45 protein-coding genes are annotated in these 45,820 nt (G+C 70.0%); 25 read left to right on the top strand and 20 right to left on the bottom strand.

What is annotated here, in order from left to right:
* Nucleotides 1-113: 113 nt before the first annotated feature.
* Nucleotides 114-2,540, bottom strand: coding sequence for an FtsX-like permease family protein (locus AB0N89_RS33465; RefSeq protein ID WP_364213106.1), 2,427 nt, complete (start codon nucleotides 2,538-2,540; stop codon nucleotides 114-116).
* On the bottom strand, nucleotides 2,540-3,268 hold the full coding sequence (locus AB0N89_RS33460; RefSeq protein WP_364213114.1) for an ABC transporter ATP-binding protein: 729 nt from the start codon (nucleotides 3,266-3,268) through the stop codon (nucleotides 2,540-2,542). Before AB0N89_RS33460 ends, AB0N89_RS33465 begins: the two co-directional genes overlap by 1 nt.
* A 101-nt stretch (nucleotides 3,269-3,369) precedes the next feature.
* Here AB0N89_RS33460 and AB0N89_RS33455 point away from each other — a divergent pair, with 101 nt between their 5' ends.
* The 7 genes from AB0N89_RS33455 to AB0N89_RS33425 all read left to right on the top strand — a co-directional run bounded on the left by AB0N89_RS33455 (nucleotide 3,370) and on the right by AB0N89_RS33425 (nucleotide 10,193).
* Entirely contained in the window at nucleotides 3,370-4,041 is a 672-nt protein-coding gene (locus tag AB0N89_RS33455; RefSeq protein WP_039916328.1) for a response regulator transcription factor, read from the top strand.
* Complete coding sequence (locus tag AB0N89_RS33450) at nucleotides 4,038-5,414, top strand: ATP-binding protein (protein ID WP_364213103.1); 1,377 nt, start codon at nucleotides 4,038-4,040, stop codon at nucleotides 5,412-5,414. Before AB0N89_RS33455 ends, AB0N89_RS33450 begins: the two co-directional genes overlap by 4 nt.
* A gap of 68 nt (nucleotides 5,415-5,482) precedes the next feature.
* On the top strand, nucleotides 5,483-5,689 hold the full coding sequence (locus AB0N89_RS33445; protein WP_364213100.1) for a heavy-metal-associated domain-containing protein: 207 nt from the start codon (nucleotides 5,483-5,485) through the stop codon (nucleotides 5,687-5,689).
* Nucleotides 5,690-5,734: 45 nt separating this feature from the next.
* Nucleotides 5,735-6,646, top strand: a complete 912-nt coding sequence (locus AB0N89_RS33440; RefSeq protein WP_364213097.1) for a hypothetical protein — start codon at nucleotides 5,735-5,737, stop codon at nucleotides 6,644-6,646.
* A complete protein-coding gene (locus tag AB0N89_RS33435; RefSeq protein ID WP_364213094.1) occupies nucleotides 6,643-8,889 on the top strand; it encodes a heavy metal translocating P-type ATPase in 2,247 nt (748 codons plus the stop codon). The genes AB0N89_RS33440 and AB0N89_RS33435 overlap by 4 nt, the downstream gene beginning before the upstream one ends.
* Before the next feature lie 130 nt (nucleotides 8,890-9,019).
* A complete protein-coding gene (locus AB0N89_RS33430) occupies nucleotides 9,020-9,478 on the top strand; it encodes an ATP-binding protein (RefSeq protein WP_364213091.1) in 459 nt (152 codons plus the stop codon).
* Between the two features lie 103 nt (nucleotides 9,479-9,581).
* Nucleotides 9,582-10,193: a hypothetical protein gene (locus tag AB0N89_RS33425; RefSeq protein ID WP_364213088.1), complete on the top strand. Its 612-nt coding sequence runs from the start codon at nucleotides 9,582-9,584 to the stop codon at nucleotides 10,191-10,193.
* Nucleotides 10,194-10,200: 7 nt separating this feature from the next.
* Here the strand turns inward: AB0N89_RS33425 and AB0N89_RS33420 are convergent, their stop codons facing one another.
* Nucleotides 10,201-10,803 carry a TetR/AcrR family transcriptional regulator gene (locus tag AB0N89_RS33420; RefSeq protein ID WP_364213085.1) on the bottom strand — a complete coding sequence of 201 codons (603 nt, stop codon included), beginning with the start codon at nucleotides 10,801-10,803 and terminating at the stop codon, nucleotides 10,201-10,203.
* 89 nt (nucleotides 10,804-10,892) lie between these two features.
* Between AB0N89_RS33420 and AB0N89_RS33415 the strand changes: the two genes are divergently transcribed.
* Nucleotides 10,893-11,942, top strand: coding sequence for an NAD(P)-dependent alcohol dehydrogenase (locus AB0N89_RS33415; protein WP_364213082.1), 1,050 nt, complete (start codon nucleotides 10,893-10,895; stop codon nucleotides 11,940-11,942).
* A 138-nt stretch (nucleotides 11,943-12,080) separates the two neighbouring features.
* Here AB0N89_RS33415 and AB0N89_RS33410 read toward each other — a convergent pair whose 3' ends face one another.
* Both AB0N89_RS33410 and AB0N89_RS33405 read right to left on the bottom strand, forming a co-directional pair.
* Nucleotides 12,081-12,968, bottom strand: coding sequence for a type II CAAX endopeptidase family protein (locus AB0N89_RS33410; RefSeq protein ID WP_364213112.1), 888 nt, complete (start codon nucleotides 12,966-12,968; stop codon nucleotides 12,081-12,083).
* Between the two features lie 390 nt (nucleotides 12,969-13,358).
* Complete coding sequence (locus AB0N89_RS33405) at nucleotides 13,359-13,928, bottom strand: TetR/AcrR family transcriptional regulator (RefSeq protein ID WP_364213079.1); 570 nt, start codon at nucleotides 13,926-13,928, stop codon at nucleotides 13,359-13,361.
* A gap of 75 nt (nucleotides 13,929-14,003) precedes the next feature.
* Between AB0N89_RS33405 and AB0N89_RS33400 the strand changes: the two genes are divergently transcribed.
* The gene (locus AB0N89_RS33400) at nucleotides 14,004-15,743 is read left to right on the top strand and encodes an ABC transporter ATP-binding protein (RefSeq protein ID WP_364213076.1); all 1,740 of its coding nucleotides are present in this window, start codon (nucleotides 14,004-14,006) and stop codon (nucleotides 15,741-15,743) included.
* A gap of 6 nt (nucleotides 15,744-15,749) precedes the next feature.
* Here the strand turns inward: AB0N89_RS33400 and AB0N89_RS33395 are convergent, their stop codons facing one another.
* The 7 genes from AB0N89_RS33395 to AB0N89_RS33365 all read right to left on the bottom strand — a co-directional run bounded on the left by AB0N89_RS33395 (nucleotide 15,750) and on the right by AB0N89_RS33365 (nucleotide 20,899).
* Nucleotides 15,750-16,508 (bottom strand): sigma-70 family RNA polymerase sigma factor, encoded by a 759-nt coding sequence (locus tag AB0N89_RS33395; RefSeq protein ID WP_364213073.1) that lies wholly within the window; start codon nucleotides 16,506-16,508, stop codon nucleotides 15,750-15,752.
* Nucleotides 16,508-17,692 (bottom strand): PP2C family protein-serine/threonine phosphatase, encoded by a 1,185-nt coding sequence (locus AB0N89_RS33390; RefSeq protein WP_364213071.1) that lies wholly within the window; start codon nucleotides 17,690-17,692, stop codon nucleotides 16,508-16,510. The genes AB0N89_RS33395 and AB0N89_RS33390 overlap by 1 nt, the downstream gene beginning before the upstream one ends.
* Nucleotides 17,689-18,687: an ATP-binding protein gene (locus AB0N89_RS33385; RefSeq protein WP_364213068.1), complete on the bottom strand. Its 999-nt coding sequence runs from the start codon at nucleotides 18,685-18,687 to the stop codon at nucleotides 17,689-17,691. The genes AB0N89_RS33390 and AB0N89_RS33385 overlap by 4 nt, the downstream gene beginning before the upstream one ends.
* Complete coding sequence (locus tag AB0N89_RS33380; protein WP_364213065.1) at nucleotides 18,684-19,109, bottom strand: ATP-binding protein; 426 nt, start codon at nucleotides 19,107-19,109, stop codon at nucleotides 18,684-18,686. The genes AB0N89_RS33385 and AB0N89_RS33380 overlap by 4 nt, the downstream gene beginning before the upstream one ends.
* Complete coding sequence (locus AB0N89_RS33375) at nucleotides 19,099-19,497, bottom strand: STAS domain-containing protein (RefSeq protein ID WP_364213062.1); 399 nt, start codon at nucleotides 19,495-19,497, stop codon at nucleotides 19,099-19,101. Before AB0N89_RS33375 ends, AB0N89_RS33380 begins: the two co-directional genes overlap by 11 nt.
* Entirely contained in the window at nucleotides 19,494-20,363 is an 870-nt protein-coding gene (locus AB0N89_RS33370; protein ID WP_364213059.1) for an STAS domain-containing protein, read from the bottom strand. The genes AB0N89_RS33375 and AB0N89_RS33370 overlap by 4 nt, the downstream gene beginning before the upstream one ends.
* Nucleotides 20,364-20,440: 77 nt before the next feature.
* Nucleotides 20,441-20,899 carry a MarR family transcriptional regulator gene (locus tag AB0N89_RS33365; protein WP_364213056.1) on the bottom strand — a complete coding sequence of 153 codons (459 nt, stop codon included), beginning with the start codon at nucleotides 20,897-20,899 and terminating at the stop codon, nucleotides 20,441-20,443.
* A gap of 86 nt (nucleotides 20,900-20,985) precedes the next feature.
* Here AB0N89_RS33365 and AB0N89_RS33360 point away from each other — a divergent pair, with 86 nt between their 5' ends.
* Complete coding sequence (locus AB0N89_RS33360) at nucleotides 20,986-22,176, top strand: PP2C family protein-serine/threonine phosphatase (RefSeq protein WP_364213053.1); 1,191 nt, start codon at nucleotides 20,986-20,988, stop codon at nucleotides 22,174-22,176.
* A gap of 3 nt (nucleotides 22,177-22,179) precedes the next feature.
* On the opposite strand, the gene AB0N89_RS33355 is transcribed toward AB0N89_RS33360, so the two are convergent.
* Both AB0N89_RS33355 and AB0N89_RS33350 read right to left on the bottom strand, forming a co-directional pair.
* On the bottom strand, nucleotides 22,180-23,484 hold the full coding sequence (locus tag AB0N89_RS33355) for an LLM class flavin-dependent oxidoreductase (RefSeq protein WP_364213050.1): 1,305 nt from the start codon (nucleotides 23,482-23,484) through the stop codon (nucleotides 22,180-22,182).
* Complete coding sequence (locus AB0N89_RS33350; protein WP_364213047.1) at nucleotides 23,481-24,569, bottom strand: LLM class flavin-dependent oxidoreductase; 1,089 nt, start codon at nucleotides 24,567-24,569, stop codon at nucleotides 23,481-23,483. Before AB0N89_RS33350 ends, AB0N89_RS33355 begins: the two co-directional genes overlap by 4 nt.
* A gap of 116 nt (nucleotides 24,570-24,685) precedes the next feature.
* On the opposite strand from AB0N89_RS33350, the gene AB0N89_RS33345 reads away from it, so the two are divergent.
* The 6 genes from AB0N89_RS33345 to AB0N89_RS33320 all read left to right on the top strand — a co-directional run bounded on the left by AB0N89_RS33345 (nucleotide 24,686) and on the right by AB0N89_RS33320 (nucleotide 30,613).
* Complete coding sequence (locus AB0N89_RS33345) at nucleotides 24,686-25,435, top strand: GNAT family N-acetyltransferase (RefSeq protein WP_364213044.1); 750 nt, start codon at nucleotides 24,686-24,688, stop codon at nucleotides 25,433-25,435.
* The gene (locus tag AB0N89_RS33340) at nucleotides 25,386-26,378 is read left to right on the top strand and encodes a 2-oxoglutarate and iron-dependent oxygenase domain-containing protein (protein WP_364213041.1); all 993 of its coding nucleotides are present in this window, start codon (nucleotides 25,386-25,388) and stop codon (nucleotides 26,376-26,378) included. The genes AB0N89_RS33345 and AB0N89_RS33340 overlap by 50 nt, the downstream gene beginning before the upstream one ends.
* Nucleotides 26,379-26,448: 70 nt before the next feature.
* Nucleotides 26,449-27,480 carry an L-threonine 3-dehydrogenase gene (gene tdh / locus AB0N89_RS33335; protein ID WP_364213038.1) on the top strand — a complete coding sequence of 344 codons (1,032 nt, stop codon included), beginning with the start codon at nucleotides 26,449-26,451 and terminating at the stop codon, nucleotides 27,478-27,480.
* Nucleotides 27,480-28,661, top strand: a complete 1,182-nt coding sequence (locus AB0N89_RS33330; RefSeq protein ID WP_364213109.1) for a glycine C-acetyltransferase — start codon at nucleotides 27,480-27,482, stop codon at nucleotides 28,659-28,661. The genes tdh and AB0N89_RS33330 overlap by 1 nt, the downstream gene beginning before the upstream one ends.
* Nucleotides 28,658-29,572, top strand: a complete 915-nt coding sequence (locus AB0N89_RS33325; protein ID WP_364213035.1) for a LysR family transcriptional regulator — start codon at nucleotides 28,658-28,660, stop codon at nucleotides 29,570-29,572. Before AB0N89_RS33330 ends, AB0N89_RS33325 begins: the two co-directional genes overlap by 4 nt.
* Nucleotides 29,573-29,611: 39 nt before the next feature.
* The gene (locus tag AB0N89_RS33320; protein ID WP_364213031.1) at nucleotides 29,612-30,613 is read left to right on the top strand and encodes a TerC/Alx family metal homeostasis membrane protein; all 1,002 of its coding nucleotides are present in this window, start codon (nucleotides 29,612-29,614) and stop codon (nucleotides 30,611-30,613) included.
* On the opposite strand, the gene AB0N89_RS33315 is transcribed toward AB0N89_RS33320, so the two are convergent.
* Nucleotides 30,610-31,173: a TetR/AcrR family transcriptional regulator gene (locus tag AB0N89_RS33315; RefSeq protein ID WP_364213029.1), complete on the bottom strand. Its 564-nt coding sequence runs from the start codon at nucleotides 31,171-31,173 to the stop codon at nucleotides 30,610-30,612. The two genes, AB0N89_RS33320 and AB0N89_RS33315, sit on opposite strands and share 4 nt — an antisense overlap.
* An 81-nt stretch (nucleotides 31,174-31,254) precedes the next feature.
* Between AB0N89_RS33315 and AB0N89_RS33310 the strand changes: the two genes are divergently transcribed.
* Nucleotides 31,255-32,313, top strand: coding sequence for an NAD(P)/FAD-dependent oxidoreductase (locus tag AB0N89_RS33310; protein WP_364213027.1), 1,059 nt, complete (start codon nucleotides 31,255-31,257; stop codon nucleotides 32,311-32,313).
* A gap of 498 nt (nucleotides 32,314-32,811) precedes the next feature.
* Here the strand turns inward: AB0N89_RS33310 and AB0N89_RS33305 are convergent, their stop codons facing one another.
* From AB0N89_RS33305 to AB0N89_RS33290, 4 genes are all read right to left on the bottom strand, one after another.
* Nucleotides 32,812-33,375 (bottom strand): dihydrofolate reductase family protein, encoded by a 564-nt coding sequence (locus AB0N89_RS33305; protein ID WP_364213024.1) that lies wholly within the window; start codon nucleotides 33,373-33,375, stop codon nucleotides 32,812-32,814.
* Nucleotides 33,376-33,407: 32 nt separating this feature from the next.
* A complete protein-coding gene (locus AB0N89_RS33300) occupies nucleotides 33,408-34,721 on the bottom strand; it encodes an MFS transporter (protein ID WP_364213021.1) in 1,314 nt (437 codons plus the stop codon).
* A 108-nt stretch (nucleotides 34,722-34,829) separates the two neighbouring features.
* Nucleotides 34,830-35,612 (bottom strand): alpha/beta fold hydrolase, encoded by a 783-nt coding sequence (locus AB0N89_RS33295; protein ID WP_364213018.1) that lies wholly within the window; start codon nucleotides 35,610-35,612, stop codon nucleotides 34,830-34,832.
* Entirely contained in the window at nucleotides 35,609-36,556 is a 948-nt protein-coding gene (locus AB0N89_RS33290; protein WP_364213015.1) for a LysR family transcriptional regulator, read from the bottom strand. The genes AB0N89_RS33295 and AB0N89_RS33290 overlap by 4 nt, the downstream gene beginning before the upstream one ends.
* An 86-nt stretch (nucleotides 36,557-36,642) precedes the next feature.
* Between AB0N89_RS33290 and AB0N89_RS33285 the strand changes: the two genes are divergently transcribed.
* From AB0N89_RS33285 to AB0N89_RS33265, 5 genes are all read left to right on the top strand, one after another.
* On the top strand, nucleotides 36,643-37,791 hold the full coding sequence (locus AB0N89_RS33285) for an acyl-CoA dehydrogenase family protein (RefSeq protein ID WP_364213012.1): 1,149 nt from the start codon (nucleotides 36,643-36,645) through the stop codon (nucleotides 37,789-37,791).
* A 17-nt stretch (nucleotides 37,792-37,808) separates the two neighbouring features.
* Nucleotides 37,809-38,963 carry a CaiB/BaiF CoA-transferase family protein gene (locus AB0N89_RS33280; protein ID WP_364213009.1) on the top strand — a complete coding sequence of 385 codons (1,155 nt, stop codon included), beginning with the start codon at nucleotides 37,809-37,811 and terminating at the stop codon, nucleotides 38,961-38,963.
* Nucleotides 38,960-39,760, top strand: coding sequence for a mesaconyl-C4 CoA hydratase (locus AB0N89_RS33275; RefSeq protein ID WP_364213006.1), 801 nt, complete (start codon nucleotides 38,960-38,962; stop codon nucleotides 39,758-39,760). Before AB0N89_RS33280 ends, AB0N89_RS33275 begins: the two co-directional genes overlap by 4 nt.
* Nucleotides 39,757-40,578 (top strand): CoA ester lyase, encoded by an 822-nt coding sequence (locus AB0N89_RS33270; protein ID WP_364213003.1) that lies wholly within the window; start codon nucleotides 39,757-39,759, stop codon nucleotides 40,576-40,578. The genes AB0N89_RS33275 and AB0N89_RS33270 overlap by 4 nt, the downstream gene beginning before the upstream one ends.
* Before the next feature lie 92 nt (nucleotides 40,579-40,670).
* Nucleotides 40,671-41,618 carry a helix-turn-helix transcriptional regulator gene (locus AB0N89_RS33265; protein ID WP_364213000.1) on the top strand — a complete coding sequence of 316 codons (948 nt, stop codon included), beginning with the start codon at nucleotides 40,671-40,673 and terminating at the stop codon, nucleotides 41,616-41,618.
* A gap of 140 nt (nucleotides 41,619-41,758) precedes the next feature.
* Here the strand turns inward: AB0N89_RS33265 and AB0N89_RS33260 are convergent, their stop codons facing one another.
* A complete protein-coding gene (locus AB0N89_RS33260; protein ID WP_364212997.1) occupies nucleotides 41,759-42,391 on the bottom strand; it encodes a helix-turn-helix domain-containing protein in 633 nt (210 codons plus the stop codon).
* Between the two features lie 48 nt (nucleotides 42,392-42,439).
* On the opposite strand from AB0N89_RS33260, the gene AB0N89_RS33255 reads away from it, so the two are divergent.
* From AB0N89_RS33255 to AB0N89_RS33245, 3 genes are read left to right on the top strand one after another with little or no spacing between them, the layout of a single operon-like run.
* Complete coding sequence (locus AB0N89_RS33255) at nucleotides 42,440-43,387, top strand: patatin-like phospholipase family protein (RefSeq protein ID WP_364212994.1); 948 nt, start codon at nucleotides 42,440-42,442, stop codon at nucleotides 43,385-43,387.
* On the top strand, nucleotides 43,384-44,232 hold the full coding sequence (locus AB0N89_RS33250; RefSeq protein WP_364212991.1) for an SDR family oxidoreductase: 849 nt from the start codon (nucleotides 43,384-43,386) through the stop codon (nucleotides 44,230-44,232). Before AB0N89_RS33255 ends, AB0N89_RS33250 begins: the two co-directional genes overlap by 4 nt.
* Nucleotides 44,229-45,710: an NAD(P)/FAD-dependent oxidoreductase gene (locus tag AB0N89_RS33245; RefSeq protein ID WP_364212988.1), complete on the top strand. Its 1,482-nt coding sequence runs from the start codon at nucleotides 44,229-44,231 to the stop codon at nucleotides 45,708-45,710. Before AB0N89_RS33250 ends, AB0N89_RS33245 begins: the two co-directional genes overlap by 4 nt.
* Nucleotides 45,711-45,820 lie beyond the last annotated feature (110 nt).

The raw sequence follows: 45,820 nt of genomic DNA, 5'->3' as shown, positions 1-45,820 counted from the left end.
GGGGGGGGGGGTGTGGGGGGTGGTGTTTGTGGGGGGCGGGGGGCGGTGGTGTGGGGGGGGTTTGTGCTTAACACACCCCACCCCCCCCCCCCCGACCACCTGGACCGGCGCGCTCAGTCGGCTGAAAGACCGGTGGTGATGGGAACGCGTCCAGATCGCCGGGCGGGGACCAAAGCGGCCAGTGGAGCCGCGAGCAGGGCAGCCGCCACCAGGACTCCCAACCGCCCCCAAGGCGGCACGAACAAGATCGGCTCACCGCCGCCCGACGCCACCTCCGTGATCAGCCACGCGGACGCGATCCCCACGAACAGCCCGCAGGCCGCGCCGAGAACCGCGACGAACACCGACTCCGTGGTCAGCGCGGCACCGAGCCCGCCACGCGTGAGACCGAGAGCGCGCAGCAGCGCGGACTCCCGCGTCCGCTCCAGGACCGACAGCGAAAGCGTGTTCGCGATCCCGGCGAAGGCGATCAGCACCGCCAGCGCGGTCAGCGCCCACATGAGGTTCAGCGTTTCCCGCAGCGGTGCGGCCGCCTCTTCCTTGAGTTCCCGGACACTGCTCAGTTTCGCGATCGGCGTGCCGGACAGCGCCTGCTCCAGCGACGGCCGCGCCTGCTCGGGGTCGGTGACCTTGACGAGCACGCTCCCGTCGTAGTCTTCCCCGTACATGGCGAGCTTCCCCTGCTCCGCGAGAGCGACCGCCGCGAATCCCAGATCGACGCCCGGAGCGTCCACGCTGTCGTAGATCGCCACCACGCGCAGGGAACGCACGGTGCCGCCGACGGCGAGCCCGGTCTGTTCGGCGAGGTCCTTGCTGATGGCGATCTGGCCGGGGCCGAGCCTGCCGAGACTTCCGGCGAGCACGGTCGGGCGCAGGAGGTCTCCGCTGACGGCGGTCAGCTGATACGTGCCGTACTCGCCGAGATCACCCGAGAACGCGTGGCGGGTCCCGGTGGCGGTCACGCCGGGCACCGCGGCGAGGGTGTCCGCGAGCGTGGCGGGCAGCGGCCTGCTCGACATCGCCGAGGTGACGGTGAAGTCGGCCGCCAGTTGCTCGTCCAGGCCTTGGCTCCGGCCCGCTTCGACACCTGACGCCACGGTGGTCGCGAGCGCGACGACCGCGAGACCGATGGTCAGCGCGGCGGCGCTGGCGGCGGTGCGTTTGGGGTTGCGGTCGGCGTTGAGCGCGGCCAGGTCGGCGGGCTGCCCCGGCACGAGCGAGCCGAGCGCCCGGACCGCCGGTCCCGCCACCAGCGGTCCGGCGGCCAGCGTCGCGCCGAGCAGCGCGACCATCGCCACCATGGCGAGGGCGGCACCCTCCTCCACTGTGGACCGAAGGGCCAGCACGCCGGAGCCGACGCCCGCCGCGAGCAGGACAATCGCGACGACGGCGCGGAGCCGTCCGGTGCGTTTGGCTTCGGTGGGCGTCCGGAGCGCTTCGATCGGCGCGACCCTGGTCGCGGACCACGCCGGGATCGACGCCGCGAGCGCGGTCACCAGGACCCCGATCGCGACGGCGGCGACGATGGTGCGTGTCGTCAACGGGAGATACACGGTCTCCTGGCCCGCGACGGCCTGCAGCGCGGCGGCGACACCCAGCCCGCCGAACAACCCGGCCACGGACGCGATCGCGCCCACGACCGCCGCCTCGACGAGCACGCTGCCGAAGATCTGCCGTTTCCCGGCGCCGACACAGCGCAGCAACGCCAGTTCACGCGATCGCTGGGCCACGAGGATGGTGAAGGAGTTGGTGATCACCATCGCGGCCACCGCCATGGCGAGGACGGCGAAGGCGGTGAAGAACTTCGCCGGCCCGGCCGTGTTCGGCGCGGTCTCGCTGAGCAATCGGGCGGCAGCTTCCCTGCCCGTGGACACCGAGACGCCCGGCGTCTTCTTCAGATCCGCGACGAGCTGTGCCTTGCCCGCGTCGGACGAGGCACGCACGACGATCTCGCCGAACGCCGCCTTGGGAGACAGCTGCCGCAGTGTTTCCTGCGGTACCACCAGTGTCGCCCTACCCAGCCCCGCGTCGCCGGGGCGGCTGAACGTGCCGACCAGGGTCAGCGTGCGGCGGCCACCGGTCTCGTCCAGCACGGTCACGGGGGAGCCCGGCGCGAAACCCTCGGCACTGTTCTTCTCCATGGCGATTTCCCCTGCGGAGGCGGGGAAACGGCCGTCGACGAGGTCGTACGGCCGAAGTTTCTCGTCGGTGCTCGACGCGGTCGCGGCGGCGTCCCGCGGACGGCCGTCCGGGCCGAGCACCGGCGCGCTGATGACGGCCCTGCCCTCCGCGGCGGCCACTCCCGGCACCTGCCGGACCGCCGCCAGCGTCGTGTCGTCGAGGTCGGCACCCCGCTTGGCCCTGATCGAGGCGTCCACGCCGCGCGTCTGATAGGCGACCGCTTCCCGCAACCCCGCGCCGACGGCGTCCGTGAGCACGAACGAACCGGCCACGAAGGTCACGCCGAGGGTGACGGCGACGGCCGACAACAGCAGCCGCAGCGGCCTGGCCTTGAGCCCGGCGAGCACGGTTCGCAGCATCACGCCCCCAGACCGGTGAGCGCGCCGAGCACGGCGTCGGCGGTCGGCCGGGGGATCCGCGCGGCGATCCGGCCGTCGGCGAGCAGCACCCCGTGGTCGGTGTACGAGGCCGCGACCGGGTCGTGGGTCACCATCACCACCGTCTGGCCGAGTTCGCGGACCGAGGCGCGCAGGAAGTCGAGCACCTCGGCGCCGGACCGCGAATCGAGACTTCCGGTGGGCTCGTCGGCGAACACGACGTCGGGCCTGCCGACGAGCGCGCGGGCGCACGCCACCCGCTGCTGCTGGCCGCCGGAGAGCTCACCCGGTTTGTGCTTCAGGCGCTGCCGAAGCCCCAGAGTGCCGACGACGGTCTCGAACCACGCCGGATCCGGCCGGCGGCCGGCAAGCCGGAGCCCGAGCAGGATGTTCTCCTCGGCGTTCATGGTCGGCAGGAGGTTGAACGACTGGAAGACGAAGCCGACCCGGTCGCGGCGGATCCTGGTCAGCTCGGCGTCGGACAGGCCGGTGAGCTCGGTCCGTCCGATGTGGACTCGTCCACTGTCGACGGTGTCGAGTCCGGCGAGGCAGTGCATGAGGGTCGACTTGCCCGAACCCGACGGGCCCATGATCGCGGTGAACCGGCCACGCGGGAAGTCCAGCGAGACGCGGTCGAGTGCCCGGACCGCCGTGTCACCCTTGCCGTAGACCTTCGAGACATCGGTCGCGCCGGCGGCGGGACCGTCCATTGTGTGCATTCCCCGAGCATGGCGGGAACCACCTGAACGGTTCCTGAAACAACCTGAAGAACGCTTCAGGAAGGCTCGCGGTGATCTGGGAGGATCAGGGTATGCGCGTGCTCGTGGTGGAAGACGAAATGCGGTTGGCCGAGACCCTCCAATGGGGACTCGAGGCCGACGGCTACGCGGTCGACCTCGCCCACGACGGTCTCGAAGGCCTCGAACTCGCGCAGCTGTACCCGTATCAGGTGATCGTGCTGGACATCATGCTCCCGAAACTGAACGGCTACCGCGTCTGCGCGGCGCTGCGGGAGCGCGGGGTGACCACGCCGATCCTCATGCTCACGGCGAAGAACGGCGAGTACGACGAAGCCGAAGCGCTCGACACCGGCGCCGACGACTACCTGAGCAAGCCGTTCTCGTACGTCGTGCTCACCGCCCGGCTGCGGGCGCTGACCCGCCGGGGCGCGGCGGGGTCGGCGGGTGTGCTGGAGTTCGGCGACCTCGTGCTCGACCCGGCGAAGCGGACGTGCCGTCGCGCGGGAACGCCGGTGTCGTTGACCACCAAGGAGTTCGCGGTCCTCGAATGCCTGCTGCGGCACGGCGGTCAACTGGTGACCAAGCGGGACATCCTCGACCAGGTCTGGGATCTGGCCTATCGGGGTGACCCGAACATCGTCGAGGTCTACGTGAGCGCGCTGCGGCGCAAACTGGACGCGCCGTTCGGGCGGCACACCATCGCGACCGTGCGCGGCGCCGGCTACCGGCTGGTGACCGAATGACCGGCTGGTGGCCTTCGTCGGTGCGGCGGAGCACCGCGCTCTCGGCGGCGCTGCTCTGCGCGGTCGTGTTCACCCTCGGCTGGCTGGGCACTCGCGAGCTGTTGAGCAGGCAGTTGTCGGGCACCGCGGTGAACACGACGCGGATCCAGCTGGACCGGCTGGCCGACGGCTACCTGACCGGGCGACCGGCGCCGCCCACCGGTGACGCCCTGTTCGAGGTGGTCGACGACTCCGGACGGCCGGTCGCGAGCAGTGAGAACCTTCGCCGCTGGGATCCCGCGTGGACGCCGTTGCCGCCCGCGCCCGCCGGAGCACCCGCGGACTGGACGGTCACCACCAAGGCCACGCTGAAGCCCGGCGACCATCCGCAATGGCGCGAATATCGCGAGTACACCGTGGTGGGCAAGGTGATCGACAGCGGCGGGCAGCGGCTCACCGTCTACCTGTTCGTCCTGCCGTGGGACACGCTCAGGACGCTGGGCACCTTCGACGACACGTTGCGCTTCTTCGTCCCGCTCGCGGTGCTGATCACCGCGCTGGCCGCGTGGCTAGCCGCCGGCCGGGCGCTGCGGCCGGTGGAGGCGATCCGCCGTGAACTGGCCGAGGTCAGCGGGAGCAGGCTCGACCGCCGGGTCCCGGTGCCGCCGTCCCGTGACGAGGTCGCCCGGCTGGCCACCACCACGAACGCGACCCTCGACAGGCTTCAGCAGGCCTATGACCAGCAGGAACGGTTCGTCGCCGACGCCAGTCACGAACTGCGCAGCCCGCTCGCGAACCTCCGCACCGGGCTGGAGGTCGCGCTCACCCACGCCGATCGCGCCGATTGGCCCGCCGTCGCCCGGCGGTCGCTGCTCGACATCCAGCGGCTGCAACGCATCACGACGGACCTCCTCCAGCTGGCCGTCGACCCGGCCGAGATCCCCGCGCCCGAAGGCGTCGTCGACCTCGCCGACGTGGTGGGGGAGCAGGTCGCCGAACGCGCGCTTGAACCCGGGCCCGCCGTCGTGTCCGATGTGGATGGTCCGGCGCCGGTGTCCGGCGAACCCGTGCAGCTGGAACGTCTCCTGCGGAACCTGCTCGACAACGCTGTGCGGCACGCGCGCTCGTCGGTCACCGTGCGGCTCCGGCTCGAGGTGGGAGAGGCGGTCCTCGAAGTGATCGACGACGGTCCCGGTATCCCCGCCGCCGACCGCGAGCGTGTTTTCGACCGCTTCGCCCGGCTCGACGACGCCCGCGCGCGGGACGCGGGCGGTACCGGCCTCGGCCTCACGCTCGCCCGCGACATCGCCGTCCGGCACGGCGGATCGCTCCGGGTGGCGGACGGCGAACAGGGTGCGCGACTGATCGCACGGCTACCCCTCAGGGGTATGTGACCCACGATACCCCGGCGGGGTAACTTCAGGCCCTTGCAGTACCCCCCTGGGGTATGTACGTTGAGTCCATGAGCGAAACGACTTACACCGTCACCGGGATGACCTGCGGCCACTGCGCGACTTCGGTCACCGAAGAGATCTCCAAGATCGACGGCGTCACCGACGTCCGGGTCGATCTGCCCACCGGCGCGGTGACCGTCACCGGTTCCCGGGAACCCGCGGCCGCGGACATCCGCGCCGCCGTCGAAGAAGCCGGATACCAGCTGACCGCCTGAGCGGCTCCACGACCGCGGGTGGCACCCGCACTAAGGACTTGCACGATGAACACAGCAGCGAAGCTCTCCGCCTACGGTGTGGTCCTCGCCCTGGTCGCCGGTGGCGGCTGGGCGACCGGCACCGCTGTCGGTCCGCATCCCGGCGCCGCCGGCGTGCCCGGTGGCGAGGACGCCGGGCACTCGGACACCCACGGCGGCACCGTCGCGGAAGCGGCGCACGGCAAGCAGGACCACGAACCCGCCGGGCTCGCGTCGACCAGGGGCGGCTACACCCTCACGCCCACCACCACGGCGCTCACTCCCGGCACGACGGCCCCGTTCACCTTCCGGATCCTCGGCGCCGACGGCGCGCCGGTGACCGCCTACGACGTCGAACACGAAAAGCGGATGCACCTCATCGTCGTCCGCCGCGACACCGCGGGCTTCCAGCACATCCACCCCGAACTCGGCGCGGACGGCACCTGGACCGTTCCGCTGACCGTCGGCGACGCGGGTGTCTACCGCGTCTTCGCCGACTTCAAGCCCAGCGGCGGCGAGGCGACGACCCTGGGGGCCGACCTCTTCGCCGCCGGCGACTTCCGGCCCGCCGAATACCGGCCCTCGCACGTCGCGGAGGTCGACGGCTACCGGGTCGAACTCGACGGAGAACTCGCGCCGGGCGCGTCGTCGGAGGTGACGCTCACCGTCACCAAGAACGGCCGCGAGGTCACCGACCTCCAGCCGTACCTGGGGGCCTACGGACACCTGGTCGCGCTGCGCGGAGGCGACCTCGCTTACCTGCACGTCCACCCGGACGGCGAACCCGGTGACGGCCGGACCGCGGCCGGTCCCGCGGTCACGTTCTTCGCCGAGGTCCCGACGGCGGGCACTTACCGGCTGTTCCTGGACTTCCGGCACGAGGGCAAGGTCCGCACCGCCGAATTCACCGTCGCGACAGGGGAAGGGAGCCACCGATGAGCACGGAAACCGCGCGGGTGGCCGACGCCGAGGTCGAACTCGCGATCACCGGGATGACCTGCGCGTCGTGCGCCATGCGCATCGAGCGGAAGCTGAACAAGCTCGACGGTGTCACCGCGACGGTCAACTACGCCACGGAGAAGGCGAAGGTCAGCTACCCGGCCGACGTCGAGCCGCGTCAGCTGATCGAACAGGTCGAGGCGGCCGGCTACTCGGCCGCCTTGCCCGCGGTGGAAAAAGAAGAAGCCGCGCCGGAAGAGCCGGATCCGACCGCTCCGTTGCGGCAGCGGCTGATCGGTTCCGCCGTGCTGTCGGTGCCGGTGATCCTGCTCGCGATGGTGCCCGCGCTCCAGTTCACCTACTGGCAGTGGATCTCGCTGACGCTCGCCGCGCCGGTGCTGGTGTGGGCGGCGTGGCCGTTCCACAAGGCGGCGTGGGCGAATCTGCGGCACGGCGCGGCCACCATGGACACGCTGATCTCGATGGGCACGCTCGCCGCGTTCCTGTGGTCGTTGTACGCCTTGCTGTTCGGCACCGCCGGGACGCCGGGGATGACGCACCCCTTCGAACTCACCGTCCAGCGGATGGCGGGCGACGGCAACATCTACCTCGAAGTCGCCGCCGGGGTCACGACGTTCATCCTCGCCGGACGCTACTTCGAGGCGCGGTCCAAGCGTCGGGCGGGCGCGGCACTGCGCGCCCTGCTCGAACTCGGCGCTAAGGACGTCGCGGTGCTCCGCGACGGCAAGGAAGTGCGCGTGCCGATCGGCGAACTCTCGGCAGGCGAGGAATTCGTGGTGCGGCCGGGGGAGAAGATCGCGACCGACGGCGTGATCACCGAAGGCGCGTCGGCGGTCGACGCGAGCATGCTGACCGGTGAGAGCGTCCCGGTGGAGGTCGTCCCCGGCGACACGGTGGCGGGCGCGACGGTCAACGCGGGCGGCAGGCTCGTCGTCCGCGCGACCAGGGTCGGCGCCGACACGCAGCTGGCGCAGATGGCGAAACTCGTCGAGGCGGCGCAGACCGGAAAAGCCCAGGTGCAACGGCTTGCGGACCGGGTGTCGGCGGTTTTCGTGCCGATCGTGATCGCGCTCGCGGCCGGCACGCTGATGTTCTGGCTCGGCACCGGCGGTTCGGTCGCGGCCGCGTTCACCGCGGCGGTCGCCGTGCTGATCATCGCCTGCCCGTGCGCCCTGGGGCTGGCCACCCCGACCGCGCTGCTCGTGGGCACCGGCCGCGGCGCGCAGCTCGGGATCCTGATCAAGGGCCCGGAAGTGCTGGAATCGACCCGCGCCGTCGACACGGTCGTCCTCGACAAGACCGGAACCGTGACCACGGGGCAGATGTCGCTGGTGGCGGTCCACGTCGCCGACGGTGTCGACGAGGAGACGACGCTGCTGCTGGCGGGCGCGCTGGAGAACGCGTCGGAGCACCCGATCGCGCAGGCCATCGCCCGCGCGGCACGGGAACGCACCGGGGAGCTCCCGGCCGTCGAGGAGTTCACCAGTCTCGAAGGCCTTGGCGTGCAAGGGATTGTCGACGGCTCGGCGGTGCTGGTCGGCCGGAACGCCTTGCTGGAACAGTGGAGTCACCGTCTGACGCCCGAGTTGGCGGAGGCCAAGGCAGCCGAGGAGGAACTCGGCCGCACCGCGGTCGTGGTCGGCTGGGATGGCGAGGCGAGGGCGGTCCTGGTCGTCTCGGACACCGTGAAACCGTCGTCCGCGGAGGCGATCTCCCGGTTGCGCGGGCTGGGGCTCACCCCGGTGCTGCTCACCGGCGACAACGAGGCCGTCGCCCGCGCGGTGGCCGCCGAGGTCGGGATCGACACCGTGATCGCCGAGGTGCTGCCGAAGGACAAGGTCGACGTCGTCCAGCGGCTCCAGGGCGAGGGCAAGGTCGTCGCGATGGTCGGGGACGGCGTCAACGACGCGGCCGCGCTGGCCCAGGCCGACCTCGGCCTGGCGATGGGCACCGGCACCGACGTCGCCATCGAGGCAGGGGACCTGACCCTGGTCCGCGGCGACCTGCGGGCGGCGGTGGACGCGATCCGGCTCTCCCGGCGGACCCTGCGCACCATCAAGGGCAACCTGTTCTGGGCGTTCGCCTACAACGTCGGCGCGCTCCCGCTGGCGGCGGCGGGCCTGCTCAATCCGATGATCGCCGGTGCCGCGATGGCCTTCAGTTCGGTCTTCGTGGTGTTCAACAGCCTGCGCCTGCGCGGGTTCCGGAGCAGCACCGTTTGACGAGGTAGGAGTGCTCGGAAGGCCTGCCGGTCCCCGTGTCGGATTCGACACGGGTTGACCGGCGGGCCTTCTGGGTAACCCGAATGTGCGACTTCAGCAGGGAGGTCGTGTAAACGGGAAGGGTGGCTCCATGATCAGTATCGCGGAGCATCCGGTGCCGGGAACCTGGGTGCTTGACCTGCGAGCCACGACGCCACGGGCGTTGCCGGACATGCGCGCCTGGGTGGTCAGATGCCTGCCGGATCTCGGCGAGGGCCATCGTGACGACGTCCTGCTGGCGGCCACGGAACTGGTCGCCAACGCTTATGTGCACGGTGGTGGCGCGCGCCACATCCAGCTGTGGCGCGGCGTGGCGCCCTGCGCGGTCCGCATCGAGGTCGCGGACGTCAGTATCGAGCAACCCCGGGCGCGGTGTTCGCAGATCGAGGACCCGCGCGGACGCGGGTTGCTCGTCGTCGACGGCGTCGCGGTGCAGTGGGGCGTCCGGCGCGAGCGGGTGCGCGGCGGGAAGATCGTCTGGGCGCACATCCGCTGTGACGGCCATTGCCCGGTTGCGGCGCGCGCCCCGAACGACCGCCGAAGGAACTGAACCCCGTCCGAGGATCTCTGTGTCAGATGACGCAGAGATCCTCGCTTCGTGCTGTCAAAGTGGTCCGTGATCAGACAGTGAAGCGAACGGGGAGTGACCGAAAATGTGGGGGAAGAAGAGCACGGTCGTCATGGCGGTGGCGGCGCTGGGGCTGGCCGTCGCACCGGCGGCTTCGGCGGAGACCGAACCGTCGTTGCGTGTCTACCCGCTCGAGGTGCGGCCCAACGAGACCTTCGGCACGGGTATCGGCGGAGGCTGTGACAGCTATTCCGCCGTGACCTCGCCCGGGTTCACCGGGCCCGTCGATCTGGTCGCGGTCGGCGGCGACCGGGAGAACCTGTGGGGCAACGGACAGGCCTCCGGGGTGCCGGGCACCTACACGGCGACGGCCACGTGCGATGGCGAAACCTTGACCACCCAGTTCACCGTTCTCGACTACGCGCCGCCGTCGTGGGGACTCGGCCCGCGCGAAGTGGCGCCCGGCGGGGAGATCTCCGGCGGCTCCGATCTCATCTCCGGCTGCCCCGGAGGCCCTGAGGGACCCGCGACCTCGCCGGGGTTCGCCGCACCCCTGCAGTGGACCCGGGGTGGGAACTTCGGCCGGTTCAGCGGTACGACCACCGTCGTCACCACACCCGGGACCTATACGGCCACCTTGAGGTGCAAGGGGACGCCGATTCCCGGCGAGATCGACTTCACCGTCGTCGCGCCGTGAGGCCACCTCACCTTTTCGTACGGCCCTCGATGGCGGCGCGGGCTGCCTCGACCGACTTCCGGACGACCGCTTCGGTGGAATAACCTTGTTTCGTGAAGACCCCGTCGAGGTAGAACGTGCCGTAACCGTGCGCCTGCGTGAACAACTGCTCCATCAGTTCGAGCCCGTCCTGCGGCCGGTCGGCGACGGTGAGGCAGAGCATCACGAACTGGTCGGTCAGCCGGCGGGTCTGTTCGTGCAGCGCGGCGTGCTCCGGGCCCTGCAGTCCGTCGGAGTAGATGATGTTCATCCCCGCCCGGCGCTCGATCAGGTACTCCGTGTACGCGCCGGCGGCGGCCGCGAGTGCCGCGACAGGCTCGCTCTCGGCCTCGATCGCGTCGCGCACCTTGTCGGCCAGCTGGCAGGCGACGGTGGCCGCGATCGCGGCCAGCAGGCTCTCCTTGTCCGGGAAGTGCCGGTAGGGCGCGCCGGGGCTGACCTTCGCGCGCCTGGCGACCTCGGCGACGGAGAACGCGCCCAGCCCCTGTTCGGCGATCAGGTCGAGGGAGACCCGCACGAGTTCCGCGCGAAGGTCGCCGTGGTGGTACTTGCCGCCCATGTCGTGGATCACACCGTCCCGGTCGCGGAATATGTAAGAGGCCTCTTACGCTAGGTGTAAGTGACCTCTTACATGGTCTCACTGTTTTCACGGAGGGTTTCATGACGACGACCACGCACGCCATCGCCGCGCCGTCCCCGGGCGCCGCACTGTCGCCGACGACCATCGAGCGTCGCGACCTGCGTCCGGACGACGTGCTGATCGACATCGCGTACGCGGGGATCTGCCACAGCGACATCCACCAGGTGAAGGAGGACTGGGGCAGCGCGATCTTCCCGATGGTGCCCGGTCACGAGATCGCCGGCGTCGTCGCCGCGGTCGGCTCCGACGTGACGAAGTACCAGGTCGGGGACCGGGTCGGGGTCGGCTGCATGGTCGATTCCTGTGGTGAGTGCGAGTACTGCCTCGCGGGCACCGAGCAGTTCTGCGTGAAGGGCAACATCCAGACGTACAACGGAGTCGGTTTCGACGGCGAGAACACCTATGGCGGCTACAGCCGTCAGATCGTCGTGAAGGACGGTTTCGTCTGCCGGATCCCGGAGGGGATCGGCCTCGACATCGCCGCGCCGCTGCTGTGCGCGGGCATCACCACCTACTCCCCGCTGAACCGCTGGGGCGCCGGGCCGGGCAAGAAGGTCGCCGTCGTCGGCCTCGGCGGGCTCGGCCACATGGCCGTCAAGATCGCGGTCGCCATGGGCGCCGAGGTCACCGTGCTCAGCCAGAGCCTGAAGAAGCAGGAAGACGGCCTGAAGCTGGGCGCGAAGGACTACTACGCGACCGGTGACGCTTCGACGTTCCAGACGTTGCGCGGCCGCTTCGACCTGATCCTCAACACCGTTTCGGCGACGCTGCCTGTCGACTCCTACCTCGGCATGCTGCGCGTCGGCGGCGCGATGGTGAACGTCGGCGCGCCCGGCGAACCGCTGTCCTACAACGCTTTCTCGCTGCTCGGCGGGAACAAGGTGCTCGCCGGTTCGATGATCGGCGGCATCGCCGAGACCCAGGAGATGCTCGACTTCTGCGCCGAGCACGGGATCGGCGCGGAGATCGAGACGATCTCGGCCGACCAGGTGAACGTGGCCTACGACCGGGTCGAGAACAGCGACGTCCGCTACCGGTTCGTCATCGACGCGGCGACCATCGGCGCCTGATCCCGTCGGCTGGGCGCGGCGGGGCGATGTGCGCCCGGCCGCTCACCCGTGTGCCGAGGCGACGTCGCGAAAGCCACTTTCGGGACACCAGACGTCTCGAAAGTGGCTTTCGCAACGCCGTTCCCGCGGGCGACAGCCTCACATCAGCAGCAAAGGCAAGGTGTTCATCGCGGTATGCGCGGCGATCGGCGCCCACAGGTTGCGGTAGCGCGACCACAGGTAACCGGTGAACAGGCCGAAGAACCCTTGGAACGCGGTGATCGCGCCCAGCGTGAGCGGAAGCGTTCCCTGGCCGTGCGTCGGCAGGTGCAGCCACGCGAACAGCGACGACGCCAGCAGGATTCCCGGCCAGCGCCCGAAAAGCGCCTCCAGCCGGGTCTGCAGCATGCCTCGGAAGAAGACCTCTTCGAGGACGTTCGCGGTGAAGAACGTCAAGGTCGCGCCCACCGCGAGCGATACCGGGTCGGGGTAGTCCTCCGCGCTGGGGAGTGGCGGCGCGAGCGGGCCGAGGACATAGAGCCAGCCGAACACGAGCACCGCCGGGATCGGCGCGAGCCATTGCCAGGTCTGCCGGGGCCGCCACGTGAGCCGGAACGGATCCGGTTCCCCTTGCGGTCGAAGGGTTCGCAGGAGGATCAAGGGCAGTGCGAGGAACACGAGCGGTTTCGCGAGCGCCCAGACGTCGCGGACCAGAGCGTGTCGTCCCGCCAAGGACACCAGGAACAACGCCGACGGCCACAGGAAGGCGATCAGCGCCAAGGCCGTCGCCTGCCTGCTCAGCGCGCGCCGATCGGACACGGCCGGGAGCAGCCTCGGCGCGTGGAGCGGGATCCCGTGGATCAGCAGGATCCCGGCCAGCGCCGGAATCAGCGCGCCCGCCAGGGAAAGCTCCTTGGCCGAATCCGCGGACGGCTTGATCGTGTCGTGCCCGGTCGCCAGCAGCAGTGCGGGAGCGGCCACGAAGACCGCGAGCCCGCCGAACAGGATTCCCCAGGCGGCACCCGTGCGGACGCCGGTCTTTTCCATCACCGATAAAGGATCATCGAAGCGGTGCGAGTCCGCATCATCACTTCGGAGGACCCGGGTCTTCCCTTCCGTGCAGCCCTTTCGGCTCTTGCTCCGGGTCGCCGAGGCCGAGGCGAGCTACACGTGGCTGGACCTGGTCGCCGGCCGGGGTTACAGCGGTACCACGGCCCGGTCTTCCGGGATCGAAGCCGAAATACCCCCGCGGGGACCGTCGCTGGAGCGCCGGGTTACGCGCTTTCCTGGTCGGGAACGGACTTCCACGTCTTCGTTGACTGCTCGAATGGTGACCGCTACGCCTATGGCCGGGGCGCGGGGGAGTACCGGATCCTCTTCACCTGTCCCGATGGTGCCACGGCGTCGCGCGGCGGTGCCTACGGTGACTGAATCTCCTCAGCTCACCGCGATGACCTTTTCCAGGCTGCGCAAGCACAACGTGAGCGCTTCGTGCTTCGGCGTCTTTTCGCGCACCAGGCCCCACGCCGTGTAGAGCAGGCTCCACAGCAGCTGCAGCAACCATTCCTTCGTCATCGCCGGATCGATCGAGCCTTCGGTGTGCCCGCGTTCGATGACCCGCAGCAGGGCGCGGTCGTCGTCGCTCTCCTCTTCCCATTCGGGGCGGGTCATCAGATCCGGCATGGTGAACAGCAGCTGGAAGACGTCGGCGTGTTCGAAGTACTCCTGGCACAGCCTCGCCAGCGCGGCCGGGACCGGGCCGTCGTCGAGCCGGGCGCGTTCGGTGGCCCGGGAGATCTTGTCGAGCGCGTCGTGGCTGATGCCGTCGATGAGGTCCGAGCGTTCCGCGAAGTACCGGTGCACCGTGGTGCGCCCGACGTTCGCCGCCGCCGCGATGTCGGCCAGCGTGGCGCCAGGTTGCTTCGTCAACGTCTCGATGGCCGCGTCCAGGATCGCGCGCCGGGTCCTCGCCCGGACACCCGTCTCGGTGACCACACCTTCGCTCATGGCCGGTACCGTACCCCGCCCTCCGATATAGAACTCGTTTGACGATTTTAGAACACGCGTGTTCCATTGAGAACCATGAACACTCCACGATGGAAGGTGCTGTGGTCGTTCGCGCGACCGCACAAGGGGGCACTCGCGATCGGCCTGGTACTCGCCCTGCTCGGCTCCGCGACCGGTCTCGCCACGCCCATGGTCACCAAATGGGTGCTCGACTCGCTCGGTTCGTCGGCGTCGCTCGCCGGACCGGTGCTGGCGCTGCTCGGCCTGATGCTGGTGGGTTCGGTGATCTGGCTGACGCAGTGGATCCTGCTCGGCACGGTCGGCGAGCGGGTGGTGCTGAAGGCGCGGGAATCGATGGTGCGGCGGTTCTTCCGCGCGACCATCCCGGCGATCACCCAGCGGCCCACGGGGGAACTGGTCACCCGCGTCACCTCGGACACGGTGCTGCTGCGCGAGGCGGCGTCGTCCAGCGTGATCGGCCTGATCAACGGCGTCGTCATGCTCGCGGGCACCTTGGTGCTGATGAGCGTGCTCGACCCGGTGCTGCTGGCGACGACGGTGGCGGCGGTGCTCGTGGTGATCGCGTTGTTCGCGTGGCTCATGCCCGCCATCGCGAAGGAACAGGAGAAGGCACAGGACCGGGTCGGCCGTCTCGGCGGTGTGCTGGAAGGCGCGCTGCGGGCGATCCGGACGGTGAAGGCCAGCCGCGCCGAAATCCGGCAGTCCGAGCGGATCCTGGTCGACGCGGAGGCCGCCACCGTGCACGGCGTCCGCGCGGTGCGGCGGCAGGCCATCGCCTGGGTGGTGGCCTGGTCGGGGATCCAGGGCGCGATCCTGGTGATCCTCGGCCTCGGAGCGTGGCGCGTCGGCGCGGGGCTGCTCGAAGTGTCGAGCCTCATCGCGTTCCTGTTGTACGCGTTCGCGCTGATGGAGCCGATCACCGAACTGAGCCAGAACATGACCGCGTTGCAGGCGGGGATCGCCGCGGCGGGCCGGATCCGGGACATGGACGCGCTGGAAGTGGAAGAGGACAAGGCGTCCGCGCGGCCGGAGCCGGCGGGTGCGCAGGACGGCCCGGTGCTGGAACTGCGCGAGGTGACCGCGGGCTACGGCGGCGATCCGGCGCTGCGGGACGTCTCGCTGACGATCCCGAGACGCGGGCACACCGCGATCGTCGGGCCGTCCGGCGCGGGCAAGACCACGATGCTGTCGCTGATCATGCGGTTCGTGCCGCCGCGGTCGGGTTCACTGCTGCTGGACGGCCGCGAATACGCGGACCTGCCGTACGCGGAGGTACGGAAACGGCTGGCCTACGTCGAGCAGGAGACGCCGATCGTGCCGGGCACGATCCGGGAGAACCTGCTCTTCACCCATCCGGACGCGACCGAGGAAGAGGTGCGGCGGGCACTCGCCGAAGTCCGGCTGAGCGACAAGATCGCCGCACTCGACGACGGTCTGGACACTCCGCTCTCGTCGACGTCGGTGTCCGGCGGGGAACGCCAGCGGATCGCCTTGGCCAGGGCGATCCTGCGCACCCCGGATGTCGTGCTGCTCGACGAGGCGACCGCGCAGGTCGACGGCCGGACCGAGAGCGCGATCCACGACTGCATCCGGCGGCTGGCCCGCGAGGGCGCCGTGGTCACCGTGGCGCACCGGCTGTCCACGGTGATCGACGCGGACACCATCGTGGTGATGGAGGACGGCCGCGTGCGGGCGAGCGGCGGTCACGAGCACCTGCTCGCCACCGACACGCTGTACCGCGAGTTGGTGGAAGCGCTGAGGATCGCGGGGGAGAGTGCCCCGGTGCCCGGCTGATCCCGGTCAGGCTGAGACCGCGCGGACTCCCGGCGGCATCTCGCGGTTGATCTCGTCGAGCCGGGTCGCGATGGTCCGGCAAGGTTCGCAGCCGGCCAGATGCCCGGCGATGAGGTCAGCCCGGCGGCCCGGCACCCCGCCGCGCAGCCAGGCGCCCATCCGGCGCCGGGCTTCCTGGCAGCACGGCGTTCCCGTCTCGGGGACCTGTGCTTGCAAGAAGGCCTGGCGCAGTCCTTCGCGGGCGCGCAGCGCCAGGACGGACGCGCCGTTGGGGGACACCCCGAGCAGCGGGGCCACCACCTTCGGCGAGTCGCCTTCGGCTTCGGTCCGCCACAACACGGTCCGCCAGCGGCCGGGGAGCGCGCAGTAGGCGGTCCACGCCAGCCGGGCGTTCGCTCGGAGGATGAGGAGTTCCTCCGCGTCCAGGGCTCCGGCGGCCTCTTCGGTCGCCGGGGTCGTGCCGTACAGCTCGACCCGTTTGTGGTGATGACTCCATTTCGCCACCAGGTTGCGCATGGTGACCGCGAGATAGGGGCGGAGGTTCTCCCGGGGGCCGCCGCCGTCGCGGATGACGCTCAGGACGCGGACGAAGGCCTCGGCCACGAGGTCGTCCCGTTCGGCGGGCTCGGCGACCCAGCCCGCCGCGATCCGGCGGAGCGGTTCGGCGTGCCGCCGGAAGAGCGCTTCGCCGGCGGTGATGTCACCGGCGCGGAAGGCGTCGAGCAGCGTGGCGTCCGCTGCGTCCCGCTCGGCGTCGTCCCTCATCAAGCGCCACCGTATCCCGGACGGTGCCGGATCGCGATGACCACGATGTCGTCGGCGTGCAGCACGATGTCGAGCATCTCGGTGGCGAGGGCGTCCGGGATGTCCGCGGTGGGCCGTCCGGCGTTGCGCCGCGCGGCCGCGAGCAGTCGTTCTTCTCCTTCCTGGAAGTCTTTGCGGCTCTCGACGAGACCGTCGGTGTAGACGACGAGCAGGTCGCCGTCGGCGAGGGTGCGGTGGACGAGGCTTTTGCTGCCGGGGTCCGGGAAACCGACGCCCCGGCCCGAAACCGCCGGGACGAGAAGTTCGGTGGCACCGGCCGCGGTGACCAGCACCGGACGGGGATGGCTGCCGTTGGCGAAGGTGACGTCGCCGGTCGCCGGATCCAGCCGGGCCAGCAGCACGGTCGCCATCAGTTCGGGTTCGATCGTCGCGAGCGTGCGGGCGGTCCGGCCGATCAGGTCGCGGAACGGATGGCCTTCCAGCGCCAGGGTGCGGATCGCGTGGGTGACGGTCAGCGCGTGCCGGGTCGAGGTGACGCCATGTCCGACGGCGTCGACGAGGGTGAGGTGGACGCAGCCGTCGGGCAGCACGAACCAGTCGTAGAGATCGCCGCCGGTCGGGGAATCCCGCTGGCTCGGCGCGTAGTGCACGGCCAGTTCGAACGGCCCGGCAGGCGGTGGCGGCGGGCGCAGCGCGTCTTCCAGTTCGCGGAAGATCACCGCGTGCGCTTTCCGGAGCTGTTCGTCCTGTTCCTCCAGTTCGACGTACATCGCGAGTACGCCGCTGTTCGTCTCGGCCAGTTCGTGTTTGAGCTCGCGTTGCTCCTTGGCGACCGCGTCGGCGCGGGCGACCAGCGCCAGCATCTCGTCCCTGGTGGCCGTCTCGTCGTCGGCCGCGACGGGGACCGGTCCGTCACCCGCGTCGAGGTGCCAGGTCAGGCTCGTGCCGTCACCGGCGGCGGGAAGCAGGGGGAGGGTGTTGCGCCGATCTTGTCCGACCGGGAGGGGTGACTTCAGCGTGACGGACAGCTTGCCGTCGGCCGTGGCGGTCGAAAGCTCCGGCGAGGGACCGTTCTCGGCGAGCAGGGTCACCGCGAGGACCAGCCGCGCGCGTTGGTCGGCCGGGACCCCGGCGGCCGCGCAAGCCTCGCGCACGTGGCGGCGCAACCGGACGGCGTCGGTCACGGAAGTCCCTTTCCCGGACCGAAAGCGATCAACGCGGCGTCGTCGCGAATGTCGCGGTGCCGGTGGGCGAGGTCCGCGGCGAACAGCGCCGTCGCGGGCAGCGGCCCGAGCGCGGCCGGACCACGCCAGGCGGTGCCGATACCGTCGGTGTGCAGGACGAGAAGTTCGTGCCCGGTCAAGGGAAACGTCCGCACCCGGACGGGCGGCAGGGTCAGGCCGACGACGCCGGGGACGCTCAGCAACGGCTGTGTCCGCCCGGGCGTCAGCACGAGACCGCTGACGTTGCCGACACCGCAGAATTCGAGCCCGCGTTCGGAAAGCCGGACGAGCGCGACCGCCGCGCCGCGGGTCTGCCGCAACGCCCGGTGCATGGCGTTCAGGTGCTCCGGCAGCGCCCGGTCCGGATCGCGGCGGAACACGGCGATCGCGGCTTCCGCGGCGTCGCTCGCCGCGGGACCGTGGCCGAGCCCGTCGACGACGACGGCCGTGCGGACGCCGGGCATCGCCGAGACGGCCACCGCGTCGCCGCACCTTTCCTCGCCTTCGCGGGGAAGCCGGACGTGCGCGACATCGGTGCCCTGGTGCCCGGGCGGGAGGACCCTGGCGGCCGCGACGGTGCCGACGCCCGCCGCGGACCGGATGCGGAACTCGGTCGCGAGCCTGCCGACGGCCCCGAGACCGGTGCCGAGCGTCTCCGTGGTCGTGTTCCCGTCGACGCGCCAGTGGGCCAGATCGTCCATCCCCGGGCCGGTGTCCACGGCGTGGACCTCCACGCCCGGCCCGGCCAGCGAGCGCTGGACGAAGACGGCGCCGTCGCCGGCGTGCTTGTCGAGATTGGTCGCCAGTTCCGAGGCGATGACGGCGGTGCGTTCGGCGAGGACTTCGGGAAGCCCCGCTTCGGCCGCGACCTCGCGCGCGGCCCGTGTCGCGGCGTAGACCGCGCTGATGTGGTCGATGTGGATCAGCCGGGTGAGGGCCGCGTCGACGACGGTCATGGCTTCCAGCGGACGACCGTGACCGTGGTGCCCTCGCCGGGCGTGGTGTCGATGGTGAACTCGTCGACCAGCCGCCGGGTGCCGCCGAGGCCGTGCCCGAGCCCGGCGCCGGTGCTGAACCCGTCGGTCATGGCCAGTTCGACGTCCTCGATGCCGGGGCCTTCGTCACGGACGGACAGGGCGATCCCCACCCGCCCCCGGAGGTCCCGCACCGGGGCGATGGTCATCGTGCCGCCACCACCGTGGATGTAGGCGTTGCGGACGAGTTCGCTGGCGGCGGTCACGATCTTCGTCTGGTCGACGATCGAGAAACCGGCCGCGACGGCATCGGCCCGGACCGCGTGCCGGGCGGTGAGCAGATCCTCTTCGGCGCGCACGGCGTGTTCGCGCGCTTCGGGGGCGGTGAGCTCGTCAGGAAGCACGAGGCGCCTCTTCGGCGGCCTCGGCGGGACGTCGCCATCCCAGGAGTTCCATCGCCTGTTCCGCGTTGAGCGCGGTCTGGACGCCGGTGAGCCCCAGCCCCAGTTCGGACAGCGTGATCGCGACGGCCGGGCGCATCCCGGCGACGATCATCCGGGCACCCAGGAGACGGCCGGTGGCGGCCAGTTCCATCAGCACCCGCGCGACGAACGAGTCGATGATCTCCAGCCGGGAGATGTCGAGGATGACCCCGCGGATCTCCTCGTCGGAGATCCGGGCGGTGAGCTCGTCGGTGAACTGGAGCGCGGTGGTGTCGTCGAGGTCGCTGAGCAGCCCGCTGATCAGGATGTCCCCGAGCCGCAGGATCGGCAGACCCGCGCGCGGGTTCACCCGGTCACCACGCCGGGCCGGGTGCGGTCGCCGATCAGCCGCATCGCCGTGGCCAGCGCGTCGGCGAGCGATCCGCGCGTCTCGATGTGCGACAGGTCGATGCCGAGCTGGGTGACGGTCTGCGCGATCGACGGCCGGACACCGCTGATGAGGCATTCCGCCCCCATGAGCCGGACCGCGCTGACCGTCTGCAGGAGGTGCTGCGCCACCGCCGTGTCCACTGTGGACACGCCGGTGATGTCGATGATCGCCACCCTGGCCTCGTAGGTCTGGATCGCCTCCAGGAGGCTGTTCATCACCACCTGGGTGCGGGAGCTGTCGAGGGTGCCGATCAGGGGGACGGCCAGCACCTGGCGCCACAGCCGCACCACCGGGGTGGACAGTTCCAGCATCTGCTGGTGCTGCCGCCGGATGATCTCCTCCCGGCCTTCGACGTACACCGAGAACGTCAGCAGGCTGGCGGCGTCGAGGAACCCGTTGACCTGCAAGGAAGCCCGGTAGCGGACCTCGGGGTCGCCGGTGTGGTGTTCGAGGGCGGCGAGGGTGGTGCGCTTGAGACCGAGGATCGCCATGGCGGTGGACGTCGGCGCGGCACCGGCGCGGGCCCGCCGTTCGGACAGGCCCCGCAGTGCGGCACGGACTGCCTCGTCGCGGTCGACGATCCGTTCCAGGCGCAGCTCGGTGTCGAGGGCCCCGCGCAGCGCGTCGAGCAGTTCCTTGGCCTCGCGGCGCAGCTCCTGCTCACCGGTCCAGGCGGGCGAGTCGGTCAGCTGCCATCGGACCCAGTCGTCGACCAGGTCGTCCTGGCCGGCGTCGAAGATCCGCGAAAGCAGGTCCCGGACGGCGGAGTCGTCGGTCGCCTGCACCCGCACCTCCAGAGATCATTGTTGTCATATGACAACAGTGACCCTACTCCAGTGGTGACACGGACACCGTGCGGGCGTCAGAACTCCGCGGCGGCCTCGCGGAACTCGCGGAGCCCCGTGGCGAGCGCGGCCTTGGCCTCGGGGCTGAGCTTCCCCAGCACCGACTCCAGGCTTTCGCGGCGGCGTGCCCGCAGGTCACGCAGGTAGGCGCGGCCCCGGTCGCTGAGCCGCAGGGTGAGTTCACGGCGGCTGTGCGTACCGGGCAGCCTGTCGACGAAGCCGACTGCCTCCAGCCGATCGCAGAGGCGGCTCACCAGCGGCGGGGTCGAGCCGAGCAGCTCGGCGAGCGCGCGCAGGTTCAAGCCGTCGTGGTGGTCGAGCGCCACGACCGCCCGGACCTGGGACGTCGACAGCGGACGCGGTGACGCCTCACGGGCGCGTTCGAACATGATCTCGAGCAACTCGGCCGTCTCGGTCACCACTGCCGCCACCGTTTCGGTGCCGAGGGGCTCAGAGGACCGATTCACGACACCCACTCTCGCATCCTTATGCTGAACTGTCAGCTCAGCTGGTCGCGGTACGCCCATCGGCCGGCCCGCCCGGCCCGGTGCGGGAGGCGAAAGTGGACAGATCCCTGGCTGTCGAGCGGATCCTGAGAGGCGTCCAGCCGCATCAGCTGCTCGACGGATTGCGCTCGGCGTTGCGGGAACACTTCGACGCCGTGGCCGTCGACCTGCTGATGGCCGACTACGGCCTCGCCGAACTGCGGCGGGTGACCGTGCTGCCGTACACCACCGACCCGGTGCCGGTGGCGGACACGATGGCGGGCGAAGCCTTCACCACGCAGTGCGCGACCTTCGAGACCGCCGAGGAAGGCGTCCGCGCCCACCTCCCGGTCTCCGTGCGCGGAGACCGGTTCGGCGTCCTCGTCGTCACGCTCCCCGAAGACCAGGAACCGCCCGTGTGGGCGGAACTCGGCCGGTTCGCCGAGGCGCTCGCGCACGAGGTCTTCGTCGCCGACCGCGACACCGACCTCTACGTGCAGGCGCGCCGGTCGTCCCGGCTCACCCTCGCGGCCGAGATGCAGTGGCAGCTGCTGCCCGGCCGCGCGTGCGCCCGCCCCGAGTTCGCCCTCGGCGGGCAGCTCGAACCCGCGTACGCCATCTACGGCGACTGCTTCGACTGGTCGGCCTCGGCACGCAAACTGTCGGTCACGCTGGTCAACGGCATGGGGGACGGGGCGGGCGCGGCGCTGCTGACCAACCTCGCCGTCAACGCGCTCCGCAACGCCCGGCGCGCCGGGATCCCGCTCGACGCCCAGGCCGAGCTCGCCGACCAGGCCTTGTACGCCCAGTACCGGGGTCAGGAGCACGTCGCGACCCTGCTGCTGGAATTCGACCTCGCCACCGGCGCGATCGACGCCGTCGACGCCGGATCGCCCCGCCTGTGGCGGTTCCGCGACGGCAAGACCGAACGGATCGCCTTCGACGAGCAACTGCCGCTCGGCACTTTCGAAGACACGTCGTACACCGTCGAGCGCCTGCAAGCGGTGCCCGGCGACCGCTACGTGTTCGTGAGCGACGGCGTCTACGGCGTGGCGGGCCCGCACGGCGAGCTCTACGGTGACCGTGAACTCGTCGAGGCCGTCGTCGCGACCGCCGACCTGCCGGCGGCGCACGTGCCGAGGGCTGTTCTCGCCGAACTGGGCGAGCACCGCGGCGGCGGTCCGGCCGCCGACGACGCCATGGTCGTCTGCCTCGACTGGTTCGGGCCGAACCCCGGCGCCGATCTCGCGATGACGGCCGGCTCCTGAGGGTCAGTCTCCGGGTAACTCCGGCAGCTCCAGGTGCTCGCGCAGCGTCGTGCCCTCGTACCCGGTGCGGTAGATCCCTCGGTCCTGGAGTTCCGGCACCAGCTTGTCGACGATGTCGTCCAGCGACGCGGGGACCAGATGCGGGCTGATGTTGAAACCGTCGACGGCGCGGTTCCGGACGTAGCGGGCCCATTCGTCCGCGATCTGCCCCGGCGTGCCTACGAAGGAGTGCTCGCGCGGCTGGACCTCCAGGACCAGTTGGTGGATCGACAGATTCTTGCTTTCGGCGAGTTCGCGCCACTGCCGGATCCGGTCGAGTTTGCCGGTCCGGTGCTCGACGGAGAGGGTGCCGCGTGAGGGATCCAGTTCGTCCTCGGTCGGCTCGACGTCCGGCAGCGGGCCGTGCGGGTCGTAGTCCGACAGATCACGGCCCCAGTACTGCTCCAGGAACGAGACGGCGCGTTGCGGGTTGAGCTGCCGCCGCCGGATGTCCTCGCTGCGTTCGCCCGCGTCGGCCGGGGTGTCGCCGATGACCACCGTGGCACCGGGCAGGATCCGCACGGCGTCGGCGGGCCGTCCGTGCTTGGCCAGTCTCGCCCGGAGATCGGTCGCGTAGGCGATCGCCTTGTCGTAGGCGGTGTTGGCGGAGAAGACGACGTCGGCGTGCTTCGCGGCGAGTTCGCGACCGCCGGGGGAATCGCCGGCCTGGAACAGCACCGGCCGTCCCTGCGGACTGCGGGGGACCGTCGCCTTGGCGCGCAGCCCGACGAGGTCGGTCCGCCGCTCGACCACGGCGCCGTCACCCGCCCACAGCGCCGAGGCCGCCTCGACGAACTGGTCCGCCCGGTCGTAGCGGAGTTCGTGGTCGAGCCAGCCCCCTCGGCGGAAGTTGGCGCCCGTCCAGGCGTTGTCGGTGGTGACGATGTTCCAGCCCGCCCGGCCCCCGGACAGGAAGTCCAGTGTGGACAGACGACGGGCGAGGTCGGCGGGGAAGTTGTAGGTGGTGTTCTGCGTGGCGACGAGGCCGATGTGCTCGGTGGCCGCGGCGAGGGCCGAAAGCTGGGTGATCGCGTCGGGCCGTCCGGCGACGTCGAGGGCGAGGATCCGCCCCCGGTTCTCGCGGACGCGCTGGCCGTCGCCGAGGAAGAACGCGTCGAACAGACCGCGTTCCAGGGTCCGTGCCACCGAGACGTAGGTTTCGATCTCGGTGTGCGCCCCGTTCGACGGGTCGTCCCACAGGTATTGGGAGCCGACGCCGACGTAGAACACGCCGAGGTGCAGCCGCGGATCTGCTTCGCTCACGGTCATCCCTTCGAAGCGGCGAAACGGTTGGCGGGGCGGGGCAGGCCGAGTGCCGCGCGCAGGGTCGTCCCCGGCTCGGGCACGCTCAGCGCCCTTTGGGCCCGGAGTCTCGGGAGCACGGTTTCGAGCAGCGGCGGTAGATCGGTCGCCACCACCGCCGGATGCAGGCGGACACCGTCGACGACGGTGCCCAGCCAGGCCAGCAGATCGGTGAGGCCGTCGGTGGATCCGGTGTAGCGCAGCCGTTCGGTGTGCTCCCAGCGGATCGACGAGTCGAGCCGCCGCAACCGCTTCTCGGCCGTCTCCGCCGCGTTCAGCAGGACCTCGACTTCGGCGAAGACGCGCGGTGTGCCGGATTCCTTGGCGTGGTGCGCCCGGCGGCGGAGATCGTCGAGCCCGCTCCCGCCGATCAGCACGACGTCGGGCCGCGCCGCCTCCAGCAACCGCTCGGGGGCGATCACGACCGGCAGGCCCTGCGGCGGCCTGGGGGTGATCAGCGGCCCCTTGATCGAGAACGCCGCGCCCTCGAAGTCGACGTGGTGGACCTTGCCGGGATCCAGGTAGCGGCCGGTCGCGGCGTCCTTGATGACGGCGTCGTCCTCCCATGAGTCCCAGAGCCGCCGGACCACGTCGACGACGTCGGTGACCTCGCGGCTCAGCCCGGCCGGCTCAAGGGGACCGGTGCCGATGGTGGCGAGGGCGTCCGGGCTGTTGGCCGCGCCGACCAGCCAGGCGGCGCGGCCGTGCGAGGCGTGGTCGAGACTCGCCAGCTGCGTGGCGACGTGGAACGGTTCGGTGGTGGTCACGTGCGCGGTGGCCCCGAGACCGATCCGGTTGGTCCGCGTGGCCACGTAAGCGGCCCGGCCGAGCGCTTCCGGCCGGAAACCGTTCGGGGGCGGCAGCGGCGAATCGTCGAAGGTGACCAGGGCGAACCCCGCGATCTCGGCCGCGAGGACGAGGCCCACCAATGCACGCGGGCTCAGGCGTTCGGCGGGCGGGCGCTCGTCGCCGAGCCCCGCCGCGGGGTGCGAGCCGTCGCCGTCGAGTTCGACCGCGAGGCGCACCGGGCCACCGGCAGTCCGGGAAGTCATCGCATACCGCCTCTCGTCCAGGTGTTTCGAGAGTTAACGGCCGGACCGGTGTCGCGCACGCGTGTTCAGGATGTGGGAGCGGGAATGAAAGCCGGCCCGCCGCTGTCGCAGCGGTCATGGTCACCCCTTTCGACGACCCGGTCTGGGCATCGCTGACCGGGCCGCACGCCCGCTTCGCCGAACGTTCTGGCCAGGTGCTGCGCTACCAGGCGGACGTCGCGCCCTTCCTCGCCCTGCCGCCCGAACCGGACGACGGCGTCTGGGCGGACGTCGCCGCCTTGGCGAGCCCGGGCGAGACGGTCACCGTCCACAGCTCGCTGCCCGTCCCGGCGGGGTGGGAAGTCGTCGACAGGATCGCCGGGGTCAGGCTGGTCGACGTCGCGCTCGAAGCCGCCGAAGATTCCGAAGCCGTCCTGCTGGGACCGGACGACGTCCCGGAGATGCTCGACCTCGTCGCGCGGACCAGACCCGGTCCGTTCCGGAAACGGACCGTCGAATTGGGGACATATCTGGGAATCCGGCGTGGCGGCGAGCTGATCGCGATGGCGGGGGAGCGGCTGCACCCGCCCGGCTGGACCGAGATCAGCGCCGTCTGCACGGACCCGGCGTATCGCGGCCAGGGACTCGCGACCCGCCTGGTCCGCGCGGTGGCGGCGGGAATCCGGGGCAGGGGCGAACGGCCGATGATGCACGCGGCGGCGGGGAACACCGCGGCCATTCGGCTCTACCTGTCGATCGGTTTCGAACTGGCGCCCCGGCCCGACTTCGTGGTGGTTCGCGTTCCCGAAACCGCCGAAGCCAGTGAAGGAGGTTCGCATGACGACCTTGCCCGTAATCGATCTCTCACGCTTCCGCGATCCCAGTGACCGTGAGGCGTTCCTCACCGACCTGCGCCGGGCGGCCCGGGAGGTCGGGTTCTTCTACGTCGTCGGGCACGGTGTGCCGTCGGAGCTGACCGAAGCGATCTTCTCGGTGGCCCGCCGCTTCTTCGCGTTGCCCGACGCGGACAAGCTCGCGATCGAGAACATCGAGTCCCCGCAGTTCCGGGGCTACACCAAGACCGGGAACGAGTACACCGGCGGTTCCCGTGACTGGCGGGAGCAGATCGACGTCGGCCCGGAACGCGAAGCCGTCGAGCCCGCGCCCGGTGATCCGGCGTGGATCCGGCTGATCGGCCCGAACCAGTGGCCCGGCGCGCTACCCGAACTGCGCGAGACCACGCTGGCGTGGCAGGCGGAGGCACTGCGGGTGAGCCGGGAAGTGCTCCGGGCGCTCGCGGCGAGCCTCGGCCAGGACGAGGGCTATTTCGACACGTGGTTCGACGAGGAGGCCGCCACTCATCTGAAGATCGTCCACTATCCGCCGAGGCCCGCCGCCGACGAGGAGCAGGGCGTCGGCTCGCACAAGGACTACGGCTACCTCGCCTTGCTTCAGCAGGACGAGATCGGCGGCCTCCAGGTGCAGGACGACGACGGCGGCTGGATCGACGCCGTGCCGGTCCCGGGCGGTTTCGTGGTCAACATCGGCGAGATGCTGGAGATCGCGACCCAGGGTTACCTGCGGGCGACCCGGCACCGGGTGCTCAGCCCGCCCGCCGGGGTGGACCGCTACTCGGTGCCGTTCTTCCTCGCGCCTCGGCTCGACGCCGTCGTCGAGCCGGTGGAACTGCCCGCCGAACTGGCCGCGGCCGCGCGCGGGATCAGCCAGGACGCGGACAACCCGTTGCTCGCCTCCTACGGGGAGAACGCCTTGATCGGGTGGCTTCGTTCTCATCCGAAGGTGGCGGCGCGCTGGTACTCGTCCTTGTGAAGACACGCTAACGAGGGATTTCAGAAACTCGCGATGGACTGAACAGCGCCGTCGCGCCAGACTTCGCGCCATGAAGGCATTGGTCAAAGCCGACCGAGCACCCGGGCTGGAACTCACCGACGTTCCGGACCCCGCGGTCGGCCCCGGCGACGTCGCCGTCCGCGTGCTGCGCGCCGGGATCTGCGGCACGGATCTGCACATCGACTCCTGGGACGACTGGGCGGCGCGCACCATCGCCGCGCCGCTGGTCGTCGGGCACGAGTTCGTCGGCGAGGTGGTCGAGATCGGCCGGTCGGTGACGACGGTCAAGGTGGGCGACCTGGTCAGCGGCGAGGGGCATCTGGTCTGCGGGAGCTGCCGCAACTGCAAGGCCGGACGGCGTCACCTCTGCGCCCGGACCAAGGGCCTCGGCGTGCACACCGACGGCGCGTTCGCGCAGTACGCCGTCCTGCCCGAGCAGAACGCCTGGGTGCACCGGACCGAGGTCGACCTCGACATCGCCGCGATCTTCGACCCGCTCGGCAACGCCGTGCACACCGCGCTGTCCTTCCCCGTCATCGGGGAGGACGTGCTGGTCACCGGCGCCGGCCCGATCGGCATCATGGCCGCCGCGATCGCCCGCCACGCCGGCGCGCGCAACGTCGTCGTCACCGACGTCAGCGAGCACCGCCTGGAGCTGGCCCGCAAGGTCGGCGTCGACCTCGCGCTCGACGTCTCCTCCTCGACGATCGCCGACGCGCAGGAACGGCTCGGCATGGCCGAAGGCTTCGACGTCGGAATGGAGATGAGCGGGCGGCCCGAGGCGCTGCGCGACATGATCTCGAACATGTCGCACGGCGGCCGTATCGCGCTGCTCGGCCTGCCCGCCTCCGACGTGTCCGTCGACATCGCGTCCGTGGTGCTGAAGATGATCCAGCTCAAGGGGATCTACGGACGCGAGATGTTCGAGACGTGGTACTCGATGTCCGTGCTGCTGCAGGCCGGGCTCGACATCTCGCCGGTGATCACCCACCGGTTCGGCTACACCGAGTACGAGAAGGCGTTCGCGACGGCGCGGGAAGGCCGTTGCGGCAAGGTCATCCTGGATTGGACGGAGAACTGATGTACGGCGCGATGCGCGACGACCTCAAGGCCGGGCTCGCCGAGATCCGGGAAGCCGGGCTGTACAAGGGCGAGCGGGTGATCCAGGGGCCGCAACGGGCTTCGGTCAGCGTCGCCGGCGGCGACGTCCTCAACTTCTGCGCCAACAACTACCTCGGTCTCGCCGACCACCCCAAGCTGATCAAGGCCGCCCAGGAGGCCCTGGACCGCTGGGGCTTCGGCATGGCGTCGGTGCGGTTCATCTGCGGGACCCAGCAGCCGCACAAGGAGCTCGAAGCGAAGCTGTCGGAGTTCCTCGGCACCGAGGACACGATCCTCTACAGCTCCTGTTTCGACGCCAACGCCGGGCTCTTCGAGACGCTGCTGACCGACCAGGACGTCATCATCTCCGACGAGCTCAACCACGCGTCGATCATCGACGGCGTCCGGCTGTGCAAGGCGAAGCGGATGCGCTACCGCAACCGCGACGTCGCTGACCTGGAGGCGCGGCTCAAGGAGGCGTCGGGCGCGCGGTACCGGATGATCGCCACCGACGGCGTGTTCTCGATGGACGGCTACCTCGCGCCGCTCGACGAGATCTGCGAGCTGGCCGAGCGCTACGACGCGCTGGTGATGGTGGACGACTCGCACGCAGTCGGCTTCACCGGTCCGACCGGTCGCGGTACGCCCGAGCTCTTCGGGGTGCAGGACAAGGTCGACGTCCTCACCGGCACCCTCGGCAAGGCACTCGGCGGGGCGAGCGGCGGCTACACCTCGGGCCGCGCGGAGATCGTCGAGATGCTGCGCCAGCGTTCGCGGCCGTACCTGTTCTCGAACTCGCTGGCGCCGTCGATCACTGCGGCCGCGCTCGCCACGCTGGAACTGCTGGGCGAGTCGAGCGAACTGCTGACCAAGCTGCGCGCCAACACCGAGCTCTTCCGCCGTCGGATGACCGAGGCGGGCTTCGACCTGCTCCCGGGTGAGCACCCCATCATCCCGGTGATGATCGGGGACGCCGCCCAGGCGGGCAAGATGGCGGATCTGCTGCTCGACCAGGGCATCTACGTGGTCGGGTTCTCGTACCCGGTGGTGCCGCACGGCAAGGCCCGGATCCGGACGCAGATGTCGGCCGCGCATTCGACGGAGGACGTCGACCGGGCCGTCGACGCGTTCGTGGCTGCGAGGTCCATGATGGAGGGATGATCGATCCGCGACGGCTGCGTGTGCTGCGCGCCCTCGCCGACCACGGCACCGTGACGGCGGCGGGACAGGCGTTGCACCTGACGCCGTCCGCGGTTTCCCAGCAGCTGGCCGCCCTCGAAGCCGAGTGCGGCCAGCAGCTGCTCCGCCGGTGGGGCAGGCGGGTCTCGCTGACCTCCGCCGGCGAACTGATGGTGGTGCACGCCAACGCCGTCGCCGCCGAACTCGAACGGGCGCACGCCACCCTGGCCGCGCTCGATTCGGGGGTGCGGGGGATGGTGCGGCTGGCGAGTTTCGCCTCCGCGATCACCATGGTCGTCGCACCGGCCATCGCGTCACTGCGCTCCGATTCCCCCGGCGTCTCCATACAGGTGCAGGACGTCGAGGGGCACGCGAGCATCCCGCTGCTGCTCGAAGGCGAGGTCGATCTGGCGATCACCGAGGAATACCGGCTCTCGCCACGGACGGATGAAAGCAGGCTCACCCGGTTCCCGCTGTACGTGGAGCCGTTCGACGTCGTGCTGCCCACCGCGCACCGGCTCGCCGGTTCGTCCGAAGTGGACATCGAGGAACTCGCCGACGACGACTGGATCGCCCCGAAACCCGGCAATCCCTGCCGCGACGTGCTGATGATCGTCTGTGCCAATCCCGGGATCCGGCACGTCTCCGACGATTTCCACGCGATCACCACCCTGGTCGCCGCGGGGGAGGGCGTGGCCTTGGTGCCGCGCAACGCCTTCACCGCCGTCCCCGGATCGGTCGCCATCCCCTTGCGGGGTGAGCCGCCGCTGCGCCGCGTGTTCGCCGCCGTCCGGCGGGGGAGCGCGGACCACCCGCTGATCAAGACCGTGCTCGCCGCGCTGCTGGACGCGGCGCCGGGTCATGCGCATGCGGAGTGGGGAAGTCCCCCTTAAGATCTTGGCACCTGCCGCCGAACGAAAGACAGGGTCCGGATGCTCCAGATCGATGGCCTCACCTGGACCCTCACGATCGGGCTGATACTCGGGCTGCTGGCCCTCGACCTCATCCTCGCGGCGGTGCGCCCGCACAAGGTCGGCTTCGGCGAAGCGGTGGCCTGGTCGATCGGCTACATCCTGGTCGCGGTGGCGTTCGGCGTCTGGCTGACGCTGGCGCACGGCGGCGACTTCGGGCAGCAGTACTTCGCGGGTTACATCGTGGAGAAGAGCCTGTCGGTCGACAACCTCTTCGTCTTCGTGATCATCATGAGCACCTTCGCGGTACCCGAGGAACATCAGCACAAGGTGCTCACGTTCGGCATCGTCGTCGCGCTGATCATGCGCGCGATCTTCATCGCGCTGGGTGCCACGCTGCTTTCGCTGTTCTCCTTCATGTTCCTGTTGTTCGGGCTGCTGCTGATCTACACCGGGATCCAGCTGTTCCGGCACCGGGACGAGGATCCGGACGTCGAGAACAACGTGGTCGTGCGGACCGCGCGCCGTCTGCTGCCGCTTTCGCAGGATTACGACGGCGGCAAGCTGTTCACCCGGCTCGAAGGCAAGCGGGTGGGCACGCCGCTGGTGGTGGTGCTGCTCGCGATCGGCGGGATCGACCTGCTGTTCGCGCTGGACTCGATCCCCGCCGTCTTCGGGGTGACCGACGAGCCGTACCTGGTCTTCGCCGCCAACGCCTTCGCGCTGCTGGGCCTGCGTGCGCTGTACTTCCTGGTGAAGGGCCTGCTCGACCGGCTGGTGTACCTGTCGGCCGGGCTCGCGGTGATCCTCGGCTTCATCGGGATCAAGCTGATCCTGCACTGGGCCCATGTCGACATCGACGAGAACGTTCCGGAGATCTCGACGCCGGTCAGCCTCGCGGTGATCATCGGCATCCTCGTCGTGGTGACGGTGGCGAGCCTGCTCAAAACCCGCAACGACCCGTCCGCCAAGGCACACCCAGGCTCACTGCGCGGCTCTCGTCCGGCGTCCGAAGAGGACTAGCGCCAGCCGTTGGCGAGAAGGTCGAAGATCTCCTCGACAGCCTTCCGGGGATCTTCCCTGCCGCGGGTGAGCGCGGGAATGTCCAGAACGAAGCGCGCCAGCGCGCGGGAGGCCGTGTCGTCGGGATCCACGCCGGCGTCTTCGGCGATGGCGGCGCCGAGAGCGGCGGCGTGCCGGGTCCACATGCGTTCGCCGTACTCCTGAAGGGCGGGGGTGCCGCTCACGAGCGCGGTGAATTCGGGGTACTGGGGATGAGCCGTGAGCGGAAGCCACGTGGCGAGCACGTACTCGCGTAGAGCCTCGACAACGCTCTGCCCCGCTTCGCGGTCTCGCACGGCGGCGATCAGGTTGGCCTCGCGGTCCTGGGCGTCGTCGAAGACCAGGGCTTCCTTGCCGGGGAAATGCTTGAACAGCGTCGTGGTCGACACGTCGGCCGCCTCGGCGATGTCGCGGATGCTCACCTGGTCGTAGCCCCGCTCCAGGAACAGTTTCAAGGCGGCGTCCGCCAAGGCCTGGCGGGTGGCCGCCTTCTTGCGTTCACGCCGTCCCGGTGTCTCCATGAGCGCACTGTACCCCATGAGTTGTCACAGTCACTAAGTTGACTCGTTGCACTTTTTAACTCGTTCTGCTTTTCTGGACGCATGACGATCAGCATCATCGGTGCGGGCCCCGGCGGCCTGACCTGCGCCCGCATCCTGCAAAGGCACGGCATCCCCGTGACGGTCTACGACCGCGATCCACATCCTCGGGCCCGTAATCAGGGCGGAACCCTCGACCTGCACGCGGACGACGGACAGCTGGCCCTGCGCGAAGCCGGCCTGCTCGACGAGTTCCTCGCGCTCGCCCGGCCGGAAGGGCAGGAGATGCGCAAGCTCGATCCCGCCGGAAACCTCGTGGAACACCACGTCCCGGCCGAGGGGGAGATGTTCAAGCCGGAGATCGATCGGGGGCAGTTGCGCGGCCTGCTGCTGGACTCGCTGGAACCGGGCACCGTGAAGTGGGGCTCCGTCTTGGAGAGTGTCGAGCTGCCCGGGCGGCTGAGGTTCGCCGACGGGACGACCGTCGAGACGGATCTGGTCATCGGCGCCGACGGCGCGTGGTCGCGGGTCCGGCCGGCGGTGTCGGCGGCGGTGCCCGGGTACGCCGGGATCACCTTCCTGGAAGCCTGGTTCGACGACGTCGAGAACGCGCACCCTGAACTCTCCGCGCTCGTCGGCCAGGGCAGCGCGATGGCGGCCGACGGTGACCGCTGCCTTTTCGCCCAGCGCAACAGCGGTGACCACATCCGGGTCTACGTGATTCAACGTCTGCCCGCGGACTGGGTCGGTTCCCTTGGTACTTCAGGGATCCGCGCCCGGCTGCTCGACGCGTTCTCCTCCTGGTCGCCGTCGATGCTTCGGATGGTCACCGACAACGACGGGCCCTATGTGGATCGTCCGCTGTACGTTCTGCCGGTTCCGCACACCTGGGAGCACACGCCGTCGGTGACCTTGCTCGGCGATGCCGCCCACCTGATGCCGCCGCTCGGCGTCGGCGTGAATCTGGCCATGCTCGACGCCCGCGAACTCGCACTCGCGGTGGCGGGTTCTTCGAGTGTCGGTGAAGCTGTTGCGGCATATGAGAAAACCATGCTTCCGCGGTCGGAGAAATACGCGCGGCGGCTGGAGAACGGCGCCCAGGGGTTGCTCGACTTGGATTGAGCGTCGCCGGAAATCGGCGGCGGCCGCCTGGGTTCTGGCGGGCCGGAATTGTCGGTGGGTGCTTGTACCGTTCTTCGCGTGGACTCGAACTCGGCCTTTTTGGCTTCCCCTAAGGAAAAAATCGATACTCGCCGTCTCGGCGACGAGGCCTGTGTGGCGATCGCGAAAGAGGCGTCGGCGGATATCGCGCTACTGGAGGCGATCCGGTTCCGTGCGATCGCGCAGGTTTCCCGTCATCGTGATGACGCGCCCAGTGTCGTGCAGGAGGTGGCGCTCGCGTTGTCTCTTGTGGACGGTCGTGCCTCGGCCCTGGTGTCGACGGCCAAGGCGCTGACCCGGCTGGATCTACCACCTCGCGCCCGATGGCACCCTCACCATCACCACCCCGACCGGGCAGCGCTACGACAGCTCACCACCGCCCCTGCGCGAACCCCGCCCGGCAGCAGACCCGGACGACGAATCACCACCGTTCTGAGCCCATTGCCGAAAATCGGCCACTCAACGCCGCTCGTACCTGGTCATGACCATCCCGCCGGGAAACGTCCGCGTCTCGACCAGGCTCAGGTTCACCCGGCTGTCAAACGTGGTGAAGAACGGCGTGCCGCCGCCCACCAGAACGGGATGGGTGACGATCTCGTATTCATCGACCAGCCCGGCCCGCATGGCCGCCCCGGCCAGCGCCGCACCGCCGACCCTCATCGGCCCGCCGTCCTCGGCCTTGAGCCGGGTGATCTCGGCGATCGCGTCGCCGGTCACGACGCGGGTGTTCCAGTCGGCCTTGTCGCCTTTGGAGGAGGAGAACAGCACCTTCGGCGTGTCCCGCCAGTTCCGCGCGAACTCGATCTGCGCCGGAGTGGCGTCCGGCTGCCGGTCACCTGTCGGCCAGTGGGAACTCATCGTCTCCCACAGCCTGCGCCCGTACAGGAACAGGTCGATGGCCTGCTCCTGCTCGAGCCACCACTGGAACAATTCGTCACTCGACACGCCCCAGCCAAGGTCACCGTCGGGTGTGGCGATGTAGCCGTCCAGGCTCAGATTCATGCCGTAGATCAGTTTCCGCATGGCGCCATTATTCCCTCTAATCCCTGGAAACCTCACCGTGCTACAGAATCCCGAGCAGGCAACACGGAAACCTCCAAAGCGGACTCCCGTGAAGGCTCCCGCACCACCAAGGTGGCCACGAAAGTCAGCGCGACACACCCCGTGACCCACCAGAAGAACACGCTCTCGTGCCCGGCCTGCTTCAAAGCCAGAGCGATCGGCTCCGAAAGCCCGCCGAAGACGGCGGTCGCCAGTGCGTGCGGCAGGCCGACGCCGAGGGCGCGGACGTTGGTGGGGAACATTTCCGCCTTGATGATCGCCGACAGGGCCGTGTAGCCGCTGAGGAACACCAATGCGGTGATCATGAGCAGGAAGGCGATCCACGGGTTCGGGGTCCTGCCCACGAGCGTCATGATCGGCACGGTCAGGAGCATGCCGCCGAGGGAGAAGCCGAACATGACGGGACGGCGGCCGAAGCGGTCGGACAGCGCGCCGGCGACGGGCTGCATGAAGAGGAACAGGAACAGGGCGGCGAAACCGATGAGCGAAGCGGTCGGTTTGGGGATTCCCGCCGTGTTCACCATGTACTTCTGGAGGTAGCTGGTGAAGGTGTAGAACGCCACCGTCCCGCCGATGGCGAGACCGAGGACGGCGAGGACCTGGCGGCGGTGCGAGCGCAGCAGGACCCGCAGACCGCCGCGGGGACGCGAGCCGGCGGCCGAAGAGCGCTGGAAGTGTTCCGATTCCATCATGCTGCGGCGGAGGTACATGACCACGAGTCCGGCGATCGCGCCGAGCACGAACGGGATCCGCCAGCCCCAGTCGTACATCTGCGCCTCGGTCAGCAGCGACTGCATCACGATCATCACCAGGAGGGCCGCGAGCTGGCCGACGGTGATCGAGACGTACTGGAAACTCGAGTAGAACCCTCGTCGCCCCGGGGTGGCGATCTCGGACAGGTAGGTCGCGCTCGAGCCGAACTCGCCGCCGACCGACAGTCCTTGCGCGAGCCTGGCGATCACGAGGATCACCGGCGCGAGGATGCCGATCGACGCGTAGCCGGGAGTGATCGCGATGGTCAGCGAACCGAAGCTCATCAGCGTCACGGACAGCGTCAGCGCGGCCCGCCGGCCGAACCTGTCCGCGTAGAGGCCCAGGAGCCAGCCGCCGAGCGGGCGCATCAGGAAGCCGACCGCGAACACGACAGCCGTCGACAGCAACTGGGCCGTCTGGTTCCCCTCAGGGAAGAAACTCGCCGCGAAGTAGATGCTGAACGAGGCGTAAACGAACCAGTCGTACCACTCGACCAGGTTGCCTAGGCAACCGCGGACCACGTTCGCGACGACGCCGGGTTTCTTGTGCGGCAAGGGAAGCTCCTTCGGTCCGGGATGCCGACCATCATGAGCTGTGATCCCTGCGGTTGAGAAATAGAAATCCGCGATGGACGCATACCCGGTCGGCATGGAGTACGGCTGCTACTCCAGGAAGTCGCTCACCAGGTCACTCGCCTCTGGACGGCACTCGTCGAAGTAGGCGTGCCGCGCCCCGGCGAAGAGATGCATGCGCGCGCCGGGAATCCGTTCCGTCAGCAGTGGCGCGTTCGGCGGCGGTGCCAGCAGGTCGTCGTCGCCGTGGAGGACCAGGGTGGGCGCGGTGATCTCCGGAAGGACGTCCCAGGCGTCATGGGTGTTGCTCGCGACGAGATGCCCGCGCACCGCGTGCGGCGGCATACCGTGCGCCCCCAGCACTCGATACGGTCCCGGATTCGCCGCCCGCCAGGCAGGTGTGTACATCAGGTCTTCCAGCGTCTCCCGTGCCTCCACGGAGGACCGCCGGGCCAGCGCCAGCCGCACGTCGTTCGACCGCTCGACACCGTGCGTGCCGCCCGGCGAGGTGCAGCCGAGGACGAGCCGTCGCACCCGGTCTGGATACCGCGCCGCGACCCATTGCGCGACGCGGCCGCCCATCGAGGTGCCGTAGACGTCCGCTTCGGCGACGTCGAGCGCGTCCAGGACCGCGATCACATCGTCCGCGAAACCCGTTGTCGAGTAAGCGGAATCAGGCGCGTCGCTGGCTCCGGTACCGCGGTAGTCCATGGTGATCGTGCTCGGGAAGTCCCCACGCGTGCGATCCCACCAGGTGTGGTCGTTCGCCTGCCCGGCCAGCAGCACGAGCGGCCTGCTCGTGCCGCGCCACTGGTAGGCCAGCCGGGTGCCGTCGGTGGCGACGGCGTGCCCGGTGCGGGGGAGCGTGGTCATTCTTCTCCTGTTCGGTCTTCCCAGAGCCGCGCCGAGGGCCATTCGCCCTCGCGCACGGTCCGGTGGATCTGCTGGACCAGCGCTCGCGCGACGGTGTCGACGGCGGGCGTGACCCGTCCGGTCCGGGGTGTGCCGAGGACGACGGTGCGCCAGACCTCCGGTTCGCACACCGGAGCCGCGCTCAGGGTGCCGTCGGCGACGTCCGCGGCGATGCCGATGCCGGGCAGGATCGTCCAGCCGTGCCCGCCGAGCACCAGGCGTTTCTGCAACGTCATGGAGTTGGTCTGCACGGTGACCTCCGCCTCGGCCCCCGCCTCGCGGGCCGCGCCGTCGATGAGGGTGCGCAGCGCGTGCCCCTCGGACGGCATGACCAGCGGATGCGCGGCCACTTCGGCGAACGGGACGGCCCGCGCGGGATCCAGCCCGTCCGAGGGGGGAGCGACCGCCCACAGTCGTTCACGGACCAACGGGCGGACGTTGAGCGACGGCGTGCTGGTCAGGTTGTAGAGCAGGCTCAGATCGACGTCGCCGTCGTCGATCCATCGCTGGAGATGTCCCGAGTACGCGGTGAGCAGCCGCAGCTCGATCCCCGGATGCTCGCGCAGCACGGCCGTCGTCAGCGGCGCGGCGAGCCGTTCGGCGGCGCTCTCCAGCAGGCCGACCGTGACGATCCCGGTGACCACCCCGGGTTTCGGGGCCAGCTCGGCCCGGGCCCGGTCGAGTTCGGTGAGGGCGCGGCGGGCACGCTCGACCAGCGTCGCGCCGGCTTCGGTCGGCCGCATCCCGTGCCGGGTCCGCTCGAACAACGGCACGCCCAGCTCCTGCTCCAGGGTGCGGATCTGCCGGGTGACCGCGGGCTGGACCAGGTGCAGCAGGTCGGCCGCGCGGGTCACGCTGCCGACCTCGGCGACCGTCACCAACGCTTTGAGCTGCTTGAAGTCCACCGTCGTCCCTCCTCATCGCGGTCCGGAATGCGACTATCACCAATAGGTATTTCACTTAATCTCTCATCATCGCTCATGATAGTCGCATGACCGAGGAAGAGACTGCGATCGTCGCGCTCGTGGCCGAATTCGTGGATCGCGAGGTCCGGCCCGTCGCCCAGGAGCTCGACCACACGAACGCCTATCCGGAGAAACTCGTCGACCAGATGAAGGCGATGGGCGTCTTCGGGCTGGCCGTACCCGAACCCTGGGGCGAGACCCAGGTCTCCGCCCAGTGCTACGCGTTGGTGACCGAAGAGCTCGCGCGCGGCTGGATGAGCCTCGCCGGTGCGATGGGCGGCCACACCGTCGTCGCGAAACTCCTTGCCACGTATGGCACCCAGGAGCAGAAGGACGCGTACCTGCCGAAGATGGCGACGGGCGAGATCCGCGCGACGATGGCGCTCACCGAACCCGGCGGCGGCTCGGATCTGCAAGCGCTGCGCACCACGGCGCGGCGCGACGGCGACGAGTACGTCGTCAACGGCAGCAAGACGTGGATCACCAACGCGCGCCGGTCCCAGCTGGTCGCGTTGCTGTGCAAGACCGACCCCGGCGCCGAACCCGCGCACAAGGGGATTTCCGTCCTGCTGGTGGAGAAGGGGCCCGGTTTCCGGGTCTCGCGGGATCTGCCCAAACTCGGTTACAAGGGTGTCGAGAGCTGCGAGCTGTCCTTCGACGACTTCCGCGTCCCGGTCACGGCGCTGCTCGGCGGCGAGGAGGGCCGCGGGTTCGCGCAGATGATGCGGGGACTGGAGATCGGCCGGATCCAGGTCGCCTGCCGGGCGCTCGGCGTCGGACGCGCCGCGCTGGAGGATTCCCTGCGTTACGCCCAGGAACGGGAGAGTTTCGGCAAGCCGATCTGGCAGCATCAGTCGATCGGCAACTATCTTGCGGACATGGCGACCAAGCTCGAGGCCGCGCGGCAGCTGGTGCACCACGCGGCGCGGCGTTACGACTCGGGCGAGCGCGCGGACCTGGAGGCGGGGATGGCGAAACTGTTCGCCTCCGAGGCCGCGATGGAGATCGCGCTCGACGCCGTCCGGATCCACGGCGGCTACGGCTACTCGACCGAGTTCGACGTCGAGCGGTACTTCCGTGACGCGCCGCTGATGATCGTCGGTGAGGGCACCAACGAGATCCAGCGCGGCGTGATCGCGCGCCAGCTGGTCGAACGGCACCGCATCCCGTCCTGAACAGCGAGGAAGGCAGCATGCGCCACCCACTCGAGGGAATCACCGTCGTCGCGCTGGAGCAGGCCGTCGCCGCGCCGTTCGCGTCACGCCAGCTCGCCGACCTCGGCGCGCGGGTCATCAAGATCGAACGCCGTGGCGTCGGTGACTTCGCCCGCGACTACGACCGGACCGTCCACGGGCAGTCGAGCTACTTCGTCTGGCTCAACCGGGGCAAGGAAAGCGTCGAACTCGACATCAAGGATCCGGCCGACCGGGCGCTGCTCGGCGCGATGATCGACCGGGCCGACGTGTTCGTGCAGAACCTCGTGCCCGGGGCGGTGGAACGGCTCGGGCTCGACGCCGGGACGCTGCGCGCGGAGCGCCCGGAGCTGATCCACTGTTCGATCTCGGGCTACGGGCCCGAAGGTCCCTATCGGACGAAGAAGGCTTACGACCTGCTGGTCCAGTGCGAAGCCGGGCTCGTGATGTCCACCGGGACCCCGGAAACCCCGGCCAAGGCGGGGATCTCGATCGCCGACATCGCCACCGGGATGTACGCCTACACCGGCATCCTCACCGCGCTGTACGACCGCGAACGCACGGGCGAGGGCGCTAGCCTGCACGTCGCGATGATCGACTCGCTCGGCGAGTGGATGAGCCAGCCCGCCTATTTCTCCCGTTACGGCCAGGAACCGCCGCGGCGTACGGCCGCGGCCCATCCGTCGATCTCGCCGTACGGGCCGTACAGCACCGGCGACGACAAGGTCTTCCTGAGCGTCCAAAGTGAACGGGAATGGGTCGTGCTCTGCCGGGACGTGCTGGAAAGTCCCGAACTCATCGAAGATCCGCGCTTCCGGACCAACGACGACCGTGTCGACAACGACGACGAACTCACCGCGATCCTGGAGGGGACCTTCAAAGACCTGACCGCCGGCGAGGTCGGAGACCTGCTGGAGCGCGCCGGGATCGCCAACGCCCGGCTGCGGACGCCCGAACAGTTCACCCGGCATCCGCAGCTGGCCGCGCGTAACCGGTGGCGTGCGGTGGAAACCCCGGCCGGTCCGCTGGAGGCGCTGCTGCCGCCGGTCGAGACGGCGGGCCGGGAACCGGTCATGGGCCCGGTTCCCGCGCTGGGGGCGCACAACGAGTCGATCCGGGCCGAGTTCGGTCCCGGCGAGGAGGTCCGATCGTGAAGGAAGTCACCGAGGTCTTGCAGCCCGGGCCCGCGGAAGCGCTGAGTTCGCTGCTCGACGTCGAAATGCCGGACCTGGACCGCGACGGCCTGCCCTTGCTGTGGCACTGGTTCTACTTGCTGGACCGCCCCGCGCAGGCCGATCTGGGGCCGGACGGGCATCCTGTCCGCGCCACGATCCCCGCGCCGCCGGAGCCCGGACGCCGTCGCATGTGGGCGGGCGGCCGGGTGCGGACGCTCGGACCGCTGCGATGCGGCCTGCCCGCCACCCGGCGCACGGAAGTGCTTTCCGTGCAGGAGAAAGAGGGCCGGACCGGACGGTTGACCTTCGTCGTCACCGGTCACGAGGTCGTCCAAGGCGGCGAGATCGTGGTCGAAGAGGAGCAGGACATCGTCTATCGCGACGCGGCTTCGGGGCAGGCCGAACCCGAGGGCGAAGAACCCGAGTCGCCGGTGGCCGACGGCGAATGGGCCATCGACGTCTCGCCGACGCTGCTGTTCCGCTTCTCGGCGCTGACCTACAACGCGCACCGCATCCACTACGACCGCGACTACGCGCGCGACGTCGAGGGCTATCCGGGGCTGCTCACCCACGGTCCACTGCAGGCGCTCGCGATGGCGGAGGCCGCGCGGCGGCAGGGGATCGTCGGGGAACTCGCCTTCGACTACCGCCTCGTCTCACCGCTGTTCGACCATCAGGGCCTGATCGTCCAGGCCGAAGCCGGAGCGGACGAGACCGTCACCGCCGTACGCGACCGTCACGGTCGGCGGACCGCGACCGGAACGGTGCGCCGATGAGTGAACCTCTCGCCAATGCCAAAACCTTCCTGTTCGTACCCGGTCACCGGCCGGACCGGTTCGCCAAGGCCGAGGCCTGCGGCGCCGATGTCGTGATCCTCGACCTGGAAGACGCCGTCGCGCCCGAACAGAAGGAGACCGCGCGCGAACACGTCAGGACGTGGCTGGCGGAAGGCCATCAGGCGGTCGTCCGCGTCAACGCCGCGGGAACCCCTTGGTACCACGAGGATGTCGCGAGCGTCGGCCAAGCGCTCGCGGTGATGGCGCCGAAGGCCGAAGACCCCGCCGAGCTCGACGCCCTCGCCACACGGCTGCCCGGCGTCCCGATCCTCCCGCTGGTGGAAACGGCGGCCGGGATCGCCGGCGCGGTGGCGATCTGCGGGGCGGACGCGGTCGTGCGGCCCGCCTTCGGCAGCGTCGACCTGGCCGCGCAGCTCGGCGTCGACCATCGGTCGCACGAAGCGTTGCGGTACGCGCGATCCGCGCTCGTCCTCGCGGCGGCGGCCGCGGGCAGGGCGGCCCCGATCGACGGCGTCACCACGGCACTCGACGACGAAGCCGCGCTCACCGCGGACCTGGACCACGCCAGAACCCTGGGTTTCACCGGAAAACTCTGCGTGCATCCCCGTCAGGTGGCCGTCGCCGATCGGGCACTGTCGCCGTCGGAAAGCGAAATCGCTTGGGCCAGGAGCGTGCTCGCGCTCGCGGGCGACGGCTCGGTCGCCGTGGCGGACGGCCAGATGGTGGACAGGCCGGTCGAGCTGCGCGCCAGGGCGATCCTCGACCGCGCGGGTCGCCCATTCCGACCAGCCGGATGACGCCGATGCGCTCTGGTAGTGCCCGCCGAGTGGCGGTAGCGTTCCGGCGGGTGAACTTTTCGTTACGGTGAACGGAAAGGAGGCGTGGCCCGATGCACGAACCCTTGGTGACGGAATTCGCGACCACCGATCCGGAGCAGGCACATGCCCTGATCGCCACGGCCTACCAGGACAACCGATTGCGGGTGCGGGGTGCCGTCGCGAACTACCGCTTCGAGCACAATCGTTGCGACGTGGGGGATATGCAGTTCGACGTCCTGCACAACACGCTGACCACCGAGGTCGTCATCCAGCCGCTGGGCAAAGTGGTCCTCTTGCGAGTGCTGGGCGGTGAAGTGCAGGTCGAGGACGACGTCGGCGATCGCAGGCTGGCCACCGGTGACGTGTTCGTCGCCGCGCACCCCGGCGCCGGCTACCGGACGGGGATGCACGGCGCGCGTTTGCAGATCACCAGTATCGACCTGTCGCTGTTCGCCGAGATGGATCCGGCGCAGGACGGCGGAGCGATCGAGCGGTTGCGCTACGAGCCGGTGAGCCTGGAAAGGGCGAGGCGATGGCGCAGCACGGTCGAGTACGTCACCGGGCTGTTCTCCTCGCCGGACGTGGAGAACGGCAAGCTGGTGCTCGGCGCGGCGGGACGGCTGATGGCCGCCATGGCCCTGGACACCTTCACCGCGGGCGAGGGGGAGGAGCGACCGTGTGACCGCCGGGACGCCGTCCCGGACACCGTACGCCGCGGGATCGCCTTCCTGGAGGCGAATCCGGACCTCGATCTCGGCGCCGCCGACATCGCCCGCGCCTGCCGGGTATCGGTGCGCGCCTTGCAACTGGCGTTCCGGCGGCATCTCGGCACCACCCCGATGGCCTATTTACGTCAGGTCCGCCTCGACCGGACCCGGGCGGACCTCAAGGACGCCGGCGAAGGCACGACGATCACCCGGGTCGCCGCGAAGTGGGGTTTCGTGGACGGGAGCCGGTTCAGCGCGCAGTACCGCGCGGCCTTCGGCGAGTCGCCCAGCCAGACCCTGCGCAAGTCCTGATGTTCGTTTTCGTCGGTGCCGTTGTGCGTTTTCGTCACTAGACCCGAACCCCCCGGTGGCGGTTCCATGGACACTGTCCACCAGTACGGCCCAGACCCCGCCTGCTGGTGCGTCGCACTCCGGACCGGCCGGCCGGTTCTTCAGCGGGGCGCCGCGATGCCGTCGTACATGACGCGGCGGACCGCCCGGCTCATCGCCGCCTGCCTTTCCGGTGACGGATCGCGCAGCTCGGCGAGTATCGACGCGAGGATCATCCCGTTGATCGCGCGGGCGGTGGAGTCCACGTCCAGGTCCTCGTGCAGATACCCGAGGCGGACGCCGTGGTGGAGGTATCCCGCGGTCAGCTCGGCGGCGGTCTCGTGGAAGTCCAGCACCCGTTCCCGCATCTCGGCGTCGATGCCCGCCGCTTCGAGCAGGAGGAACCGGGCCATCCGCGGGTCGCCGCCGAAGATCCTGGCGAGCGCGTCGCCGATCCGGGCGCTCTGCCTGCGGTACTCGGCCAGGCTGTTGACCGCGTCCGGCGCGTTGTCCGCGGCCAGTGCCGCGACCACCTTCTCGACCAGGTCCGTGATCACGTGGTCGACGATGTCCCGCTTGTTCTGGAAGTACCGGTAGAAGGTGCCGTGCCCGATGCCCAGCCGCGCGGCGATGTCGGCGATACCGGTCGCGTGGTAGCCGCGTTCGGCGAAGCAGTCGAACGCGGTCTCCACGATCTCGCGCCGTAGTTCCTGCTTCTTCCGTGCGGCCCTGCTGACCGGGGTCTCCGTCGTCATCCCGCCAGCTTATTGCCCCGCGCGTTCAAATGACATACCGTTCCGGAAATGACACGTCATTCCGCAAGGGCACTGGTGCTCGGCTGCGGCGGGACCCTGGGGTTCGCCTGGACCGCCGCGGTCCTCGACGCGCTGCACACCCTGGCGGGCTGGGACCCGCGCGGGGCGGACATCCTGGTCGGGACCTCGGCGGGCGCCGAGGCGGTGGCCATGCTCGGGGCGGGCATCCCGGCGAAGGCGATCCTCGACGCGGTAGCCGGCGCGCCCGGCGGTGACGCCGTCGTAGCCGCGCACGTCCGCAGGACGCCGGACCGGTTCCCGCCGGTGCCGTCCCCGCGGTGGCCCGCGACCGGGCTGGTCCGGGCCGCGCTGCGCCGGGACGTCGACACGCTCGCCGGGCTCGCGGGACTCCTGCCGCGAGGCAAGGGAGACGCGAGCCGGCTCCGTCACCTCGGCGACGCGCTGGCACCGGACGGCTGGGTCCCGCATCCCGCGACCTGGCTGATGGCCGCGGACCTGACGGGGAAGCGGATCGCGCTCGGCTCCCCGGACGCGCCGCCCGCCCGGCTCGGCGAGGCGATCGCCGCGTCCTGGGCCATTCCCGGCTGGTTCCCACCGTCCGTTGTGGACGGACGTCCGCTGGTCGACGGTGGGACGGTTTCCCCGACCTCGGCGGACATCCTGCTCACCCGCGACGTCGGGGAGGTCGTGCTGATCGCGCCGATGAGCAGCGAAGGCGGGGCTCCGGCGCGCGGTCCGGCCCGGCTGGAACGCCTGCTGCGGACGGCGATGACCAGGCGGGTGGACGACGAGGCTCGACGGTTGCGCGCGGCAGGCGTCCGGGTGGTCCGGATCGAACCGGGACCGGACGATCTCGCCGCCATGGGCGCGAACTTCATGGACGGACGACGGCGCGAGCACGTGCTCGCCACGGCGTTGCGGACGGCGCCCGGCCTGGTCGCCGACGCCTTCGAACGAGAGGGAGTGCGCGCATGACCAAGTACCCGGACCTCGACCTCGACGGCGCGCATGTGGCGATCACCGGGGCAGGACAGGGCATCGGCCGCGCGACCGCGGAACGCATGGCCGCGCTCGGCGCGCGCGTGTCCATCGGCGATCTCGACCTCGAAGCCGCCAAGCGCACCGCCGCCGACATCGGCGGGACAGCGCACCACCTCGACGTCGCGGACCAGCCCTCGTTCGCCGCGTTCCTCGCCGAGGCCGAACAGGCGAACGGGCCGCTCGCGGTCCTCGTCAACAACGCCGGGATCATGCCCAACGGCGGTTTCCTCGACCTCTCCGACGCGCTCAACCGGGCGACCATGGAGGTCAATGTCTTCGGCGTCGTCCACGGCATGCGGCTGGCCCTTCCCGGCATGCTGGAGCGCGGACGCGGGCACATCGTCAACGTCGCGTCGCTCGCCGGGAAGTTCCCCGTCCAGGGGCTGGCGATCTACAACGCCAGCAAGTTCGCCGTCGTCGGGCTCACGGCGGCGACCCGGCTGGAGTACGCGCCGCACGGCGTGAGCGTCTCGGCCGTGCTGCCCTCGGCGGTCGACACCGCGCTCGCCTCCGGACTCGACATGCGGCCGATCCCGAAGGTGAAACCGGGCCGGATCGCCGACGCCGTCGTGGATTCCGTCCGCACCCGTGCCGCGGAGATCGCCGTGCCCGGGTACGTCGGCGCGCTCGCCACGCTCGCGGCCGTGACCCCCGAACCGGCGCTCAACGCCTTCCGGCGGCTGGTGCGGGACGACCGGGCCCTGCGCCCCGATTCGCCGGAGCGGGACGGTTACCGCGCCCGCCTCCACCAGGACACCCAGCGGGAGGAAAACGCATGACCACGCAGTACGACGCCGTCGTCGTCGGGGCCGGTTTCGGCGGGATGGGCGCGGCGATCCAGCTCAACCGGCTCGGCTACGACAACCTGCTCATCCTGGAACGCGAGTCCGACCTCGGCGGCACCTGGCACGTGAACCGCTATCCCGGGCTGGCCGTCGACATCCCGTCGGCCACCTACTCGTACTCGTTCGAGCCGAACCCGCACTGGTCGCGGCTCTTCGCGCCGGGCGCGGAACTCAAGCGGTACGCCGAGCACGTCGCGGACAAGTACCGGCTGCGGCGCTACATGCGCTTCGACTCGGTGGTCACCGGCGCCGTCTGGGACGAGGCGAACGCGCACTGGACGGTCTCGCTCGCCGATGGCCCGCCGGTCACCACGAAGTACCTTCTGACCGCGACCGGATTCCTTTCCCAGCCGAAGAAACCCGACATCGCCGGGATCGGCACCTTCGGCGGCAAGGTCATCCACACCACCGCCTGGGACGACGACTACGACCTCAAGGGCAAACGCGTCGCGGTGATCGGCACCGGCGCGACCGCCGTCCAGCTGATCCCCGAGATCACGAAGGTCGCGCGAGACCTCACCGTGTACCAGCGGACCCCGATCTGGGTGAGCCCCAAACTGGACTTCCCGGTGCCCAAGGCGGTCCGGCGCGCGTTCGCGGCGGTGCCGTTCACCCAACGTGCCGCCCGGCTGACCGGGACCGCGCTGCTGGAGCTGATGATGGTCTCCGGTGTCCTGCACTACAAGCAACTCCCGGCGGCGAACCGGCTCGGCAGGCTGTGGTGCCAGGCGCATCTGCGCCGCCAGGTGCGGGATCCGGGGCTGCGCGCGCAACTGACGCCGCGCTATTCGTTCGGCTGCAAGCGCCCGACGTTCTCCAACGAGTACTACCCGGCCTTCACCAAGGACCACGTGCACCTGGAGACGACGTCGATCGCGAGGATCGACGAGACCGGGATCGAAACCGCCGACGGACGGCGGCGGGACATCGACGTCCTGGTCCTGGCGACCGGATTCGACCTGTGGGAGGCGAACTTCCCGGCGATCGAGATCATCGGCCGCGACGGTCGCGATCTCGGGAAGTGGTGGCGGGAGAACCGGTTCCAGGCCTACGAGGGTGTCGCCATCCCCAAGTTCCCCAACTTCGTTTCGCTCAACAGCCCGTATTCCTACTCGGGACTGTCCTATTTCACCACCATCGAGACCCAGATGCGCCATATGGACCGGCTTTTCGGCGCGATGAAGCGGCGAGGCGCGACCGAGTTCGAGGTCACGCAGGAAGCCAACGACGCGTTCCTGGACCGGATGACCGAACGCCTCGGCGATTCGATCTTCACCCTCGGGAACTGCGCCCCGGCCAACAGCTACTACTTCAACCCGCACGGGGAGGCGACCCTGCTGCGGCCGTCGTCCACCTTGAACGCCATCAAGGAGGCGCAGAACTTCCCGGTCGAGGACTACACGTTCGCCTGAGGTGGTCGTGAGTGGCGGGGGGGGGGGTTTGTACGAAAAGCCCAACACCCAACACCCGACAGCAAAAAAAAAAACGGGGCGCCGGCGCGCGCGCCCCCCGCCCCCCCCCG

The organism is Amycolatopsis sp. NPDC089917, from assembly GCF_040684635.1.
Taxonomy (GTDB): Bacteria; Actinomycetota; Actinomycetes; order Mycobacteriales; family Pseudonocardiaceae; genus Amycolatopsis.
This window is presented reverse-complemented; position numbering and strand designations above follow the sequence as displayed.

What these genes read in the sequence shown, in the direction of transcription:
- AB0N89_RS33345 (WP_364213044.1), top strand. Translation starts at nt 24,686, where the DNA reads ATGGTCACCCCTTTCGACGACCCGGTCTGGGCATCGCTGACCGGGCCG.
- AB0N89_RS33425 (WP_364213088.1), top strand. Translation starts at nt 9,582, where the DNA reads ATGTGGGGGAAGAAGAGCACGGTCGTCATGGCGGTGGCGGCGCTGGGG.
- AB0N89_RS33350 (WP_364213047.1), bottom strand. Translation starts at nt 24,569, where the DNA reads ATGACTTCCCGGACTGCCGGTGGCCCGGTGCGCCTCGCGGTCGAACTC.
- AB0N89_RS33405 (WP_364213079.1), bottom strand. Translation starts at nt 13,928, where the DNA reads ATGAGCGAAGGTGTGGTCACCGAGACGGGTGTCCGGGCGAGGACCCGG.
- AB0N89_RS33330 (WP_364213109.1), top strand. Translation starts at nt 27,480, where the DNA reads ATGTACGGCGCGATGCGCGACGACCTCAAGGCCGGGCTCGCCGAGATC.
- tdh (WP_364213038.1), top strand. Translation starts at nt 26,449, where the DNA reads ATGAAGGCATTGGTCAAAGCCGACCGAGCACCCGGGCTGGAACTCACC.
- AB0N89_RS33280 (WP_364213009.1), top strand. Translation starts at nt 37,809, where the DNA reads ATGCGCCACCCACTCGAGGGAATCACCGTCGTCGCGCTGGAGCAGGCC.
- AB0N89_RS33410 (WP_364213112.1), bottom strand. Translation starts at nt 12,968, where the DNA reads ATGGAAAAGACCGGCGTCCGCACGGGTGCCGCCTGGGGAATCCTGTTC.
- AB0N89_RS33415 (WP_364213082.1), top strand. Translation starts at nt 10,893, where the DNA reads ATGACGACGACCACGCACGCCATCGCCGCGCCGTCCCCGGGCGCCGCA.
- AB0N89_RS33320 (WP_364213031.1), top strand. Translation starts at nt 29,612, where the DNA reads ATGCTCCAGATCGATGGCCTCACCTGGACCCTCACGATCGGGCTGATA.
- AB0N89_RS33305 (WP_364213024.1), bottom strand. Translation starts at nt 33,375, where the DNA reads ATGCGGAAACTGATCTACGGCATGAATCTGAGCCTGGACGGCTACATC.
- AB0N89_RS33430 (WP_364213091.1), top strand. Translation starts at nt 9,020, where the DNA reads ATGATCAGTATCGCGGAGCATCCGGTGCCGGGAACCTGGGTGCTTGAC.
- AB0N89_RS33260 (WP_364212997.1), bottom strand. Translation starts at nt 42,391, where the DNA reads ATGACGACGGAGACCCCGGTCAGCAGGGCCGCACGGAAGAAGCAGGAA.
- AB0N89_RS33400 (WP_364213076.1), top strand. Translation starts at nt 14,004, where the DNA reads ATGAACACTCCACGATGGAAGGTGCTGTGGTCGTTCGCGCGACCGCAC.
- AB0N89_RS33265 (WP_364213000.1), top strand. Translation starts at nt 40,671, where the DNA reads ATGCACGAACCCTTGGTGACGGAATTCGCGACCACCGATCCGGAGCAG.
- AB0N89_RS33440 (WP_364213097.1), top strand. Translation starts at nt 5,735, where the DNA reads ATGAACACAGCAGCGAAGCTCTCCGCCTACGGTGTGGTCCTCGCCCTG.
- AB0N89_RS33325 (WP_364213035.1), top strand. Translation starts at nt 28,658, where the DNA reads ATGATCGATCCGCGACGGCTGCGTGTGCTGCGCGCCCTCGCCGACCAC.
- AB0N89_RS33310 (WP_364213027.1), top strand. Translation starts at nt 31,255, where the DNA reads ATGACGATCAGCATCATCGGTGCGGGCCCCGGCGGCCTGACCTGCGCC.
- AB0N89_RS33340 (WP_364213041.1), top strand. Translation starts at nt 25,386, where the DNA reads ATGACGACCTTGCCCGTAATCGATCTCTCACGCTTCCGCGATCCCAGT.
- AB0N89_RS33465 (WP_364213106.1), bottom strand. Translation starts at nt 2,540, where the DNA reads ATGCTGCGAACCGTGCTCGCCGGGCTCAAGGCCAGGCCGCTGCGGCTG.
- AB0N89_RS33250 (WP_364212991.1), top strand. Translation starts at nt 43,384, where the DNA reads ATGACCAAGTACCCGGACCTCGACCTCGACGGCGCGCATGTGGCGATC.
- AB0N89_RS33455 (WP_039916328.1), top strand. Translation starts at nt 3,370, where the DNA reads ATGCGCGTGCTCGTGGTGGAAGACGAAATGCGGTTGGCCGAGACCCTC.
- AB0N89_RS33315 (WP_364213029.1), bottom strand. Translation starts at nt 31,173, where the DNA reads ATGGAGACACCGGGACGGCGTGAACGCAAGAAGGCGGCCACCCGCCAG.
- AB0N89_RS33295 (WP_364213018.1), bottom strand. Translation starts at nt 35,612, where the DNA reads ATGACCACGCTCCCCCGCACCGGGCACGCCGTCGCCACCGACGGCACC.
- AB0N89_RS33385 (WP_364213068.1), bottom strand. Translation starts at nt 18,687, where the DNA reads ATGACCGTCGTCGACGCGGCCCTCACCCGGCTGATCCACATCGACCAC.
- AB0N89_RS33450 (WP_364213103.1), top strand. Translation starts at nt 4,038, where the DNA reads ATGACCGGCTGGTGGCCTTCGTCGGTGCGGCGGAGCACCGCGCTCTCG.
- AB0N89_RS33445 (WP_364213100.1), top strand. Translation starts at nt 5,483, where the DNA reads ATGAGCGAAACGACTTACACCGTCACCGGGATGACCTGCGGCCACTGC.
- AB0N89_RS33435 (WP_364213094.1), top strand. Translation starts at nt 6,643, where the DNA reads ATGAGCACGGAAACCGCGCGGGTGGCCGACGCCGAGGTCGAACTCGCG.
- AB0N89_RS33245 (WP_364212988.1), top strand. Translation starts at nt 44,229, where the DNA reads ATGACCACGCAGTACGACGCCGTCGTCGTCGGGGCCGGTTTCGGCGGG.
- AB0N89_RS33285 (WP_364213012.1), top strand. Translation starts at nt 36,643, where the DNA reads ATGACCGAGGAAGAGACTGCGATCGTCGCGCTCGTGGCCGAATTCGTG.
- AB0N89_RS33255 (WP_364212994.1), top strand. Translation starts at nt 42,440, where the DNA reads ATGACACGTCATTCCGCAAGGGCACTGGTGCTCGGCTGCGGCGGGACC.
- AB0N89_RS33270 (WP_364213003.1), top strand. Translation starts at nt 39,757, where the DNA reads ATGAGTGAACCTCTCGCCAATGCCAAAACCTTCCTGTTCGTACCCGGT.
- AB0N89_RS33355 (WP_364213050.1), bottom strand. Translation starts at nt 23,484, where the DNA reads ATGACCGTGAGCGAAGCAGATCCGCGGCTGCACCTCGGCGTGTTCTAC.
- AB0N89_RS33395 (WP_364213073.1), bottom strand. Translation starts at nt 16,508, where the DNA reads ATGAGGGACGACGCCGAGCGGGACGCAGCGGACGCCACGCTGCTCGAC.
- AB0N89_RS33460 (WP_364213114.1), bottom strand. Translation starts at nt 3,268, where the DNA reads ATGGACGGTCCCGCCGCCGGCGCGACCGATGTCTCGAAGGTCTACGGC.